This is a genomic window from Leptospira sp. B5-022, from assembly GCF_000347035.1.
GTDB classification, from domain to species: domain Bacteria; phylum Spirochaetota; class Leptospiria; order Leptospirales; family Leptospiraceae; genus Leptospira_B; species Leptospira_B cinconiae.
On record NZ_ANIJ01000025.1, the window covers coordinates 114,975 to 172,645 of the forward strand.

Consider the following 57,671-nt stretch of genomic DNA (forward strand, 5'->3'; position numbering starts at 1 on the left):
TTTGCCCGAAAGGCAGATGGGAATTTTTTAAAGGGACCGCTTTGCTTGGCTATTCTTTTATATGAAAGGTAAATTGTTGGAAGTCCAACAGATCAAAAAGATAGATTATTTGGTCTTTCTTTTTGTAGAACTTGCGGCTTTTAAAGACTTCTTTTTGGATTTTATTTCCGATTTATCATCAAACTTGAAGAAGAAGTCTACGGGCTTTTTATAAAGTTTGGCCAAGTTCCAGAACTCTATAACGTCTATCCTTCTGTCTCCTGCTTCGACCTTAGAAATGAATGATTGGGGTGTTTTGAGGGCATCGGCAACATCCACTTGGGTCAACCCCGCTTCTTCCCGGGCTTTCTTTAGTAACTTCTGGAAAATCTTATATTCTTCGGTGTAGATTGTTTTAGCCAAGCAAAACTTATTCTACTTCCCAATTCGGAATATACCAAATTAGGATATTCGAAAAAGGCCGACCTGCTAATTCCGGATATCGTTCGATTAGGGAATTTCCTTTCCTTTCTGCTTAATTTTCCAAGAAAGTTTTTCGATCTGCCTCTCAAAATTTTTTCTTTCGAATTCGACTTGAAGACTTCTACGAGTTCTATTCTATCTTGTCTATGCAAGAGCCGTTCCATATCGGTTTACTTATCTTTCCGGACCTAACTCCATTGGATTTCGTGGGTCCTTACGAAGTATTTTCCAGAATGAAAAATTCCAAAATCTACGTAATAGCCGAAACCAAGGAACCAATCCCATCCGAAAAAGGATTATTTATTCTTCCGGACAGAACTATGGACGAAAACATAGATTTGGATTTGGTCTTAGTTCCGGGTGGACTCGGCGTCAACCGACTCATGGAAAACGAAAAGGTCCTGAGTTGGCTGAGAGAAAAATCAAAAACCTCCAGATATATCAGTTCGGTATGTACCGGCTCTTTGGTATTAGCCGCAGCAGGCTTATTAAACGGATATAAGGCAACCACACATTGGCTCTCTTTAGATGTGTTAAGATTCTTTCCGGAAATCGATGTAAAAGAAGATCGAGTAGTGATCGATCGAGACCGAATTACAGGAGGAGGAGTCACTGCAGGAATCGACTTCGCACTCCGAATTGTAGCCGAGATCCAAGGACAAAAATCGGCTGAAGAAATCCAACTTATGATCGAATACAATCCAAAACCCCCTTTTGTAAGCGGACATCCTAATACCGCAGATCCGGATTTGGTTTCCGAAATACAAGTCACTCGGGAAAAAGCCCAAGAACTGAGAAAGGAAATCGCCACCAGGTCCATTGAAAGATTTCCCAAATCTTAAAACTCATTTTTCAACTTATAGTTTGACTATGATGGAAAAGATTCCAGTCAATGCTATGATTGCTCCTAACATCCATTTGGTCTGAACAGAAATGAGTTTGTGAATTTCAATTCGGAGTTCTGAAATTTTTTCGTTCATTTCTGTGCGAAGTTCTGCAATATCTTCTTTTACCTCAGCACGGAGGGCAGCAATATCTTCCTTCACCTCAGCTCGAAGTTCTGCGATATCTTCTTTTACCTCGGCTCGAAGTTCTGCGATATCTTCTTTTACCTCAGCTCGAAGTTCTGCAATATCTTCCTTTACCTCGGCTCGAAGTTCGGCGATATCTTCTTTTACCTCGGCTCGAAGTGCAGCTAGATCCGATTTGAATTCAGCTCTAAGGTCAGCCAGGTCTGTTTTATATTCAGAACGAAATGTATTTAATTCTTCCGAAAGTCTGTTCTCAAATCTATCTGAAACGAGTTCCACTACATTCTCCCGATTGGCTCCAAAAGAATCGTTGATAAAATCCACAAATTCATTCGTTCCTTCCTCACCCAATACTTCTTCTAACTTTCGCGGTATTCTGCGAAACATAGGTATTGCCATCAGTATGCTCCTTAATGGAGGATTTTGCAATTCAAAACTCCCCGCTATGAGGCTCAGGTCCGGAATAATGATTTCCGCGCGCACTTTTTTGTTAGAAAATTTTCATCCGGAATGAGAATTCCTAAAGAACTTTATAAAAAAAGAATGTATTAGAAAAGGAGCCTGAAGACTCCTTTGCGAAATATAGATTTTTTTATCAACTGATTCAGCTGGCGATTTTGAAGAATTAAGAAGGTCTAGATGCTTGGATCAAATGTTCCAGGCTTTGCAAACAATTTCGCAACTCCTTCTCCGTTTGTTCATCCAAAATATTACCTTCCCGATCCACCTTCTTGTTCACGGAAGGAATACTTAAAACACAATCATCATTTATCTTAACTGTGAGAACATTCAATAAACCTAAAAGAGCTTCCTGTGCCTTGGAAGCTCCACCGTAACCTGGAGATGCATTGATAAGCCCTACCGGCTTTCCATAAAGTTCGGCACTGGACACAATCCAATCTAATGCATTTTTCAAGACCCCTGGGATCGCAAATGCGTATTCGGGACTGGAAAAAAGAATGGCATCCGCCTCTTTTAATTCCCTTCTCCATTCCATGACTTCCTTAGGAGGTGTATCCGTATCCAAGTCAGGATTGAAGTGCGGGATCCGATCAATCGGGTCTGCGATTCTGATCTGCAAAGGATCATGTGCAATCCTTTTTGCTGCAAGTAATAAGGCTGTATTGGATGAACCTTTTCTTAAACTTCCGGAAACGGCGAGTATTTTCATTCTTGTTCTAACTCGATTCTTTTCTGTATTCGGTTAGACTTATATGGAGAAGGAATAGAAAACAAACTAACCTTGTTTTAAGATCGCAGTTAGCTCGCCAAGATCTCGGATGTCACCGTCAGCATGTTTGTGAAATGCGGTCCATCCTCTGGATCTTGTGGGTAGGATATCCAACTCCACCTTGTCTCCGCAATATATGAGTTTATCCGGAGAAAGCCCCACAAGCTTCTCCGCTTCCTGAAAGATCAAAGGAGAAGGTTTTTCGTATCCGAATTCCGCAGAGACGATCACAGGATAAAAATAATCTAATACGCCTACACTTGCAAGTAGCTGTTTGAGTCGATGATCCCAATTAGAGATAATCCCTAAACCGGAGCCTCTCTCTTTTGCGAATTCTACTAATTCATAGAAGCCCGGATCTATTTCCCAGACGGAAGGTTCGTCAAAACGTTTAAATATGGATTGGAAAATCGGATCAGGTTCCAGATCCGATCCTATTTCCTTTAGGAAGAAACCCAGAAGTTCTCTCCACCAACCTTCACTTCCATCTTGATGCGCATGGAATTTATCTTTATAATCGGGAAGCGGATGACGCGTCATATGCGCATAAGCCTTACGAAAGGCTCTTTCCATATAACCGTTCGGATGTTTGGAACCGTCCAGGCCGAATTCTTTGAGAACTTCGAAATATACGTCCCCTGCGGGCTTTTTCATCGTAAGGAGAGTGTCTCCCACATCCAGAAAAATGTAATGTTCTTTGAAATTCATGTCGTTCTCGATCGAGTGACCTTAGATCGGACCCTTTATAGTCAGTATGTCTATATAGTGTTTACGGAAAATCAAAAACCGAAATTAACCGAAGAATTCAGGAAGTTCAAATGCAAACTTATGAGCATCTCCGGGCCATCTTGCGGAAAGATAAGACTTATCCAAAACGCTGAACCCCGGTTTAATATTGGAAAAACTGTCCCTTGCAATCGGCATGGGCCCTTCTTGGAAATCCACTTTTGATTCCAGAAATGAAATTACCTCGTCCTGCAATGGTGTAGGATAAGTTCTATAATAATCCCCTAGCCAAGCCCTAGTTAAATTCCAGGCTAGAAGTTCCTGTGATCTCAGAAGTCCGGTGGTTTTCAGTCCATATAGACTGGATTTTTTTGTTTTAGGATTTTTGGATCTTGCAGCAAGAAGTACTCCATGACAGATCGCAGCCACAGGCTTTCCTTCGGCGAACGTATGGCCCACCAAATTCTGCAAAAACTCGGATTCCAAATAGACCCTCATTCCCTTCGCATGTCCCCCTGGAAGAAGCAATACATCGAAAGAATCCAATTTGATCGACTCGTACTTTTTAGGATTTAAGAATTCATTCGATTTTTCTAATTCCCTATAGAGAAGAACATCATCATCTTTCGCTCGTAAAAAGGGAGAAAGTATCCCCAATCCTTTCCCGGTTACCATCCTAAAATCCGCTTCTCCGGAGGTTCCGTTAGGGGTCGCAAATAGGATCTTATATCCGTTTTCCTTTAGAACTTTCCAAGGTACGGATACTTCCGTTGGGTCGAAATCGATTTGAGGGATCGGGATTAGGACAGTCTTCATTTAAGGATGATTTTGTTTCATCCCTGGTTCCGCTGCAATCCTTGTTTCATCCGCTCCTTCTTTTAGCTTAGGATCCAAGGAAGTCCTGGCGGCTACCTTTAATTCCCTGAGAAGGGCCTCTTCCCTATCAGGGGAAGGGATCTTATCCGTAGAGACTAAAGATGCTTTGACCGCATCCAAGGCAGAGGTTAAAATTACGTCAGGTGCCTTGTCCCAAATCGCGCTAGTCATCACTAAAACAATCTTACGATGAGGGATTACGTAGATGAACTGTCCGCCTTTTCCGTTTGCCATGAAGCTTGGCTTTCCTTCGAATTCGTGCAGCCAGAAATGGAGTCCGTATCTTTTTTCCACTCCTGGCTCCAAGGTCATAGCGATCCATTCCGGTTTTAAGATCTGACGGCCCTGCCATTTCCCTCCATCTAAATAGAGTTGTCCTAATTTAGCCATGTCGATCGGTCTCAAACGAAGTCCGAAACCGGCCGTCTGTCTTCCGGATTTGGACGTATTCCATTCTTCTCCCTTAAAACCTAACCATGAGAAGGCGGTATTCTTCGAATATTCGTATAATGTCTTACCTGTCTTTGCTTCCAAATAACCCGCAACTAACTGAGTATCTCCATTAGAATATTCGAATTTAGTTCCCGGTGCGGAAGATACGGCAGGGGTCCAAGCAATCGCAAGGGGGTCTGCGTCCGTTCTAATATCTTCTTTTTTGGGAAAGGAATCCCAGCCCATTCCGGAACTCATACGTAATGCGTCCTTGAGTCGGATGGATTCTTTTCCTTTTAGTTCGGATGGAAGAAGGCCCGGCAAATTAGACTCAACGGAGTAAAGGCTATCTTCCAAATCCACTCCACAATCGTTCGAATAGCAGACCCCTAATAACATGGAGACCACCGATTTGGTTACGGAGTACATATTATGGTTATGATTTCTGGAAATACCTCCAGCATATCTTTCGAATACCAGATTTCCTTCTTTCAAGATGAGAAGTGAACGGACCTCCGTTTTTTCTTTTCTGAGTTTTTTAGAAAGTTCCACCAAAGGTCTGGAATCTAGTCCTAATTCTTCCGGAAATTCGACTCGGAAGCCTTCTGCCGGATTTCTATCTAAGGTCTCATTTTGGTCCCAGCCAAGTCCGGAAGGAAGCTTAACCCAACCCCAATCCAGGGCGCTACAATTGGAAATGAAAAGGATAACTAAGGAGATAAGAAAGAAACGTTTGATTGATGAAGTACTAGTAAAAAAACTACTCACTAAAAGACCCTCCACTCAAATTATTAGGTCTTAAGTACTGCTTAGACAGACTCTATTGTAGGTTATCCAGCATTCAATACTATTGAGACCCCGTTCGGAAATTTTTTTCCACACGATTTCTATCCAAAAGAGCGCAAAAATTATGTATTTATTTGTTAAACGACGAAAATATTTGCCTAATCCCAAAGGTTTAGTTTTTAAAAAATTCCATTTTCTTTCCTTGTCTTCCCAATTTACCAAGGGAAACTGTAAAAGCCGTCTGCCGAAATATCGACTTTCTTCTTATGAAAATTAAACTCGGAATATTACTATTCTCCTTTACTTTGAATTGCTTTTTCGCAGTGGATTGGAGTTCCGACGAATCGGGTAAGGTGAGAGGAAAAGGTTCGGTAGAGGATTTTCCGGAGCCTGAAAATGCCAATTTAAGCAAAGAGGAACTTTCCAAAAGACCGAAAAAAGGCGGCTTCAAGACCAGAGAAGAGCAGGAACTTTTTGATATGATGATCTCCTCCGGCACCGATCAAAACACTGCTCGGAACTGTGCTGCCAAATACGGGAATTGCAAAAGCCAATGTTGGACCCAATATCCGGTCCCCAAAGTGGAGACTGTTTTTACCGCAATCACCGTGGATCGTAAAAGGGAAAATTGTATCGCTAGATGCAGTAATCTTTGCGATGATTATATTCCTTCCACTTCCAGAGGCACTATGCCGAATTCCGGCAAAGGAAATTATTCGGATCCGAACGCTCCCAGATACTGATCCGATCTTTCTAAAGAAAGACTGGACAAAGAATGAATACTTCTTATCCTCCTTTTTCTCGGAGGAACCAATGTCTGCATCTCAAGAAATTTTAGTCTTCACAACGCTGGCGGATCGAGATCTAGCGGAAGAGTATATCGCAGAAATGCTGCAGTTAGGCATCATAGTGAGTGGTACCATTTTTCCGGAAGTGGCTCTATTATACCAATGGGAAGGAAAACTCACCATCGATTCTGAAAATAAGATCCTTCTAAAAGCGAAAGCGGATAAGTACGCTGCAATCGAAGAATATATTATGAAAAAACATCCTTATCTCGCTCCTGAGATCATCAAAATGGATGTAAGTTTCGGTTCCGATAAGTTTAAGGCTTTTATAAAGGATAAGATCGCGAAAGGAGGATAATCCTTTCGCACTTTAGAAATTTATTATACTCCGTGCCAAAGTCAGTGCCGTAAATAAACGTCCTATTTCGGGCGTAAAGGCCCTGGAGTTTAGGAAAACGTCTTATAAAAATCCACCCAGCACGTATTGGATAAACGTAGTCAGAGAAGTCGGTTGTACTAATATGGCAACCGCAAGTCCGGTAAGCGCTCCGTAAAAATGTGCATCATGATTGATCCCATCCTGCCTGTTTTTGGATGCATAATAAGAATAGGCCAAATACAAGATCGCATATAAAGGTCCAGGTATCGGGATCGGTATAAAGAAAAAGAAAATTTTAGAATACGGATAAAATAAAATAGAAGCAAATACGATCCCGGACGTTCCGCCGGAAGCTCCAAGGCTTGCATAATTCGTATCCGCTTTATTTTTTTGGAAAGATACCAGATTTGCAATTAGGATACTAGCTAAGTATAACCCCATAAATCCCAATGGACCGAGCACTATATCCACATGCCTTCCGAAAAAGTACAGAGTCAGCATGTTAAAGAATAAATGGGAAAAATCCGCATGAACAAAACCGCTTGTGGCTAAGGTATAATAATTCCCTTCTTTAGAATCTCGGAAAGGTCTTAGGATCAATTTGTCTAAAAGATTTTGATCCACGTATAACGTGTAAAGACTGATAACCCCTGTGACAATTATTGTTATAAGTGTAATGTCTAATCTCATTTTTCCTCTATAGGATTCACTTTAATGGTAAGCATTTTGTCTCTGAGTAAAGCAGCTCTTTCGAAATCCAGTTCCTTGGCGGCTTTTAACATTTCTTCCCTGATCTTCTCTTTCATTTCCTCTTTAGAAGAGAAGTTTTTCTCCCTAAATTTCTTGTTGATCTCTTCCGCTGCTTGTTCTTCCGGAGCCAGTTCTTTTTCCGTTCGTTCGATCATATCGGCAATTTCCTTTTTGATCGTTTGCGGAGAGATCCTATATTTCAGGTTATGTTCCTCTTGAATTGCTCTTCTTCTTTTGGTCTCTTCTATGGCCTTGGTCATAGAATCCGTCATCTTATCCGCGTATAATATCGCAGTTCCGTTAATATTTCTCGCGGCCCTACCGATGGTCTGTATTAAGGATTTATAATTTCTTAAAAAACCTTCCTTGTCCGCGTCCAAAATAGCGACAAGAGAAACCTCGGGGAGATCCAATCCTTCCCTTAAAAGATTGATCCCTACCAGGACATCATATATTCCTTTCCTGAGATCCCGGATGATCTCCACCCTTTCCAAGGTATCCACTTCGGAATGGAGATAGGAAACTTTAAGCCCTAGTTCCTTATAATAGTCCGTTAAGTCTTCCGCCATCTTCTTGGTTAATGTGGTGACTAAGACCCTCTCTCCCAGTTCTATCCTTTTTCGGATCTCTACTAAAAGATCCTCTACCTGATTTTTCGTAGGTCGGACTTCTACGTTCGGGTCGAGAAGCCCCGTAGGACGAATGATCTGTTCTACTCTTGTTTTACTCTTCTCTAATTCGTATTCCGCAGGTGTAGCGGATACATAGAGTGTTTTCGGAGTTAACAATTCGAATTCCGTAAAGTTCAAAGGTCGATTATCAAGGGCAGAAGGTAATCTGAATCCGAAATCCACCAGAGTTTGTTTACGAGCCCTATCGCCGGCATACATTCCACCCACCTGAGGAATGGTAACATGAGACTCGTCCACTATAAGTAAAAAATCCCCGCGGAAATAGTCTATGAGACAAGCAGGTCTTTCTCCTTCTTTTCTTCCAGTGAGATGACGGGAATAATTTTCGATCCCGTTACAATAACCCATCTCTTGCAGCATTTCCATATCGTAATTCGTTCTGGATACGATACGCTGAGCTTCCAAAAACTTGTTCTCTTTGGTGAACTTGATCTCTTGTTCCGCCATCTCATCTTTAATTCTTTTTACGGCGTCCTTTATCAAAGGAGGCGACATGATGAAGTGTTTTGCAGGATAGATAAAACATTTTTCCTGTTTTGCAAGTACTTGAGCGGTAACCGGATGTATCCTGGAAATAGAATCCACTTCGTCTCCGAAAAATTCGATACGGAATGCATCCGTATGATAGGCAGGATAAACTTCGATTGAATCCCCTCTTACTCTGAAATTTCCCCGAGAGAAATCCGTATCATTACGATTATATTGTATATGCAGAAGTTTGCGGATGACCTGATCTCTGTCTATGATATCACCTTTTGTCAAAGCAACAACGGAGTTCACATATTCTTCCGGAGATCCTAAACCGTAAATACAAGAAACGGAGCTAACGATCACCACATCGTCTCTTTCCAGCAGAGAAGAAGTTGCCCGCAGTCGGAGTTTGTCAATTTCCTCGTTCATGGACATATCTTTTTCGATAAACGTATCGGAAGAAGGAACGTAAGCTTCCGGTTGGTAGTAATCGTAATAAGAAACGAAATATTCCACCGCATTTTCCGGGAAAAACTCCTTAAACTCTCGAAATAACTGCGCCGCCAAAGTTTTGTTATGCGACAGTACCAAGGTAGGAAGTCCCATATTCGCGATCACCTGGGCCATGGTGAACGTTTTTCCGGAACCGGTCACACCTACTAAGGTGACTTTATCCTCACCCTTTTTGAATGCTTGGCCAATTTTTTCTATAGCTTGGACCTGGTCCCCGGCAGCTTTATAGTTGGAATGGATTTTAAAAATTGAAGACATATTTTTGGAAAGAAAGACCCGAAAATCGAAGAAGTGTAAAACGTAAAAAAACTGAAAAATTTACTTCGGAAGGATTTTTTCGGCCATGAACAAGGCCTGTCTTTTATCCTCTAAGATCTCGAGATCCATTTTATCGAATAATTTTTGCATAACCATCATCCCTCTCATTAGAGTGGCTGTGGAAGAAAATTTTCCCCTTTCTATATCTTCTTCGATATTTAATTCTCTCAGGTTGTTCACCAGTCGGATCTTAAAAATTCCGTTTTTTTCGATTGAATAAGCGACTTCTACGTTTCCGCCGTCACCATATTTGACTGCATTCTCCACCGCTTCGATGGAGCCGATCGTCAGATCCACGATCATATCCTCGTCGATCCCGTTCCCTCTCAAGAAAGATTCCATTCTGCTTCTAACATATTGCATCGGTTGGAATTCGGTGCGGCCAAGTAGAAGGTATTCTTCTGTTTTGGAAGTTTTTTTACGTAGAGAAGATTCCGAAGAGAGAGTATATTCTCTGGGATCTAATTTACTTTTTGCGGCTTCTCCGGAAGTAACAAGCTCATCCAAAACTTTGGGAACCCAATCCGGAGAGAACATAGGCTCTTCTCTGAATTTTCGAAGAGTGTCCATACGGATCCACGCATGGAAATCCTGGGAATTACCTGTTAAACCGTTTGCTAGGAGTTCCCGAATTCGGGCTTGTATCTCTCCTAGGGAAAAGGACATTCCCATATTTTTCCATAGGACCGTTTTTTTCGAGGGGTGTAAATCCGATTTTTTCCGGAAGACAGTTTCCGATTCACCAACGTCGGATTTGCCGCAATGCTTCGTATGCGATTACAGCGACCGCGTTACTCAAATTCAAACACCTGCAATCTTCTTCCATCGGGATCCGAAGGATCCCATTAGGGATCTCTGATTGAAAAATTTCAGGAGGTAATCCGGAAGTTTCATTTCCGAACAAAAATACGTCATTCTCCCCATAATGAGGAGTTGTATAAGAAATTTTACCCTTAGTGGATATTAAATATAATTTGGAATCGGAAGGTAAAGATTTTGAGAAAGTTTCCCAACTAGGATGAAGGGTCAATTTTAGTTTATCCCAATAATCCAACCCTGCTCTTCTTGCTGCTTTTTCAGACAACTCGAAGGCAGGTTCTCCTACAATATGCAACTCCGCACCTAAGGCGACGCAGAGTCGGGCGATATTTCCCGTATTGGGAGGTATCTCCGGTCGATACAATGCGATCCGGAGTGCCATTTAACCTTTTTTCTGTCCCTTGTTTAAGGATTTTGCAAGAATAGCGCCGAAAGATCCGGTGGAAGAAGTCTCTTCCGAAAGATATCCACTATAATCCAATCTTTCCTGCACTTCTTTCGCTTTTACAAGGGAAAGTGAGATCTGTCTTTTTGTAGGATTCACTTCCGTTACGAAGGCAGAAACCGAATCACCGGTCTTGAAATGTTGTGCGGCAGGTGTACGATTTTGTAGTCCCGTTTCTCGATTGGGAACCAGTCCGGAAAAATGTTCATTCAATTTTACGAATACTCCGAAAGGTTTTACACTTTCTACCGTTCCGGTAACCAAATCTCCTTCCTTGAACGGAACATTTTGCGCCCAAGGATCTTTTAGAAAATCCTTAACTGTGAAACTATGTTTTTCTTCTTCCCAATCTAATTTTAGGACTTTAGCCCTAAGCACTTGCCCTGGATGGAATTCTTTGGAGAGATCGGCTCCTTTTTTGAAAGTGGCTTCGGAAGCAGGCACAAGTGCTGTAAGTCCGTCCGCTTCCACGATCAATCCGAAGGTATGAACGGATTTGACCTTACAAGTGACGAACATGCCAGGCTTCAATTCGCCTTTCAGGACGGAAATTTTGGCCTCTCTTTCCTTATCCGCGATTTTCTTTTGGGAAACGATGATCTTTCCCTTATTCCCGACTTCTGAGATCAAAAAGCGGACCCTTTTGCCAACTCCGTTGTTTTGTTTTTTGAGTTCCGGATCCAATTGGGAGAATGGACAGAAGCCTGTAAGTTCGCCTAACTTGACCTCTACGCCTGCTTCATTCTCTCCGATGATATGACCTAAGACCGGAATTTCGGCGTGATGAGCCACCGATACCATATCTTTGGAGATTGTGTCCCCGTTCAAACAAGTGGTGAAGTATTGGTCTCCGGAAGATTCCTGTAGGAAATAAGCCTCGATTGTCTCTCCCTGTTTCGGAGCTTCCGTAAATTCGTCAGAAGCGATAATACCTGAGAGTCCTGCTTCTTGGATCTTTATAAAAACGTAATCCGATTTGGAACTGGTGACTAACGCAGAAACTTTGGCTCCGGGCTCTAAGGCCGCTTTTTTTCGGAAACTTTCGTCCAGTAATTTTTGAAACAGTTCTTTTTGATCTTCTTTCATCGTCTCTGCCCCTTAGTTTTCTTTTTTTCCGGAGAAGAGATTTCCGTTTTCACTCTCTCCGTCACGACCGTTCTTAATGTTTTTAGTTTATCCCAATTCTGGAGAGGGTCTTCTCTAAAAATCAAAAGATGAGCCGGTTTTCCGACTCGGATCTTCCCCTCATGAGCCGCCCCCAAATACTGGCAGGTGGTTTCCGTCGCCGCTCTCAAGGCTTCTTTAGGTCCCAGAAGTTCGGATAAAATTCTAAGTTCCTTCCAGCCGGAAATCCCAGGGAACTGTAATTGGTGACCTGCACCGGAACCGAGTAAGATCCTTAGGGACAGATTTTTGCGAGCTCTCAAGAAAGCAAGATAGGATTCGTATTCCTTCTCCGCTTCCTCTCGTTCCGATTCGGAAAGTCCTGGTATAGTAGAAAGTACTTCTTTAGACAGCGCTCTTTCCCTAAAAGTCGGGCTCCATTGGGTCCATTTTTCCCATTCTTCCACAAAAGAAGAAGTACCTATTCCCTTTCTTGTAAAATAGATCCCGAAAAGTGGAGCCCAAATCTGTTTCACCAAATTATGAGCCACGGGACGAATGGAAGAAGTTTCCGGGATAGGATGATAGAGCACCTTCGTTTCGGAAGACAAAGCTTCCCAATTTGCAAATTCCTCTCCGAAGGTGGAGACGGATAATTCCAATCCATTCTTCTCCGCTTCACTTCTCATTCGATAGAGAAGTTTTCCATCCACTTCGAAAGTTTCTCCTTCGTTATGCCGTAAGAATACATGGATCTTTCCTTTTTTGCCGGAGAGAGAAGACATCGCTTCTTCAGGTGATTTCAGGATCTTATAGCCGGAAGCTTTAGATCCGGAAATTTCTTTGGACTCGGCAATTAAAACCGGAGCAAGAACCGAGATACTCGGATACTGAGAATTCTTTTTTCGGATCAGGGAAAGTTCGCCGGCCCAGGGAGGATCCGCAATACTCTGGATATGCGTGAACCCATGTAGCAGAAATTGTTTCAGATCGGATTCCAATTCCGAACGTTCTTTCCAACCACCGAGTGAATTTGCCCCTAAGGTTACGTGAGAATCACAAAACCCTGGTAAAATGAACAGAGGATCTTTGGAGGAAGGAGAAGAAGATATTTTCTCTACTAGGCCGTCTTTGACCTGGATCTGAACCGGACCGGAATATTCCAACGTTTCGGGTTGGACCAAATAAACTCCGCTCCATGACCAGGAATCCGCGTGAATGTTCCCGGAAAAAACAAGGCTCCCTAAAATGTAGGGGAAGAATTTCGGCAAAATTCGGACCCAATTAGAACGGACCTTTTTTAAAGCTATTAGAATGAGTCTCTTGACAAACAAATCGAGTTCCGAAAAGTTCAAGGTTAATGGGTCAGGAAATCCGGGATATATCAGACAATATCCGGCTTACGGTGGAGGACGGAAGAATCCTCTCTCTAAAGACCCATCGGATCACCAGATCGGTCGAGGAACATATCCAGCAGGCGATCGAGCTCATCTTGGATAAGGTCACTTATCCCACCCTTGTTCCAACGATTTACACTATCGTAAAAGAATTATCGATCAATGCCTGCAAGGCAAATCAAAAAAGGATCTTCTTCGAGGAAAAAGGCTACGATATTGAAAATCCGATCCAGTACAAAAAAGGAGTCTCCGAATATAAGGAATTATTTTCCGAAAGTATGGCGGAAGAATACGGAAACAAATCCAAAAAAAAAGGATATTTCTGTCTGATCACCTTCGACTATTCCATGGACGGAATTCGGATCGAGGTAACAAACAACACACCGGTGACCATTGAAGAAGAAAAATCCCTTCGTGAAAAATTAGAAAAAGGAATGCAGTACGGAGACATCGCCCAATTCTATTTAGATAACGCCGACAATACGGAAGGAGCGGGACTCGGACTTGCACTCATATTAATCATGTTGAAAGGAGAAGGTATCGATCCTTCCTATTTTAGGATCATCATCCGAAAAGACGTTACCATCGCCAGATTGGAAGTTCCTCTTTCGTCTAATTTTAAATCCGTTAGAGATCAGGATTTTTCCCGCGCTTAGATGTACCCAATCTCAGCCTGTATCATCACATTAAACGAAGAAGATAATATCGAAAGATGTCTGTCTTCCCTAGATTTCGTAAACGAGATCATAGTATTGGATTCAGGTTCCATGGATAAAACGGAAAGTATCGCGAAACAAAAGGGAGCCAAAGTTGTTCTCCGGAAATTCGACGACTACGTGTCCCAAAAAAACCATGTCATATCTTTAGCAGTGAATCCTTGGATACTCACTCTGGATGCAGACGAAGAACTTTCTCCGGGACTAAAAGAAGAGATCAAAAACTTATTTAAGAACGGTGAACCGGAAGAAGACGGGTTCTTGATCCCGAGACTTACGATGTACATGGGAAAATGGATCCGGCACGGAGGCTGGTATCCGAATTATAGGGCCAGGTTATTCTTAAGATCCAAAGGAAAATTCGTGGGTGGAAAGGTCCACGAAGCGGTGGAATTGTCCGGAAAGAGGAAGAAGTTAAAACATCCCGTATTCCATTATTCCTACGAAAATTTATTCGATCATGTGAACTTTATCAATCGATATTCCGAACTTGCAGCCGCGGAAAAATTCGGAAAAGGAAAAAGAACCGGTCTGTTCTTAGCTTTATTAGAAGCAGGATACAAATCCTTTTGGATGTATTTTGTGAGACTCGGGTTTTTGGACGGCAGAAGGGGATTGATCCTCGCGATCATGGGATTCTATTATAATTTTCTAAAATACACCAAAGTATTCGAAATGTCTTTGGCGGAAAAAGAAAAGAAGAAATAAAGACGACGATTCCTACTTTCGTAGTGCCGCAACTTTGCGACACTGCGCGGAAAAAGGAAAAGCCCGGATCTGGATGCGACAGCGATCGTAGCGGAAATCCGGCAATGCGCCGTTTATGGCGCTTTGCTGATTGGAGCGAAGAGCGCGATCACGAGCAAAGCGAGTGAGTCGCCCGTAAATTAATCCCTACGTTCTTTATTATGATTGATACGGTTCATGATATAGAGCATGGAGTATCCGCCCAAAAGTACCGCGATCAAATTCACATTGGCAACCTGGTAGATTCCGATCTTAGGCGAGATTAACCAATACACCACTTCTCGGATTAGGTCTTGGAAGATAGAAAGAATGATCAACGACCCCAGAATAGCGACTAAAAACGCCACCCAGTAACCGCCTAAAAGATCCTTTCTTTTATAATAATAAAAATACCAGGCTAAACCGCCGCTAATGGACAGAACAAACAGTATATCCGTGAATGTCGTCCACCAACCCGAAGAAGAAGCTAAAACTAAAAAGGGTTGAGTGCCGAGTAAAGGGAGAAAATCGTTGAGCGAGGCCAGGATTCCCATCTGCATTACAGGTTTTCCGGGTTTTCGGATAAAGTCGAGAATTTTAGTAAAAAAGAAGCGGAACCCATTGAAAATCTTTCGAGACAGCTCAAAATACTTCGGGATCGTAGGCCGACCCTTATCTCATACCCTCTCACCTCTATTACATACTTCATGGTATGAAGACCTAAGTCTGGACTGCGGATATTTGGTTTTTCCTGTGGAAACTTTGGAAAAAAAGGAACTTCTTTCTTTGTCCAAGTTCGGAGTAAGAGGTTTGTCCGTAACCATTCCTCATAAAGAGATTGCTTTTCTACTCGCAGATAAAACCGACGAGACCTCTCAAGCGGTCAAAGCCAGTAATACTTTAATTTTCGAGAACGGATCGATTAGCGCGCATAATACGGACGGAATAGGCGCAGTCCGGTCCGTGAAAGAATCTTTTCCGGAAAGTTTAAAAGGAAAAGTATTATTGATCGGAAGCGGTGGAAGTGCTCGCGGAATTTCTTTCACACTATTGAAAGAAGCAGGAGCAAAAGATCTTACTATCGCTGCAAGAAATCCCAAAACTTCGGAGGAATTGATCGGCTTACTATCCAAGACTTCGTCCGCAAAGATCCAATCCAAGGATCTAAACGAAGTACAAAAGGATTTTTCGGAATATTCTCTCATCATTCATACAACTCCGCTTGGAATGAAAGGAAAAGATCCGGGACCCGCTATCCCTGAGTCTTGTTTTGTAGAAGGTCAAATCGTATTCGATATAGTCTATAACCCTCTGGAAACTCCTTTGGTTTTAGGGGCCAAGAAGAAGGGCGCCAAGATCGTGCCTGGAACGGATATGTTACTCTACCAAGCGGTAGAACAATTCAGATTATTCACCGGCGTAAATTTAAGTACCGACCTAATCGAAAAGGGAAGGTCCAGGCTGTTAAATGCTCTCGGATACACCTGAAAGAATATTAGAAATACTTAAATGTCTATCCCAGATTTTTTAGAATTCGGATCCAAATTAACCAATTTAGAGAAGACTAGAAATTTTAACGTTTTTGGGGATTATTCCTTAGATCCGTTCCGTAAACTAATAGACTCCCATGGCTGGAGAGATCGAAAGAAAGAAAGGCTTAGGATCTCTGTCGTCGGAACGAACGGAAAAGGTTCCGTTTCCCATTTTTTAGCGGGAAGTTTTTCAAATTTGGGATACGGAACAGGTCTTTATACTTCTCCTCATCTATTCGATCCGAAAGAAAGGATCAGAATCGGCCCGAATTTCGATCCTATCGACCAAGAAGATCTAAAAGAGATCTCTAATATTCTATTTACGGAAAGTACTTCGGAGGAACTTTCCTTTCTCTCCTGGTTCGAATGGTTTACACTTGGATCTTTCGTTTTATTCGAAAAAAAGGACATCGCGGTCCAAATATACGAAGCGGGCTTAGGCGGAAGATTAGACGCCACAAAAGTGGCGGAACCGGACATACTAGTTATATGCGCTATCGGAGAAGATCATAAGGCGGTTTTAGGAAATACAAAAGAAGCGATCTTAAAGGAAAAATTAGGGATCGTATCCGAAAGAACGAAGATCGTATTCGCATTAGAACCGGAACCGTCTCAGTTAAAAATACTAAAAGAGTTTTGTTCCGAAAAGAATTTGTATCTCCATCTTTTTCCTTCTTTGCCGGAAGGAAAATCCTATCTGGATCATAATCAAGAATACGTAAAGTTTATTGTAGAGAACCTACAGGGATATATCTCTAAGAAGTTATCCTCTTTGGAAAAGACGGAACAAGTAATTTTTAGACCCCTGCCCCTTCCTCCAGGCAGGTTGGAGACCATATCGGATCTTCCCTTCATCGTATTCGATCCTGCACATAATCCGGATGCAATCCGAGTCACACTTGCGTCTTTATCTTCCGCATTTCCAGGTAAAAGGTTTTCTATACTCGCCGGATTTTTACCGGACAAAGAAGGAGAATCTATGGCGGAAAAACTTTTTGATTATACAAAAATACAGAATACAAATTTGTATTTTTTAGATTCCAAAGAATTCAAACTTCCGGAAGGATATGGATCTTATTCGGTCCTTCCGGAAAAACTTTCGGAGATCCTAAAACCTATACGGAACGCAGAAGGCCTCCTTGTCTTAGGAAGTTTTAGACTATATTCTTATATCAAAGCTTAAATATTTTGGCCGATACGCCAAAGAACTCCGGAAAGATCTATCAGAATCGCATATTAAATTTTGCGTAAGACTCGGTTTCATACTGTCCTTCCAAACCTCTTACGAATGTCGGCATGGTTTTGACGGGTGCCACACCTACCTCTAATGTTTCGGAATCCAATCCAAGAGCGTAGAATGTCGCAGACAAGATCAGCATTGTTCCGATCCCGTACAACATGAGTCCGCCTTGGATCCCTTGGTTTCTTCCGAATCTTCCGGAAATAGATCTGAAATAATCGGATTTATCTTTTGCATCGTTATAGATACTTTCCTGATAGAAATAAGAAAGTGCGAATGTCTGTAAATTAGGAGAAGATTGCTGCAATTCCTGGAGAGCCGCAAAATTTGTGATCTGGACCATGGGCCTTACGTTTTCCAGGGCCTGATTCGCTCTCAAATTGAAATAATAATATCCGGCATAAAAGAACAAACTTCCGTAAAGTGAATAGATCGCAAAGTCATCGTAGGTATGGTCTAAGAATAAATACTTTTTGTTTTTATAATAGGAAACGGATTCGCCTTCTTTCAGTTTGACCTTGATTTCCGATACTTCTCCTTTTTTGATCTCCACTCCTTTAAATTGGTCCACATGCTCGTCTAAAACGAATCTTAATCTGTTCCAACCGATTTTGGCAGGAACTTTTACGAGTGGAGTCACCCCTAAATATTCCGAACCTAAATACACCTTAGCTCCTTGTGGGTCGGAATCTAGGGAAAGAAAGCCTTCTTTTTTATCTTTTTCTAATACGATATCCAGATCTTTAGAATTTTCTCTCAGATCCACTTGGCCGATCCAATCAGAATATCCGTTCTTAGTGATCCGGATATCGTGTATCCCGGCAAGAACATCATTTCTTTTTAAAGGGGTTTTACCTATGTAATTCCCGTCCAAGAAGACTAAAGAATCATACTGGGTCCCGGTTTTAACGGAGAGCACTTTAGTATGTTTTCCTAAAAGTGTTTTGCGGATCTCTTCGATCACCGGACCTAATTCCTGATATGATCGCCTAATACTTGTTTTGTGGGAGAATTCTTTCTTAGATCCGTCTTTGGAAGATCTCAATCGGATATTGATCCGGAGCTCTTCTCCCTTCTTCTCAAATTCTCCGTAAGTGGAATAAAAACAATCGTATTTTCGGGAGACTGGAATGATAAATCCTTCGTCAGGAGCTGTTTCCGTTTCGTAAGGTTGGACTTTTAAGATCAAATATCTAGGATCTTTGGATACGTTTAAAGAAAGTTCTCCCTTCTTTAATTTTTCAAGTCCTGCATAATCCCATTCTCCTTCTTTTAGATTCGGTTTCACCCCGGAAGGATTTGGACCAAAAGCATGTTGTATAGACTTAGGGTAAAGAGATTCGTCGTAAATTTGAACTAAAGATTTCAGACCCGAATATAGAACAGATGCATAACCGGAGGAGTAAAAATCCAGAGAGGCATCTCCGGATAAATTCCGGAGAGGAAAAATACAAAGTTTTCTTTCCTTCTCAAATTGGATCTTTTCGGGAGAAGAATATTCAGAAATACGATAATAATCGTTTATCCCGGTCCCAAATATTGGAAATCCAACAAACAAAGGAGCTAAACAAATCAGTAAAATACAGGCGGGTATTTTTCGGAAGAACAACAATTTCAAGATCGTTTTCCTCCCACCGTCATTACTAAACCTAAAATTCCTAATGTAGGAAAAACCAAAGACCAAGGAGCATTCTGCGCGTAATCCTTTGAAAATGCAATTTGTTCCCCTAAACCGGGCCCGAAAACTTCACCTCCCGCTGAAATCCCTAAAAATCCGAATATTGCAAGTGTCATCACAACTGCAGGAAGTCCCGTAAACAAAAGTGCTCTCAATATTTGGAACGCTTGGGGAAGAAGATGGGCCCTAAAAATATAAGATTTACTCGCACCAAAACAAGAAGCGGCTAACGCATAACCGCTTGTGCTTACCTCGTCGATTTTGGCCCGAACCGTCTCATAAGCTTGTGCCCAATCTCCTAGAACGATCGCTAAAAACAAAGGGATCGGTCCCGCACCGAATACTTGGACAACAAGCAACGCCAAGAGTAAAGAAGGAAGAGAAACAAATACGGAAGACAAGGGAGAGAATACATTCCTTTTAAAGAATGGACTTGTATAGGAAACGAGACCGATTAGGGAAGCCACGACCAAGGTAAGGACTCTTGCAGGAAAAGCGAATAAGAAAGTAGCCAAACTTCCGTAAGCGAACATCGAGAGCACGTCTCTTCCCAATCTATCCTTACCGAATGGAAAATCCAAAGACGGAGGGAGAAAAGACTCTTTTAAATTCAATTCAGTAGGAGCGGACTTGAATAATATTCCAAATATTACTAAAACTAAATATAGGGAGATCACTCCGTAACGAAGCAGGTTTGAAGTTTTCAAGCTGCACCTGCCTCCCAACCCAAAAGTCTATCTCTTACTCTTTCCGAGACTCTGGTCAGAATATAGAATACCGTTCCGCTATAGAATAAAAGAGCGGAGAGTAATGCGGAATCCATGGTCCTTATCGCATGGTACATGGACTTTCCGATCCCGGGGAAAAAAAAGATCTCTTCCACAACGATTGCGCCTGAAAGTAAAGAACTCAAATCCAATAAGATCAAGATAAGAAGTACGGGGCAAACTTTCAGAAGAATATGTCGGAACAATATTCGATTTTCTGAATATCCTCTCGCCTTCAAAACGTTCGTATAAGCCGATTTTTTTTCAGTACCGGCCAGTTGGTGGGCAAAAATAAAAAGTCTGGCAAACACTCTGGAACCAAGAGCGACTCCAGGCAAGATCACATAAGCGGTATTCCAAGGCTCATATCCTCCGGGAGGAAGCCAGCCCAGTATCAGAAAAAAGAATACCAATAGAAAAACGGAAACTACAAATACTGGGGTGGATAAGATAACTTGACTGATAAATCCGAAAACTTCTCCCACCAAACTCCACCGAGGAAGAAAAGAGACCAAGGCTAAGAAAACGGAAAAGAAGGTCCCCGTTAAAACCGCAAATCCGGCTAAATGTAAAGTGGGCCAAAATCTGGAGAGTATATGAGAAAGGACCGGATCCCCGGATTCGGTTTCGCCCAGATCGAAATTGACCAAACCTTTCCAAAATTTTAGATATTCTTTCGTAAAATCTGTGTTAGGCGATCTCTCCGCGGAATCCTGGACCTGGATCCCGGAATCCGCCTCTAAAAATTCCTTATTCAAGGATCTGAGCTGGGAAAAAAATACGGAAATCGCGGAAAGGAAAACCGCAAAGATCAAAAAGCGTTTCGCTTCTTCTAACAAACTTCCACCCTCTCAAGCAGAGAAAGCTTTTCGGATCTCTTCGAAATTTCTGGAAAGGATCAGTTTTTCGCGATCCTCTTTTACATTGAGGGTTTTTGCGATCTGCGCCAGGGTTTTGATATGTTCTTGGAATTTAGATTTGGGAACGATCAGAAGGATAAAGATATGAACGGGAAGATGGTCGATTGCATCGAAATCGATACCCTTTCGTGAAAGGCCCATCACACATTTGAGCTCATCTACCAGATTGACCGAACAATGCGGGATCGCAACCCCGCTTCCAATACCTGTAGACATGGATTTTTCTCTCGCCATAAGAGATTCGTACACAAGGTCCCTGTCGTCTCTAGCAATAAGTGTCGAGTCGACGGCCTTCTGGAGAAGTTGATTGATCACTTCTTCCTTAGAGGAACCTTCTATTTCAAAAATTACAGTCTCTGGCTTAAGTAAAGCGAGGAGCTGGTTCATTCTTCTCTGTCCTATCTCCTAGGAAAATACGAATCAGGATGGATTCAATGAAAAAAAACGATGAGACCCACAGGAATGTAGGAACCAAGGCGGGCGGAAGGAAAAAAATTGCCAACCCCAAAGGTGCCAAACTCAAAAAAGAAAGAGGCAAAAGTGAGCCTGTATTTCTTCCCGGTAAATTTAGAAGTAAAATGAAGGAAAAGGTTCCAAGCCATACCGGTCCGGAAACTGTTTCCCAACCTGGGATCTTAGATAAATGGAACCAAACGGAAAGTAAGACCGCAAATCCCAAAGGTAATAATAGAGCCAAACTACTTCTTAATAATAAAGGTACTGCCAGAAGTATCCCGAATCCACCACAAGCTTCCAAGGGAGAATATCTAAAACCAGACAAGGTACCTTCCGTAAAAAACCCGGGGGTATATATATCAGGGTAAGAAATTCCTCTAAACACGGAAGAAGATTCGGAAGCCCAGCTGTCTACCCCTGGCAAAAGATAGAATATTAGAAAAAGCAAAAATTGTACTAATGCTAAAGGGAAGCGGATCTTAAATTTCTGTTCCAGGATCCACCAAAGACCCAATCCAATCCCGAGAGCAAGAACCGCATGTAAAGCGTATCTTGGATCTCTGGGAAGAAGAAGAGCAAAACTCAACGTATGATTTACCCAATATAACGGGTAGGACTTCCCACCTGTGAGAAGAAAGTAGGCAGCCGCTCCGAATACAAGTCCGAAACCCGCAGGAACGATCGGATAATAAGATCCGCCGGAACCTAAAACCAAAAGGCCCATCGCTAAAAATGCGAAAAGAATATCGGGCAGAAGAAGGTCCTTTCTTCTGAAAAAACCGTTTTGAGTCGAAAGAACATAACTAAAAGCCATGATTCGCCTCCTTCCAGGTCCGGATTCGAACCCTTAAAGAAATGGTAGAAGGACAAAGAAATGTGCAGATCCCGCACTCCATACAAAGAGAAGAATTAAAATTGCCGAAACTGGAAACCAGGGCCATAGGATTTGCCTGGGTAGGACAATTATAAGAGCATTCTCCGCATTCTACACATGGGAATTCCCTTCTCCCCGAATCATGTTTTGTCAAAAACACTAAGGAATAATTCTGTCTAATATCCCAATAGAATCCTTTTTTGATATCTCTGACCGGATTTTTTTCGTAAAAGGAATTTAGAGTGAAGTTGGAATACTTGGGGCCGTATTCTTCGAATAAAAATTTCAGGCTCTGTCCGTTTCGGATACGAACGGTAGAATCCGCTTTTCTAAGCCCTCCGTTCTTCCCTAAAAAATAAAGAGCGATCTCTCTTTCTATAAAAGGAAAATCGGCGAATAATGCTCTATAAAGATTATATAATGTTTCCGGGCCTAAATATAAAATTTCCTTAATTTTAGAAAAAGACAATTTTTCGGTTTGGGATACGAAATACTCCGGAATTCCCCAAGGGTATGCGTAATTTTTAACGGGAGATTTTAGAGCGACAATATAATCCCTGATCTGAGCTTCCGGAAAAAGAGATCTTAAAACTTCTAAGAAACGAGTATGACATTCTGCGTTCCTTCTTAACTCGGGAAGATAGTCCACGTCTTGGGTCCTGGTGAATGGAGCTAAGATAATAAGCTTAGTGGTTTGTCTGGATTTGAAATAGGATAAAAGAGAATGTTCGGGGAAATCCAGACTGACCAAACCGAGTCGGTCCATCGGCTCCAGTGTTTCTTCTTTTTTTAGAACTTTTGGGATCCAAGGTTTGGAACCAATAAAGTTTCCATCTTGTACGATACGGATCTTGGAACCTTCTTCGCTATGTTCTAAAGACGCGATCCCGTTTACAGGAGAGAGAACTGAACCTGAAGATTGTTTGTAGAGAGGATCTCCTACACTTACCCGGACTGGAAAATCCTTAAGTAATAAGGCGTCTTTGTCCGGGAAGAGGGTGTAGGGTTCGTCCAGGACCGTTTTGCGATTTCCCGTTTCTTTTACGGTCCTGGGTTGGAGGAGGAACGGTTTGGAGAACAATGCCCTTTTTAGTTAGGCGACTTCACCATGTAGATTTCGTCTTTAATGGGAAGTTCTTTCTTTAAATTTTTGATATAAGGAAGGATTTCTCCCATCGGCTCGTAGAATTCGCAATCAGTCTGCATACGGCGAGCCACAGTGAAGTATTTGTATAACTTCTCTTCGCCGGAACGTTTGGACCATTTTTTCTTGGTACATTTGACCCGGAGGATGTATTTGTCCGCCTCGGATTCATACTGTCTGACGGTTACACAATGCAGGCAGTTGGCGCAATAGACTTTCTCACTCATCGGTTATCCTGTTTCCTGGGGTATTTGACAGATTTAGGCGAGGGTACAGGGAGTCAACCCGTTTCCTCGCCTTTTGTATGACGGAAGCTGTGTCAGGCTTCCTGAGGGATCTCTTCCTGAGACGCGTTTCTTGCTTCTTTGTATTTCCAGGTGAATTCTTGGAAAGACTTAAAGGCAACGAAGAAGAAACCGATCCCATAGATCAATAGGAAGCCCACGATATAAGGACGTCCCACTAAGAAAGATAGCACAACGGAAAACACACAATAACAACCCAATAGGAACTCAAGAACTACATGGAAGTCCAAAGGAACGGTATATTTCAGCCTTTCTTTCAGGGAATCCGAGTTCTTTTCGATCCTCAATTTAGGAGTTCTTTTGAAGGAAGATTGGATCCCTAAAACAGCTTCGAGCCAAGCTCTGGTGTTTACGATCGCGATCCCTGTTCCGATCATGATCAGGATCGGAAGATATACTAATCTCTTTTTCCAATCTTTGTATAATGTCTTTTGTGAGTATGCGTAGAAGAATAGAGGTCCAACGGAACCGATGGAAAGTACCGCTGCAGTTCCGGACAATACTTCCAACGGAAGATCGTAGAAACTGAAACCTGACCAGTATTCCATCAATAATAACGGAGCGCTGAATAGAATGTTCACGATCATGAGAGGGTGAACAGAATAATTGATCAAGTGGGTCACAGCCTCAGCCTTGGTTTTCCAAGGTAGGTCCGCTTTCCAGATACGAGGAAGAAGTTTCACTGCAGTCTGGATGGAGCCCTTGCACCAACGGAACTGTTGGGACTTGTATGCGGACATCATTGCAGGAATTTCTGCAGGACAAACCACATCTTTAAAATAACGGAACTTCCAACCTCTTAATTCTGCGCGGTAAGAAAGGTCGAAGTCTTCGGTAAGAGTATCATGCTCCCAACCGCCAGCATCCTCGATGGTTTTCTTTCTCCAAGTACCTGCAGTACCGTTGAAGTTCATCCAAAGTTTGGAACCGTTCCTTGCTACCTGCTCGATCATAAAGTGACCGTCGATACCGAAACTTTGAGCTTTGGTTAGAATATTATAATCTGCGTTGATATGTCCCCAACGTGCTTGTACCATTCCGATCTGAGGATCGTCAAAGTAAGCCATGGTTTTTAAGAGGAACTCAGGATCCGGCATGAAGTCCGCATCGAAAATAGCGATGAAGTCCCCTTTGGAAACTCTCATTCCTTCGTCCAAGGCGCCTGCCTTATGGCCGACACGATTGGTCCTGTGAAGGTGATGGATATCGAAACCCTGGGCCTTGTATTTTGCCACTAAGGAAGCGGCTTTTTGGATGGTCTCGTCGGTGGAATCATCCAGGACTTGGATCTCTAATTTATCTTTAGGATATTTTAATGCGATTGTGGAGTCGATCAGACGATCTACTACGTAAAATTCGTTAAAAATAGGAAGCTGGACGGTGACTACCGGAAGGCTCGGATCGTCCAAAGAAAGGTTTCTGCTCGGGTCTGTATCACAATTGGTGTTGTACTTTTTGTACAGATACACCATGATATACGTGTGAATTCCAAAGAAAAATAATCCTAGAATATCCAGGGCGTAAATTCCCAAAAACAGAACAGTGACTACAGTGAGCATTTGGGACAAAAATTTTGGAAATACCCAAAAAGTCAATGGATTTTGCAGCGCAACATTCGGAGCGAACTTTTTCGTTCCGAAATTAAATTGATCCTCATTCGGAAAAAATCCTCCCAAACCCTAAGGTCCGAGATTTGAGATCCGATATTCTAAATCGGATGGACCTTTAGCCTCCCTGGCTAGAGTCAATCCACTGCGAATTTTCACTTTCTTGTAGAGGGGATGGACGAAACCGTCCCTTATTTTTTGCCTCCCCTTTTTTCTATGGTTTCGCACGGAGAACACAGAGCTCACTGAGTTTATACGCTTACAAATCCAAAATCTTCTCCTCTTTGCGACTTGGCGTGAGAAACAAAATTCCGTAGATTTGGGATCACGCAAAGGCGCTAAGATCGCTCAGGAATTTTCCCCCGCCAGGGATCGACGCGGGCGTCGCGAAGCGACCGAAGCGGAGAGCCCGGTCGCCGAAGGCGAGGCGGCCAAACTTCCCAACTTATCGCGAAAAGACTTGTCTCTTGGACATAATCTGCCTAATTTGCTCCCATGCGTTCGGCCATCTTAGGTTTAACTGCCGCATTTGCCTCGGTTTTATTAGCAATCTTACTGGAAGAAGCGCATTTTCTTTCCTTTCTCAAACTATCCGCACTTGTATTGATCATCGGAGGAACTGCCGGCGCAACATTCGCAAGTTATTCACCGGAAGAATTTGCAAACCTGATCATTCACTTGAGAGAATCTCTTTTTCCAAAAAGAGATTTTTCTCTTTCCGATGTATTTTTGGACTTTGCGGAGAAGGCTCGCAAGAACGGATTACTATCTTTGGAAGATCAACTCGCAGCAGTGCCCGACGCATTCTTAAGAAAAGGAATCCAACTGATCGTAGACGGAACTGACCCAAGAGCGGTGGAAGAAATTTTATTCGAAGCAGCGGAAGGCCAGGAGAATAAGGAAACCCGCTCCGCTAAAATTTTAGAAACTGCCGGAGGATTTTCTCCTACGATCGGGATCATCGGAACCGTGATGGGACTTGTAAGCGTATTGGAAAATTTAGGAGCCGGAACAAGGGCTCTCGGAGAAGGGATCGCTACCGCATTCATCGCAACTTTCTACGGAATCGCATTTGCAAACTTAGTGTACTTTCCATTGGCAAATCGTCTTAGGACCTGGGCATTTTCCAGAGATAGAAGAAGACAAGCAATCATCCGAGGAATTATTTCTCTACAAACGGGAGACAACAGAAGGATCCTTGTGGAGAGAATGGCGCCGTTTTTGTAGGAATTCCTACGGACAAGAGGGCGCCCCCACCCTGAAGGCTTGGGTGGAGGAGGAGGGCCCGTGGGAGAACCCTTGCCCCCTATATCATAAAATTCTAATCTTTTCAATTAAATTTTCGAGGCATTAGCCTGTTGGAATTCCTACATACTAAAGTAATTTTCCCTTATTAGATCGAATTAATCCCCGAATTCTTTTTACGATTCTCCTCTTCCCACATTTTATTTTCACGAACCTCATCTATGAGATAAACTTCCTTATATTTTCGAAAAGAACCAAACTGGAATTTCCAGAACAATTCCCATCTCCTGGAATCGAACACTTCACCTCTTGTCAATATATTCAAAGAATCATAATATTCTTTCAGCTTAGGATCCTGGATCTTATTTTCGCCGGACTCGACGGACTCAAAATAACCGGAAGGTAAACGTCTGATCTTATGACCTACCCTTCCTTTTCCCTGAATCCGAGAAAGGAGAGGATCACCTAAAGCTACTATATCGATTATATATTTATCCGGCAGAAAAAATCCGAGTATACCTGTATTATATTTAATGAATACTTTTTGCTCGGTCGAAGGGAAAAAGGGCTTTTTATTCGCCAAACCGGGGAGTAAAGAATCCTTTTTATTATACCATGCGAGGCCTGTCCCGGGATAATACCAAAGTTTTTCGTCTGCAATCTCACCTTTACCTAAAATCCAAGGGTTTTGTTTCACCTGTTGCTTAACGGAATGCACCGGACTGGAGGATAGAAAAATATTATAAATAATTAAAACAGATCCCAGAATATAGATCTCTTTTTTATCCAGATTCTCCAGCCGCACTAATGCGATCCCTAAAAGAAAGATCACATAGGTAAAAAATCTCCCTGCCATAAAGTCTCCACCCACAAAGACGATATACGCCAAATAAGGTAAAGAGAAGCAGAGAGAAGTTACAATAGGACCGGAACCTTTCCGCGAAAATACTCGGACAATCGCCACAATCGGAAGAAATATAAATACGATAGGATCCCATTTTAATTCGAAAAAATAATATTGCAAACCCTGCAAAAGTATCTGGGCAAAGGAATCTTCCACATTTGTTTTGGAATAATATGTATTCGGCAAAAGTGAACCGTAATAGAAGGCGGAAAATAAGAACCAAAAAACCGCAGGCAAACTGCAAAGAACAATTTTAGAACTTAAAGAAATATTAATCTTCCCTTGTTTCCATTCCTGGACAAAAACGATGAAAAGCGGGATCATAAAAATTAAAATAAAATCGATCCTGGAAACCAGACCAAGGCAAGCAAGAAGGACCAGGCTTGGCAGTTTGGATCCCAACCCCTCTTCTTTTTTAAAATACAAATAGAAGAAGATAGCCTCTATCAGGTAGTTTAAGGAATTCTCCAACCCTGAATAGGAATAATCCACGAAAGATCTAGACGACAAAAGAAATCCAAAACCTAACCAAAACGAAACCGAAGAAACGGAGATCTTTTTTAAAAAATAAAATGCGAAAACTCCCCAAACAAATGAACTAAAAAATGACCAGAACACAATATTCTGATACAAATAATAAAAAGGAGAAAGTACAAGGATCAATAAGGGATTTGTAAACGCCTGTACACGTTCCGCGATATTCCAGCGTAATCCGAAACCGTTTGCCAAATGATCTAAAACTCGAAAGCTGATGAACGAATCATCGCTTAACCAAGCGTTTTGATACGAAATATAGGAGAAAATAAAAAAAATTAAGGCTAGTTCAAAGTAATTTGATCGAAAAATTTTCTTCCAATCAAAGCGATCCAATATCATACGAAGTCATACTTCCTTTTTATCCCCCATTCTGGAAAGGATTTCTCGGATCTTATCTTCCGCACCTTCCGGAGTTAACACCAGAAGAACGTCCCCATCTTCCATTTTGGTCTTACCAGTCGGAACCAAATGAGAATCTCCCCTATAGATCAAGGTGATCAAAGAATTTTCCGGGAAATCCAATTCGTAGACGAACTTGCCTACCGACGCCGAACCATAAGGAACGATATATTCCAAAAGTTGTGTATCACTTTTTTCCTTGTTCTCGAATTCGAATGGATAAGAAGCTCTTTGTTCCAAAGTCGCTTCTAGTCCTAACACTCGCACTGCAAACGGTATGGTAGATCCTTGCAGCAATAAAGACGTTAGAACCGTAAAGAAGACTATATGAAAGATCATCTCCGATTCGGGGAGTTGTTTTGCAAAAGGAAATGTCGCCAGGATAATCGGAGCAGCTCCCCTTAACCCCACCCAAGAAACCAAAAGTTTTTCTCTCCAGTCTACTTTAAATCCAGTTAGAGCCAAAAACACAGCGGCCGGTCTTGCCACCACAATTAGAAAAATTGAGAATGCGATTCCGAGAATTGCAACGGAAGGAATTTTAGAAGGAAAGACTAGCAGTCCTAAAGTTAAAAACATTACAATCTGCATCAACCATGCAATCCCGTCCATAAAACGAACATTACTCCGTTTATGAACGAAGGATCTGTTCCCGATAATAATTCCAGCGATATAAACCGCCAAAAACGGGTTTCCCCCGATCAGATCCGTAGCCGCATACACAAATAGAACGGAAGCAGAAAGTAATACCGGATACAATCCTTCGTAATCCAGTTTGATGCGGTTCATTCCTCTATAGATCCAATATCCTAAAAGTAATCCTAGGATAATTCCCAAACTAAATTGTTGGAAGATGGTCCAAGCCAAACTGTCCCAAGTGGGAGAAGAAGTTCCTACAAAACCTAAAACGGAAGTTGTCAATAAGACCGCCAGCGGATCGTTACTACCTGACTCCAATTCTAAAAGAGAAGTGAGTCCTTTTCTCATACCGATATTACTGGTCCTTAGAACGTTGAATACCGCCGCCGCATCTGTAGAAGATACGATCGCCCCCAAAAGGAATCCGATAATCGGGTCGAAACCCATTACAAAAATTGCGAATAAGGCCACGAATAAACAAGTAAGAAGTACTCCCAAGGTTCCGAGAGAAATTCCTTTCCAGAGTACCGGTTTTACCTTGGTCCAATCGGTTTCTAAACCGCCCGAGAACAAGATGAATGCTAATGCAATGGAGCCAACTTTACGGGTAAGATCAGCGTCGTTAAACCAGATCATTAGAATGCCGTCTGAACCAGCCAACATTCCGATCGATAAGAAAATTAGTAGAGAGGGAATTCCGAATTTTGTGGAAACACGCAATAAGCCTATGCTCAATATGATGAGGCTCGAGAGAGCTAAAATTTGAAACTCGAAGTTAAGAGCGTTCAATTCCACTACGATAGATTATAATCCGTTGAAAATTATGCGATTTCTTTTTTTATAGTCCGCGCTAAAACTTAGATTATCGATTTAGTTCAATTTCCGAGCTTCAAGAATCTGAACCATTTAGGACAGGGTCTTATATGAAAAAACTATTTTCAAAACAAAAGTTAAGACCATTGGACCCATTAGACAACATCCGAGTTCAGTTCATACAATAAATCTTTCAACTCTCTGGGGTCGGTGACTTCTACCAATCTATCTTCTCCGAATTCGTCCGCTTCTATCTTCACGGCAAAGTATCCGAAACTTTCTTCTCCTTTTAAAAATCCCACATCCAAATTGATGAGATCTGTTTCTTCTTCCGTAGAAGGAACGAGTAAAAAATATTGGTGTTCGTCTAGTTCGACTACTTCTCCAACGATGAACGAATATGGATTTCCATCCTCATCCAACAAATGTAGCAATTCTTCTCCCAGCTCCTCATGGTCTGTGGATTCGGTTTCCTGATCGTAAGATTCCAACATAAAGATCGCTTCCTTATGTTAAAGATCGGCTCAAAAAAGGATCCGGCTTTGCCGTAAAAGGTGGACAAACTCGAAAATCCGCCGTTTATAGGATGAAATTCCGTCAATCTTGGCGGAAATTTCAAATCTCCACTTGCAAAAATCTTAAAGATGCCGCATTTGGTGATACTCCGGCAACGAACAGATATGCATTCGAGTCGCGTAATTTTTCCGATTTTTATTTTCTGCCTTCTTCTCACCTGGAATTGCGGAAGGATAGATTATGATTTGGGAGAAATTCGGGAAGGTAAGCTGGATGCGTCCACCTGGGACCCGAGTAAAACCATCCTTTCTCTCAGTGGAGAATGGGAACTGGTTCCCGGAAAATTTTTGGCATCCGAACCGGAGCCGGGGCAAATCCAAGAGTCGGTATATGCGCCGATTCCTCAGATCTGGAACGAACTGACAAAAGACGGAAAACTATTATTTCCGAATGGTAAAGGTTTCGGGACCTATAGTCTACGTCTGCAATTGCCCGAAAATTGTCCTGAACTGATGTTAAAAGTTCCCGATTTAGGAACATCTTACTCGATCTATGCGGATGGAAAACTTTTGGAAACCGTTGGCAAAGTGGGAAAGACTCCCGAAACTTCCGTGCCATTCCTCCAAACTTCTATCGTCATCCTTCCGAAAGACCTGAAAAAACTGGATTTTGAGATCTCCAATTTTGCCCATATCAATGGGGGTCTTTGGTTTACCCCCGAGATCGGGATACCTTCCCTCATATTAAGAAAATTGCATTATAGCCAGGCAATAGACATGGCAAGCTCTGCCGCGGTCTTGGTACTTGCGATCTATCAAATTATGGCTTTTCTAAGAACAAGAGAAGAAAAAAGCCAATTGTATTTTGCTTTATTTTCATTAGCTTCCGTATTTCGGTTTTTCTTAACGGGGAATAGGCTTTTTAATTATGTATTTCCCGAAATTCCCTGGGAGATCAGCTATAGATTAGAATACCTAAGCACCTATATTTTATGTTCGGGGTTTTTGTCCTATTCTGCGACCGCGTTTAAACAGGATTTCCATCCCAAAACGGAAAGGATCTCCCTGATCATATTATTAATTTTCGCAATTCCCACGATAGTCCTGCCTGCGGAATACTATGCCAGATTACTTTTTCCTTTCCAATTTACGATTATCATCGGCGGAGCTTACACTCTATTGGGATGTGCAAGAGCGGTAATCCATGCAAGACCCGGCTCCAGATTTTTCCTGGTAGGGATCTCCTTTATCATCATCGCCGGTGCAAACGATATCCTGGCCTCGCACTATATATTAAATAACAATTATATACTTGCCCCGGCGATCTTTTTATTCATATTCTTCCATAGCCTAGGATTTTCATTCTCCTTCTCTCGGGTTCTAAGAACTTCTATGGAAGCGGAGAAGGGATTACAAATCGCAAACCAAAATCTAAACGAGTTAAAAACGGAATTAGAAAGCAAGGTGGAATCCAGGACGATCCAGCTCACCGCCGCCAAAGAAAAAGCGGAATGGGAAGCCAAATATAGATACGACTTTCTGGCCATCATGAGCCATGAGATCCGCACTCCTTTGAACGGGTTATTAGGAACTTCTAATCTTCTTTCGGAAACCTCCTTGACACAAGAGCAAAAGGAATATGCGGATATAATACAAGCATCGGGAGAAAACCTTCTCCACTTAGTGAACCAACTATTAGATCTTTCTAAAATAGAGAACCATCGTTTTGTCCTTGAGATCCTACCCTTCGATCCATTTGCAGTTTTACAAAGAGCGGCAAGAGTGGTAAAGGCCAGGGCGGAAGAAAAAAGGGTCTTAGTGGATATCTCTTATCCGGAACACCACCCTGGGATCTTCTTAGGAGATGAAGGAAGGATCCAACAAGTACTCTTAAATCTTTTGAGTAATGCGATCAAGTTTACCGGCTCCGGTGGAAAGGTCTGCCTTGGAGTTCGTTTTTATGGTGAAGACCTTTTCTCCCGTGTATTAGAATTTTGGGTAGAAGACGACGGAGTCGGAATCGCAGAAGACCAAGCCGCAGTATTATTCGAACCTTTCGTGCAAGCGGATTCTTCCGTTGCTAGAAAATTCGGCGGAAGCGGGTTAGGCCTAACCATCTCCAAAAAATTGGTGGAACTTATGGGGGGAAGTATTCGGATCACAAGTTCTCCGGGTAAAGGATCCAAATTCTCCTTTTTACTTCCCTTCCCTCAAGAAGAACCGGAAAAACAAGATTTGGAAGAAGAGGCAGCTCCGCCTATCGTTCTACCTCCGCTCAAAATTTTACTTGTGGAAGACCAAGAATTTTCTAGAAAAGTTGCATTTGATATTCTCACTAAATTAGGCATGAAGGTACATTCTTTAGGAATGGGAAAGGATGCGATCGCTCAATTGGAGAGAGAGACCTATGAGATCATACTCTTAGATATCGATCTTCCGGATATCAGCGGCGTAGAAGTTTCCAAGAAGATCAAGGAGACTTTCGCTCATCCTCCATATCTTGTGGCCTGGACAGCTCACGCTTTGCCCGGCTCGGAAGAGTTTTTCCAAAGCTCAGGATTCGATTCTTATCTCAAAAAACCTTCTCTCAAAAGGGATTGGATCCTATTCCTAGAAAGATATGTGCAGAGTAGACCCAAACCAGCAGGCTAATTCATTAAAAATGTACAATATACTCTCCATTACTTTCGTATTATTTATCTTTTTTGGATCATCCAATTGTAATTCAGGAGGAAAACAGGACTGTAGCAGAGCCACTCCAAGTGATAAAAAAACCTCGGAAATACTTCAGGCCGCTTGTTTAACGAACCGCAACGATCAAAATGTTTGTAATCTTTACCTGTTGGAAGCGGTTTACCATGCGCATTGTTGGTAAAAAAGAATATCAAAACTCCTCGAAAGGAAGTTTGTTCTTCTTAGAATTATTGCAATCCTTACATGCAGGGACCAAGTTCGCTTTGATCGATTTTCCCCCTTTTGCCAAAGGGATCAGATGATCCATTGTAAGTTCGTCCGGAGGAAATTTTTTACCGCAATAATAACAGATTCCGTCCGCTTTCTTTTTTCTCCACCAAGAAGTTTTGCGTAGTTCTTTTGCGATCTGTCTTTGCTTTTTGATCTCGGATTCGCTTACCCAAAGAAGCGGCTCTTCCGAATATTCTCCAGGTCCGTTCATGGGGAAGTATATTGGATCCAATCCGAACCTGGACCGGACCAAGCCAGACGTAAAAAAGAAGATTTAGATTCGCAGATCACCCCTTCTTTAATCCCGGCAGCGGTGACTAAAACGGTATCTCCCGTTTTTAGATCCAGATCTTCTAGTTTACATTCTCCACTTAAGATCATCAAAATATGGAACACAGGCTCGGAAGAAAAAGGAGGAAGTGCAAACTTCTTACTAGAATCGATTTCTAAAATTTCCATCCGGAACTTATCGTTTGCAGTTAGGACAAAACGATTGAATTCGAAAGAATCGATTCGTTTCGGACTCAGCCTATCCTGAGGATCAGCGGAAGAAAAATCCAAAACATCCAACGCTTTTTTGAGATGTAACTCTCTAGGTCTCCCGTAATCGTACACTCTATAAGTTGAATCGGATGATTGTTGGACTTCCATAAGAAGGATGCCGCCGCCGATTGCGTGTATCCTGCCGGGATTCAGTAGAAAAGAATCCAATTCTTTCACTTCTACTTCGTTTAGAATTTCTTCGACTCGGTTTGATTGTACGTATTGTGAAAATTCTTCCTTACTGGTTTGTTTGGAAAATCCACAAACTAGTTTGGACCCCTTATCCGCTTGTAAAACCGTCCAAGCTTCTTTTTTACCGGCGCTTTCCGGATCAAACTTTTCCGCATACGCGTCGTCCGGATGGACTTGTACGGATAATTTTTCTTTAGCGTCTATGAGTTTGATCAATAATGGAAATCCTTGCCCTTTAAATGGTTTTCCAAGAACCGATTCGTAATCGGATGTATATACTTCTCTGAACGTTTTTCCGGAACATTCTCCGTTTGTAATTTTGGAAAGGTCGGAACCGTAATCCGAAATCTCCCAGGACTCTCCTATATCTCCCGAAGGGATAACACGCCCCAATACGGTTTCTAATTTTCTACCACCCCAGACTTTTTCCTTATAGATGGGCTCGAATTTGAAAACCTTCTGCATATATGCCTATTTTTTTTGACCCTGGAAGAGTTCAATTTTAACTTTTAAGATCCGCTTCTTGAAATGAGTAAATACGTCGGGACGAAACCCGGATAGATCTAAGGTATAGATCCTACCAGGGACTAAACTCCCCGGCTCCGGGCTCCATTTTAGGTACCTGTAACTCTTATAACTTCCCTTTCCTCCGCAGGAAGCGCAGTTCAGGTCCGAACCTCTACATTCCGGACAGATAGATCTGACCACCAAAGGAATGGCTGCGAATATTCTGCCTAGTAGCTCTTCCGGTTTGAGACAGATCCGAATATCATAATAGATGCCGGTGTATTTTTTGCGATCCCTACTTCTCATACCGGCGCGAAGAAGTCCCCTTCTTGCAAATTCAACCGCTTGTGTAGCGAATACAATCCTGGAAGGTGGGATTAAATGAATTCCATTTTTTGCATGTTCTTGTTTCTTTCTGATTTTGAATTCTTGATCGAAACGAGAACGTTCTTCCGGTTTGGACAGTACCTGGTAGGATTCCAAAACTTTTAAGAAGACCGGTTCGGAACCCGTTAGTCTATTGTCCGGATGAAAAATTTTGGCGAGCTCTCTATATCTATGTTTGATAGATTCAGGACTGGCACCGTAATTCAGACCCAGAACCCGATAATGATCTGTCCAGGCTGAATTCATGGTAAAATTTTAGACTCTAAAAACGATTTAACGATTCGAATTATATTCCTGATAGGAACCGCCGCCTTCCAAACCGTCCAGCATGGTATCCACATCCTTTCTGTCTGCTCGGATCGTTCCTTCCACATATTTATCTATTGCTTGGACCACTTCCGCAAGATTGTCACGATAAGAACGGACGAATTTGACTCTTTGGTTCGGGTTCCGAATATTTCCTAGATTATATACTTCTTCTTTTATGCCGGCATCCGTTTTTCTTTTTACAACCAAAACAATGCTAGTGATATCCGAGGCAACAACCTTCTCGTTTTTTAATTCACCGATCTCGTCATTGACCGGTCTGAGCTTAGTAACCAGGGATTTTCGGGTGATAAACCGGACTCCATCCAGTTTTAGAGAACCTTCTCCCCCTGAAACTTTTAGATAAAACTTTTTATCCACCAAATATCTATCACGGACCGGGAAATTGAAGTTTTCCATCGCAGGTACAAACTGGAAATACTCATTATCAATAATTTTTTTCCTTCTACTCAGGAAAGGGAGCATATCTTCTATTCTTTTATGAAAGTCCTTGATGTCTTTTGTTAGTCCTTCAATGTCCCTGACCTGTGTGGGCTCGTAAGGAAGAATTTTGATCTGACCGTCCTTCTCAAAATCCTGAGAAAATATTTCCCAACTGAATAAGAAGATCAAAAGAAGTAAGATAGCAGGTTTCTTCATTCGTATGATTCCGGACGATTTCCTATATTTAATGTCGTCCATTCCGTCAAAAAGCCCGGATTTTTCCTAAAAATTCGTTGAATTCCGGCCGGATTCTACGAAAAGGGAAGGGACCAATATGGAAATCAGCATTAGAAAATCCAGCGAAACAAATATAATCAGCCTTTCCGGGAGCCTGGACATCTATACGTCCATAGATCTCAAAAACTTTTTCGAGCAGAACATTGATCGAAATAACAATAACGTTGTGATCAACCTGGAAAAGTTAAATTACATCGATTCCTCTGGGATCGGAATGCTGATTAAACAATTGAATTATGTCCAAGAATTGAGCGGAAAATTTTTCATCGCAAACATGAAACCTGCGATCGAAAAAGTTTTCAAAGTGGCGGGACTGACTTCTTACTTCCAAACTCTTTCAGAGTCCGAATTCACCAGCCAGTTTCCCTGATATTCAAGGGTATTCCGGGGCAGAGTAGGACAAAAACACGTCCCAAACTCCCCAAAACCTCCCCTTTTCTCCCGCGAGTGGCGTAAGATTCAAATTCAATCTGCCATCCCTCAACTCGGCTGGATCCACCGTAATGTAAACAGGAGGATTTCCAGAGTAGAGAGACTTGGAATATAAGTTTGTGTCCGGAAAACGGATCGTTCTTTTAAGAGTTCCATTTGCGGAAATTCTAAGCTCTCGATCCGGTAAAATTGCTGCGTTCTCCGTTTTAGAAAAGTGGGTTAGATCGAAATAAACGTAGATAATGTCTTTTTTATTCGGATCAGCAATCAATAGGATATCCAACCCGGTCTCAGGGACCATTCTACATTGATTATCGAATAGTCGGCCTGTCCCCGCTCCGGGAGCCGGATCTTTTCTATCCGGAGCTAATTTCAGACCGTTATGATAGGCCCATATAGAAAGTTCGGGGAAGGTCTTATAATCTTCGGAAATATAGTTTTCTCCCCCCATCGGTTTCGAGAAATTCTCAAAATTTTTCGTTTTCCGATTTTCCTGACTGATCGGACCCTGTCCGGCAGCGGCAAGAATTAAGAATAAGAGTATTGCAATTCGGTGCCAGTCCATCTTTTTAGAATATCGACCGTCCTTTGGAGAGAAACTTGAAAATTCTTAGAAGTCTGGAGAACTTAAAAAGCAACCTAAAGACTTCCACAGTTGTAACTTTGGGGAATTTTGACGGGATCCATCTGGGCCACCAGGCTCTTTTAGAAAGAACCAAGGAAATTTCCCTGGAAAAAGGCCTCCCCTCTTGTGTGGTCACCTATCACCCCAATCCCGCTTTGGTCTTAGGAAAAGACAAGGATTTAGGCGGGATCACCACTCAGACGGATAAAGAAAATTTAATAGAATCTTACGGGATCGATTGGCTTGTAGTTGTCCCATTTACTCTGGAATTCGCCCAAATAGAAGCGGAAACGTTCCTAAAGGAGATACTGATCGATCAATTGGGGGCAAAATCCATCTTGATCGGATTCAATCATTGTTTCGGAAAAGGGAGAAGAGGAGATTACGATCTTCTCAAAAAATACTCCTCCGAGTACGGGTACGATTTGGAAAAATTGGAACCGGTATTTCTCGGCTCTACAAAACTATCTAGCTCTTATATTCGTTCCTTATTGAGGGAAGGTAAGGTAGAAGAAGCGGAAGAATGTCTTGGTCGAGAATTCTCCGTCGCAGGAAGGGTAGTCCAAGGCCATAAAAGAGGAAGGACCATAGGATTTCCTACCGCCAATGTGGAACCGTTCCCTGAGTTGATCCTGCCCGGAGTCGGAGTTTATGCAGGGAGAACCGAGATAGAAGGAAAAACCTATCCTTCTATGATCAATATAGGAAATAATCCTACGTTCGGTGATCAATCCGTCACATTAGAAAGTCATATATTCGATTTTTCGGACGATATCTATGGGAAGAAGGTAAACGTAATTTTTACCAAAAAGATCAGAGAAGAGATCAAATTCCCGGGTGTGGACGCTCTTGTTTTGCAATTGAAGAAGGACGAGACTCTTTCTAGAAAAATACTGCAAGAACGATAAAAGGAATATGGAGCTGGCTCCTAAAAGCCGGTGCAGTTTTTCATTACGTTTTCTTAAAATTTAAATCCGCCGAACAAAGGGATTCCCTTCCTTCCCAAAAGAATCCCCTCCAAATCCTTGGGAGGAGTGTATCGCAGAATGTTTGTAAATAAATACGCCGGAATATGATCCGACCAGGTCGGCACAGATTGGAAGAATGGGTCCCAATGTAAAGAGTCCGATCCCTCTTCTTCTTCCCAAACGATCTCTCTGCCGGAAAATTCCTCGAACCAAGACTTTAAAGAATTAAGTAAATTCGATTTATTTAAAATACTGATCCCTTTTGGAAATTCCAGAAGATATTTTGGGGAATATTTTGTCTGACAGGACTCGTTGGAACATGTGATTTCCCTGATTTCCTCTAAAAACGCGGCCCAATCCCTAAGCCTCCCTCTGGACTTATTCCAAGGAGTTTTACCGGATACACCGCATACCGGGCAAATACATACCGGGGTAAGAGTTACTCCTTTCAGGGAGAGTATAGGGGCCTCTTTAGGTAGATAAGATATTGATTCTTGGATCAAATAATCGGAACTAGGTTCCATCGTTCCTACCGGCTCCAGTCCACTCATTCGATTTTCCCCTTAGGCCGCGACAGAGCGTTAGTCGAGTCAACCCTATATACAATGTCGTCTAACGCAATCTATTTTCTTAATAAACAAAACCTAATTTTCTTGGATTTTGGACTTTCTAAAAACTGCTGTTTTCCTGCCTAAAAAAGGTCCGTCGACAAGTCATTCGGGATTGATTCCGAATTAGGACCCGGTTAGGATGCCTCGGAGCGTCCGGGCTTATGAATTATTACCTTTTTCTGCCAATAAGCGCTCTAATCATAAATACTCTTCTTATTTCTTACGTTTTCGCGAGAAGGTTCCGAAGTTCGGTCATTCGTGATTTTTTACGTTTCGTTTTGTTCTTAAATCTCTGGTTAATTTCTTACATTTTATATTGGAGCATGCTTCCTCCGGAATGGATGACTCCTATTTTTAAACTTTCTTGTTTTACCTGGATCCCGGTTGGCCTATTATTTTTGGAAACCGTATATGGATTTTTAAACATTCGTTCGACAATACTTTTACCATTCTTTCGTTTTTCCGTAGTGCTTACAATTTTTCTGACCGCTTCCACAGATTGGATCATCAAAGGTTCTATCTTGTACGATTGGGGGTACGAATTAGAGCCTGGGATTTTATTCGTTCCGTTCAGTTCGATTGCTGTCAGCGGCCCTGCAATCTGGGGGCTTTATCTTCTTTTAAAAGAAAGATTCAGGACAAAACAAAGAAAGATCAGACAACAATTAAATTACTGGATAATAGGAACTACGATCGCTTTAGGAATCAGCGCATACACGGAGTTATTTAACTTGGACGAACAGGGTAGATTTTTATTCGTTCCTTTGAGTCCTGCCGCAATCAGTATACAGGCATTCTTCATTTTTATTGCGATCACACGTTATGGCTTTTTAAATATCAGTTTGGAAAGGATCGCAGTAGAATTATTCCGTGATATCCATGATGGGATCATCCTTACAAAAGAGAATCATGAATTCTTTTTTGCAAATCAAGCTGCAATCGCGATCTTAGACGGTTCTCCTTCTAAGGAAGGTCTATTCAAACCGGAATGGCATTTTGCAGGTTATAGAGAAGAACAGGATCATATTCCCAGGGACTACCAATTGTTGAATAACTCGGTTATTCAATTCATAGAACTCACTGTCTCAGAGATCAAGATCACTGAGAATGAATCAGGGACTCTCTATCTATTACGGGACATCACTGAAAAAAAGGCGGCTCAAGAAAAGATCCATCAATTATATTCACAGATCGTAAACGACCTGGAGATCGCAAGGGTTACCCAGGCATCTATCATCACTCAGAAGTTTCCGGACAAGGGTTCTTATAGGATCCATTCCTTTTTCGAACCCATCGACAAAGTGGGAGGGGATATGTTGAGAGTGATAGAACATTCCGAAGAAAGAGTGGATATACTCTTTGCGGATGTTTCCGGTCATGGGATCGCTTCCGCCATGGTAGGCGGAATGCTTTCTATCGCATTCCAGATCGTATCGGATAAAAAACTTTCTCCTAAGGAAAGTTTGTCCGAGATCCACGAAATGCTCTCCAAGGTGGTATTACACCATCATATCTCTGCGGTCTATGCGAGTTTTTATCCGACTGAAAATAGAGTTAAATTCTCTTACGCGGGACATCATCCTATGCTTGTTTTCAGAGAGGGGAAAATTTACCCTCTGGAAGGAGAAGGCAGGATACTACTGGCAGTTAAGGAATTACACCTAAACGATTACCATTTTGATCTACAACCTTCCGATAGATTATTATTCTACTCAGACGGTTTATACGAAGTAAAAAACGATCTGGGAGAAATTTTCGGTTACGAAGAATTCTTGGACTGGATCCAAGGGATGGCGGATAGAGACACTCGCTCTCTTTTGGAAGCGGCCCACCGAAAAGCATTGGAATTCGGAAACGGAAAACATAACGACGATTTGGCGATGCTCGCTTTGGAAATACGACCATGAATCCGTACCTGATTCTTCCATTATTCGCATTATTCATCAATCTATGGTTGTTCACCTATGTTTTGGCCCTCAAAGGAAAACATAAGGTAGTTCATTTGTATCTATTATATTCCGGAGCATTAAGTTTTTGGATCATTTCCATCATATTATACTGGTCCTTCTTACCGTTTCATTGGATGACTTGGGTCTTTAAGATCAGTTCTATTTCCTGGTTATTAGTCGGGCCTTTATTCTTGGAGTTCGTATTCGCGTTCTTATCAAAAAATCCGAATATAGTTTTATACCTCTTGCGGGGACTGGCTCTCGCAATTTTCCCGATTACATTGACCACCGATTGGATCATAGCGGGTGTAGAAAGAAAATACTGGGGAGACATGCTCGTCCAAGGACCTCTGTACGTTTACGGTGTCAATCTGCTCATAGTTTCTCCTCCGGTATATGCGATCTTTCTATTGATTTTCGAATCCAGAAAAGAAGAGATCGGATTCAGAAAACAATGTTACCTTTTGGCATTCGGAACACTTTTATCTTCGGTACTCGGATTTTTGACCACCGTACTTCCGAGGATACTATCTAACGGAGATCTACATTATCCTCCATTGAGCGGAAGCGTAAGCGTGATCCAATCCGCCTGCATATTCATAGCGATCGCAAAGTACGGATTTTTAGAGATCCGATTGGAAAAGATCGCCCTTCAATTGTATTCAAAACTAAGAGAAGGAGTGATCCTTTTATCCGCTTCCGATGACCTATTGTATTGGAACGAAAGTGCAAAAGAAATGTTAGGTTTTCCTAAAATAGCAGCCAATCCGGAAAGACTGGATCTTGGAAAATTTTTAGAAGGATTTACGAGAAGGCCCTTTTCTAGAATGGACTTCAAAAGAAAATTTTCGGAAAAAGATCGGACCTACTCCGAAGAAGAGATGTTACCCTCCTCCGATTCGGTATATTTAGAAGTCTCTAAATCGGAGATCCCCATCTCAGGAAGAGACCTAGGAAGAGTGTATGTCCTTAGAGACATCACGGAAAAAAAAGAAGCTTCGGAAAGGATCAACATGCTCTATTCCAGAGTGATCCGGGATCTGGACATAGCAAGAGAAGTGCAAAATACGATCACTACTAGGGACTTCCCCACTTCCGATAAATTCAAGATATTCTCCTATTTTCGTCCTTACGATCGTGTAGGTGGAGACGTTCTGAATTGTTCCGAAAGTGTAGACGGAAGCCTTGAGATCCTATTCGCAGATGTTTCAGGACATGGGATCTCATCCGCAATGGTGGCAGCAATGGCTTCCATCTCCTTTAACGTATTTTCCAGAAAAGGAAGTAAACCTAAAGAAGGGTTACTATTCACAAACGATCTACTTTCCTCCGTTGTAACACAACATTTTATCTCTGCGGTTTTCCTTAGATATAATCCAAATACAAGAATATTAGAATATAGTTATGCAGGTCATCATGCAGGACTTCTTCTCAGAGACGGGGAAACTTTGGATCTAAAAGGTAAAGGAGGGGTCTTACTTGCGGTAGGTACTCCCATTTTGGAGGATTTTCAGGTACAACTCCGTCCGGGGGACAGGGTACTATTGTATTCCGACGGTTTATTCGAAGTCAGGGGCTCGAAAGGGATTCCGATGGGAAATTCGACGCTTGTGGAGGCGGTAAAAAAACTTTCATACCAGGATTCCGACAGTCTGATCCGCTCCTTAGTATCCTATTCGGAATCCTTCGGAGACGGGATCATGACGGACGATCTAACCTTATTCTGTTTGGAAATTACCGGTTAAACTGCTAGCGAATCCGCTTGCTCTTTTACCTTTTCCAAAAATGGAAGGAATTCGTCTAAAACGGCAGGGATCTCATACTCGATAATATCTCCCGCACGAATTATATCTTTTTCTTCCAAAGCAAGTGCAACGGATGCCAATGTATCGTTTAAGTCGTTTGTCTTTTCTTCAAAACTTCTTTCCGCAATCTGGATCTTGGAGAAGTCCATACCGGGAAGTTTTTGTCTCAAAGTTATAAACGAAGTCAGGAGAACATTGATTTGAGAAACGGATTGTGTTAGAAGATGAGTCGCTACTTCGTCTTTTCCAGCTTGATAACTTTCGTTTACTTTTACGAAACTTTCTTTTAATGCAGGAACAGCCTTGATGAAAGTATCTAAAATTTCCCTCAGAGTAGGAAGTTCCAGATCCAAAACGGAAGCTCTAGCGACCAGATCCATTACGAATAATTTTAGATCTCTTAGGTATTCCAAAAATTCCTCGATAGCGGTAGTTCCGTCGAGCTTGGAAGAATTATGGCTCAACGCATCCAGTATCTCTCTTACCGTGGATCCGGTACCCATTGGCTTGATCTGATCGTATTTTAGTTTTAAAAGTTTACCAGCCGATTCCAAGAGACTGCGGATCCATTCAATCCCGTCTCCTAGTTCCTTGGATTCTTTTTCGGTCAGGGAATCCCTGCCGAGTAAAGTGGTTCCCACCTTATCCACATAGGAATCCAACTCATGGAGAGAGCTGATCAGAATATCCAATTCTTCTCCTACAAAAAATTCCATTTTGGAAACATTTGAAATGGAAGAATCACGCATTGTGTTCTGGGTAAATTCCTCCCCGTCCACAACGCAGGACAATAAAAATTTACCGTTAGTTTCAACCCAACGACGTACAGCGTCGAAAACCTCCCCAAGGTTCTTTTCATTTTCGATGACGCTTTCCAATTTTTGCTCGTTTACGAATATTTCCACGGTGATTCCTCCGTTTATATTATAATTCCTTTATTTATCGTCTCCGCCTTGTCCCCTACTGAGATTATTGTTCAGATAGGATCCTACGGCCTTGTTCCTTCCCACACCCTGCTCCATATACAGGAATTTCTCCTTGAGTTTTTTTTCGTAACTCATCAGGTGAGACTCGAAGTTTTTGATCTTCTTATTATTATCGGAGACCTGTTCTTCCAATAACTTGATCTTGCTTGTTACCAGTCCGCCCGCAAACTGCGTATAAGGTTTCAAATGTTCCACCAGGTTCACGCCAACTCCCGTGTCCATCCTGGCGTCGGAATTGGTGTCTTGGGCGAATAAATGGCGGACTGCATCCGGATTCTCCGCAAGTTTTGCGGCTAATTTCGCTTCGTCTAGAGTTAGAAGACCTTCTTGGATATCGGCCCATTTACTTCCCACTTCTCCAGTCGAAATTCCAACATCGGAAAGAGTCCTGATCTCCGAATTCGGATAAGCGGGAAAAGAAGAAGTGGTAACGGTTTTCATACCCGCAACCAAACGAATGACGGAATTTTCTCCGGCCAAAATGCCGGTTTTCGTTTTTCCTTCCCAGAAAGATCTGGTAATATCCGGATCTTCCAGTTTAGAATCGCTGATCCCGCCTTCCCTATTAACAGCGGTGGCATCCTTGGAGTATTTTAGAACATTATTATATGCTTCTATAAATTCCTTGATCATACGGATACCTTTTGCGGAATCCACTTTGATATCGACGCTCGCCGGACCACCTTCGCTCTTTTTATTCAAATTCAGAAGAACTCCGTCCAAAACATCGGTTAGACCCTCGTTTTTAGGTCGAGTGATCTCAATTCCGTCTACCGTAAAAACCGCATCCTTTGCTTCTACGATGGTCTTTGCGGGTTTAGCACCGTTGAACTCCGCGGGAAGAACGAATCTGAAATTCGAGAATTCCTTCTCCTTTCCGGTTTGGTTGATTACGATTACCTTATGGATCTTTTTGCCGTCCATATTGGACTTAAAAGTAATACGAACCTTCCCTTCCTTATGATAAGCCTGTTCTAAGAATACTTTATCTTGTTCGTCCTGATCGTAGATCACACCTAAGGAAATCGTTTCCTCTTCCTCCAAAGGTTCGGAAAGAGTAGCCTCGATCCTTGCGCCCTTCTTTCCTTCTTTCGCATCTATATGGAATTGGAAAGCTTGTTTAGAGCTTAATTTGATCTTAGAAGGTTCTTTTTTCTCCGGGTCCGCAGGGATAAAAGTAGGTTTTGCATTCGCAGTCATACCGTACTTATCCGGTTGGAATGGATTTGTTTGGCTCGCTTCCCATGGAAGATAAAAAGACTGAGGAGGATCCTGAGGAAGCATTCCTCCCACAAGAGAAGCCGCTTTAAGTACCCCGTTCGGATCGTCGAACTTCAATTGATTATCCTTACCGGATTGAGAAGCGGCTAACGTTAGAACCGTTTTATCCTGATCCACTTTTACAAGCGTAGGTTGTATGATCCCCGCAGCCGCGGTTCGAACGGTAAGATATAGATCTCGAATGGTCCCTCCTTGGAACTCAATCTCCTTCTCTATCTCTCCGGAAAGGATCTTAAATGTCCCGGCAGGGATCTTTCTCTCCGAATCGATAGGATCGCCCGAGATCTGATGAAATGTAGCAAGCTCTTTCACTTCTATCTTACGTTTACCGCTGCTTGCAGAACGTGCAGCATCACCGGTGATCACACCTTCCGGATCGGAAACGATAGACTTCGTCGCAAAGGGCGCCGTAAAAGAAATAATTTCTCTCGTTTTATTTTGGAGGTCAGTAGTAAGAGTTTTAAGATCGGACCACGCCTTAACCTGGGCCTGATTGAAACCGTTTTGTTTTTCCAAACGGCGAATCGGCTTTGCTTCTAGCTCTACCAGTTTTTTTACGATTTGGTTCGTATCCTGGCCGGAACTCAATCCCGGAATAGAGAATGCGGGCATAGTCCCCTCCTTCTAATTCCATCGACCGATTTTCCAAAAGTATAAGCATTTCAAGATAAGAAAGACGGATTTTTTGGACTTCCGACGGAAATGACTCGAGACATAAGGGCCGCCTCCTCACTTCGTTCGGACCGGGCTCTCCGCTTCGGTCGCTTCGCGACGCCCGCATCGATCCCTGGCGGTTCTAAAATCTAAACCGCTTGCCTTGAGGAAACCTTTACTTTCAACTTTGCTTTCAGACCTTCCATATACCCAAGACTGTCCAGATTATATTCCTCCACATGAGAAAGTCTGTCAGCTCTCAGCTCTTCCGGAATACGAAGTGTAGAACGATAGAATAGTAAACCGGAAAGGAGTCTGGCGCTTGCCCAAACGATCTCATCGGCAGTCTCTTCCCTTTCCTCCGAAGTAGCGAGTTCTTTATACATTGCGACCGCTTCTTGGAAACCGTCCCAAACATCTGAAAGAACCTTTGTCTCCTCGGTTGGGAAATGGGACCATTCGTTGTCTATATATTCCCTTAAAAAACCGTGACCGCTCATTCCGGTAACGATCCCACCTATACTAGCATTCACTTGTATCTGAGAAGTCCCGTCATAAATCGTCGTGATCCTTGAGTCCCTGTAAATCCTGGAGACATCGTAATCGTCCGTGAAACCTGCTCCTCCATGAAGTTGCACAGCATCGCCTGCAATCTTCACACAAGATTCGGAGCAATAAAACTTGGAAATAGGTGTGAGTATTCCGGCTAACTTTTCCCAGTATTTCAGGACCACGTCCGATTTAAGATCTCTTTCCGTGGCCCCTTTTTCTTTCAGATGATCTCCCCTGAAATAATACAGATCCATAGCTCTAGCGCCTTCCAACATTAAACAGCGCATTGCCATTGTTTCTCTTTCCATTCTTCGGAGGATTTTACGGACTGCAGGGATCGTTCCGATCGGTTTTCCGAATTGTATCCGTTCGGAAGTGTATTTTTTGGTTTCGGCTAACGCTGCTTGCGCGATCCCGACTCCTTGCTGGGAAATTCCCATCCGGGCCCCGTTCAACATTCCCATTGTATGTTTAATGAGTCCATGGCCTTCTTCTCCGATCAAAATTCCCGGAGTATTTTCTAAAACGATCTCACAAGTAGGAGAACAATGCAGACCCATCTTCTTTTCTATTCCCGCAATTTGTACGTCTTTGGATTGCACTAAGAAGAAGGAAAGCCCTCGAGCCCCGCTTCCCGGATTTCCGGTCCTCGCTAATAACAAAAGGATCGCAGGAATTTCTCCTGTTCCACATCCTTGGGTGATAAATCTTTTTGTTCCGTTTAATAGATAAATATTTCCTTCTTTATGAACGGCTTTAGTCCGAAGCCCCGGCAGATCTGAACCATGGTCAGGCTCCGTAAGCCCCATAGCGCATGCAAATTCTCCCGCAGCCAAGCGAGGCAACCATTCGTCTTTTAATTCTTCACTTCCGTTCTTCTCGATGATCTCGGCCAAATTCACACAACCGATGGAAATACAAACGGATGCATCCACCCTATATAAGATTTCACTAAAGAATGCTCGGACAGTCCACGGGACTCCGAGTCCGCCGTATTTTCTGGAAAAGCCGGTGGGTTGTAAGCCCGCATCCCTTGCTTTTCGAACGATCTCCAATAGTTTTTCGGGGAATACCACTTTTCCATTCTCGAATTTAACGCCGACTTTGTCCAATTCGGCAACATAAGGAGCGATCTCTTTCCCCGCAAATTCCCCAACGGAATCCAATAGTGTTTTATAATATTCTAATGCTTCTTCATAAGAAGAAGGTGCAGCGGCAAATCTTTCGTCCCCGGCTTTGAATTTAGCGGCATCTACAAATCCGCCCTCATAGGAATCCACGATTTCTTTCCAATTGATGATATGATCGAAATGTAACCTTAAGTCGGATACATCGTTAAAGTAGTTATTTTGTAGCATGGTAAGAAGATTCCTTTTGGAGATAATAAAGTATCTTCTTAGAAAAGGAAAGGTCAATTCGTTTTCAGGAAGGAGGCATCCGAACGAACCGGTGTTAGTTTGATGGGCAAAATATCGAAACGGTTGAAACTGTCTCCAAGGATGATTTTCGTAACGTTCGCTCTAATTCAAATTACAACAAACTCGAACTGCTTCCATTAGTTTGTTCACGTCCCAAGGTTTTGGGATCACGGTATAAGTCCCCGCTTCCTTTTTAACCCGATCCACGGCGGCAGCATCCACATGTCCCGTGATCAGTATGGATCGGATATTCGGATACTTTTGATGAACTAAAATTAAGAACTCATCTCCCTTAATCCCCGGCATCAACCAATCGGAAAGGATCAAGATCACATTCACACCTGCCTTTACCAGATCATCTATGACTTCCATAGCCTCTTCTGCATTTAATGCAGTCTCGTATTGGAATAAATTTCCGAGCTGCTTCTTTAATTCCTTTTGTAAGGTAATTAAGATGATCGCCTCGTCATCCACACATAGGATCGCATTCTGTGATGTTTCAGTTTCCAATAGATTCCTCTTTTTTACGGTTTGCCGATTTCAGCCAAACTTCGAACTTGGTACGTCCAGGTTCGCTTTCAAATTCTATTTTCCCGCCCATCTTCTCTATGATCTTTTTGCAGATATCCAAACCTAAGCCGATACCTTCTCCAGGATTTTTAGTAGTGAAGAATGGATCGAAAATTTTGTCCTGGATCTCTTTAGCAATTCCAGAGCCGGAATCGATGAAGGAGACTATAATCCAGGATTCTCTTTTCTCTATCGAAATTTCGATTTTACCCTTATAGTTCATGGCCTGCAATCCATTATTTAATAGATTGATCCATACTTGGTTCAACTTATCCGGATCTCCCAAACAAAGCTCGTTCGTCCGATAATGTTTAATTACTTCGACCCCGTATTTGATCTTATTATGATATAGTGCGATGATCGTTTCCAGCTCCACTTCTACGTCAACCGGGACAAGTTCCTCTTCTCCGTTATGTGTTCCTGGGTTTAAATAATTTTTGAGAGCATCGACCACATAAGACGCCTTTCCGGTAGCGATTGAGATCACATTACTGAATCGCACAACGGATGCTATAGAAGAAACCGCCTCCAATAACTTCAGGGAATTTTCAGTCTTCAGAAGTTCAGGAAGTTTTTCCCCTAGTCTGTGAAGCCCCAATTCTAGGACCATATTTACCGCATTCTCCGGATCCGGAACCGAAGCTTCTTTGAATTCCCGAACAAGTTCCCTTCTCAAAGACCGATTCGGCAGTATCTCGGCCTGGGAAATTTCCTTTAAACTTTCATCTAATAGAAATTTGAAATGTTCCACCTCTACTTTATTTAAACTAAGAAGAAGGTCAGGGATTTCTTTGATCTCTTCGTACAAAATATCCAAAATGGCACGATTGGACGAAACAATAGCGCCCAAAGGAGTGTTTAACTCATGGGTCATTCCCGCAGCAAGTTGACCTAGAGCTGCCAACTTTTCCGAAAGAAGAAGTTGGCTTTGTGTTTCTTTCAGTTCTTCGGAGATCTTTTTCTGGTATTCCAAAGATTCTTTGAGATTTTCGTTCGTTCTTTTTAATTCTTCCGTTCTTTGATCGATCTTACGTTCCAAGTTTGCGTTCAGATCCAGGATAGTCTCTTCCGCTTCTTTACTCTTCGTTATATCATTGGAGATCCCGAAGATTTGGATCGGGACTCCTTCCGTATCTCTCATGTAGATCAACTCTCTGGATACAAACCAACGCCATTTTCCATCCTTATGCCGCATCCTATATTGGTGTTCTATTACATCCTTGTCCAAGGCATTCAGATATTTCGGAATGGTCTCGGCCCAATGTATCTCAAATTCATCCGGATGCATCAGCGTCTTAAGAACGAAATTTCCCATTCCTTGGATTTCTTCCACGGAATAACCCAATAATCTCTCCACACCGATATTGCAGTATACGTTCCTCTTCTCCCTAATATCATAAATATATAATATATCAGGAGAGATATCCAATATCGATTCGACAAATCTATTCCTCTCCAAAAACTTCTCTTCGAAATTTTTCCGTTCGGTAATATCTACCATCACTCCACGAAGCCATTTCGGCTTATCCGCTTCGGTGATTACCTTCACCATATCTCTGAGCCAAATGATAGTTCCGTCCTTTTTCAAGAACCTATATTCGAATTCGTGAGCTTCCAATCTTCCTGTAGAAGCCACACAAAAATTCACCGCTTCCTCTCTATCGTCCGAATAGATATGATCCGCCCAAAAACCGGGAGTTTTCCATTCTTCTACGGCATACCCGAGTAGATCCACGGCCTGTTTACTCACGAATGTAAAATTAAATGTGGCTGCATCCGCTTCCCAGACAACTCCCGGGGTCGTATCCACAAGATCTTTGTATTGCTGCTCACTGGACTTTGTTCTCAGGAAGGCCTCTTGCAGCTGCTCCGCCATATGATTAAAAGAAAATGCAAGGATCCCGATTTCTTCCAGTTTACTGCTAGGAGCTCTTTGGGAGAAGTCCCCTTCTGCCATTGCACGAGTAGCCCGAGAAATCTTTCGTATCGGCGATGTAACAATCCCGGCAAGTAATGCGGCGATCAAAAGAGAAAGAGTCAAAGCTACTGCGAATACTTTTGCCGATTCGCTATTTCCGATCTGCACACCTTCCAAATAATAAGAAGCAGGCATTGCCGTGATCACGATCCAATCGTACTGTCCTGCATTGTCCCGATAAGGAGTTACTTGAGTAAGCCAAGTCTCCCTGGATACGGGTTTTGCGTTTACTATATCGAATCTAAATTGGAATGCTACTTTGATCGAATACAGATCTCTGTAATCCTTCAATACGGAAAGAATTGAATTTCGTATTACGGGATCCCCACTCTCCGAAGCGGACCCCAAGTTACTAAAACGCAGATCGGAAGAAGCTACGACCCTTGTCTCTCTATCCAAAATAAAAGCTCTTCCGTGTCTGGCTATATTCGTATTTTTTAATAAAAGAGAGATCTCCTCCGTTTTTTTATCGATAGAATGAGACAAATAATCATCCAGCCGGAGATTGATATTTTCCGAGATCTCTTGGTGCAATCTGGAAGCGAGTTTTCCGGAAGCCGCTTCGGAACTTCTCAAAGTCAGATAAGCGGTCGCGGCTACCATTATCAGGACCAAAAGAATGAACGGGGTGACCAAGAACATCCGAATAGGAAGTCCTTGCGGTAATGGAGCCCCATCTTTTCCTATTTTTTCCTCCTGCCAATACCATTCTTTATAGCTTAAGATCAGCTCTCTAGTATGACCGGGGATTTCGGCCCAAAATAATCCGTACTTTTTAGCAAGCGGTAATGCGACCAACGTAGCAAAAGGAGCGACCACCCAGGTAACTCCTGTCGTAAAAAAAAGAGCGGGAGTAATATTTCGGTAGGAGATCTCCCGAGTAAATTGTTCCGAACAGATATAACCCCAAAGCGGGGGTTCGATACTCATGAAGATAATTACGAAAATCGAATATAATCCCCATGTTTTCAATTTTTTAAAATCAGGGTCCCTGCCGATCAACTGATATGCGACCCAGAAACAAGACGGATTGATAAAATAACCTAAAAGCCAGTCGAATAAAAAATCGGGCGGAACACCTTCTATCAGATCCGAAAGTCCGTATGCAAAAGGTACCGCAAGAAGTGCAGGATAACCGAACAAAAGGATACAAAGAAAGACCGTTAGATCCTTTAAGGATTCGAAGGTCTGAGCTCCGGGTACTAAAACGATAAAAGAGCCGATATAACCGGTTATAAATATAAAAACAAAAGTGAACGGAATACTTAAAAAAGCCTGAGTGTCCCAGCTTTGTTTTTGGCGACCGAAACCGAATTTACCTGCCGGATTAAAAGTAAAACCTCCGTAGGCGCAAATCGTCAGAAAGATCCCGACTATATAGCCGAATCTTCCCCAAATATCCAAGAAGGGCAAAGGAAGAGAGGCAAATAATTCTTCAAACCAGTAAACGATCGAATTCACGGAAAGTTTTTCCTGTTACAACCCACTTCCGGATCGGGGGATTTTGGAGTGCCGGAGAATTTCATATCTTATCGAAAGAAAGTCAATCCGGTTTAAAAAAAATTGAGTAATTTACAAGCTCTTAAGGGACAAAATTTAGTTCGCTCAAGAATGTGAATGATTATGAAGATGATTCTCGCAATATTCCTTATCTTCACAATCCACACAATAACGGAATTCAAATTGAGGGTCCGTAGCCTCGGTCGCTCCGCAAACATAACATTTATGTATCGTGAATACTTCCGATTGTTTGGCTTTCCAAGTAGAAGTTTTGTGCTCCCGGATTTTGGCGCCTAAGATATCCTTACCGAAAAATATAAGCAAACTGGAAAATCCAAAAAACAATCCTGCCCAAGGTAAGCTCGAGTTGAACATTCTCACCTCATCCCCTCTTTCCCAGAAAAGGTAGACAAATAAAACGATCCCTATCCATTTCATTCGGATCGGAATAATAAAAAATTCGAGATTGGGCATACGGATTGCGAGAGCCAACAAAAGACAATCGTATATCATCTTAGTTTCCACAAACAACGGATAATATAAGGAAAGGACCCCGCCTATCGTGATCAGGAACATTAAAGAAAACAAAAATAGATTAAATCTAAGAGAACCCATATCCTCTTCTAATATTTTACCCACGGAAAAAACAAGGTACGTGTAGAAGATCAAAAAGATCCAAGGCATATAAGTTCCGGCTTGGATCTCAGCCGGAGAAAGTAGATGAAAAACAAACAATCCTGCGTTCCACCATCTACCTCCGTCGAGCATATCAGGAGTCAAAACTCCGATCTTTGGATCGATCAATAGGGAGAATAAACTCACAAAGAAAGTAATAGCGGCAAAATATCCGGCCGAGTTTTGGAATGAAATGATCTCTATAAATTGGTTTCTTAATCTTCTCAATGGAATTCCTTAAAATAGGAGAATATTCAAAAAGTATAAAATTATTTGACGTTGATAAATTCTAAAAATCCGCCGAACACGTATCCGTCTTTTTTCTTCCACTTTACTTTGACCCAACGACCTTGTTTACCGTCTTGGATCTCAATCTCGCCGGTCTCTCCGAAAGTTTCGACAACATCTCCGTCCGGGACCAGATCTATTTTTTTAGCTTCTATATTCGGAGCAATCCTCAAACGAAGACCTCCACCCGCATGGACCTTCATGATCTTTTCGATCTTACGAGGTTCTACCTTTTCTACGGAGGCGCAGTTCAAAATCAAAAGAGAAATGAAAGTAGCAAAGAATACAAGGATCTGTTTCATTCGTTTTCCTGAATATATTATCTTGATTTCGGATAAAAAGGATTCCAAGGAATATCCGTGACTCCGTATTCCAATCCGCTTTGTAATAATGCTGTGGAGATCTGGCTGCGATGATGAGTCTGATGATTGAAAAAATGAGTGATCAGAAGCCAAATCGGTAAAGTGATCTCCTTTTTGTACATGTAGCTGTAAAACTTCAGATCTTGTGTAAGCCACTCTGAGGTAATGGTTTTTACCCACTCCGAAATCGTCGAATCTAATTCGGTCCTGAGCTTTTTGAGTTCCGCCAAACCTGAAAATTGCATCTCCTGGAAATCCAGTTTTTGGATCGGTCTAGAATGGAACCTATCCAACCAAGAGAGATCCATCATGACGATATGATTCCAAGTTTTCGCCATAGAGCCGAAGAATAGTTTTTTATCTTCGTTCAACTCGCCCGGCTTTAGTTTTTCAGAAACGGTTAATAGGGATTCGTTTTGCCAACGATTGTATTCTGCCAAAGCGACACAGTATTCTGGATCTATCATGATGAAATTTTGAGCAGTGATCTAATTAGGTCAATACATATAAAAATTTGAAACCATCCAGCATTACTTAGAAGGAAAAAGGAAACCCTTATGACCGGATCCGGGTCCAACTTTCAATGTTTGCTCGGGCATTCATAGGATTAGTCGCATTCTGTTTTGTATTCGCAATTTCTGTTAACGAAACAGCGATTTCTTTTTCAGGAGCAAAACATCCTAAACAAAGTTTACAGTTAGAACTTTCTCATTCCGTTCTTTCCGCCTTAGTCACTTTAGAAAAAGAATCCGAAAGAATAGAGACGAACACTGTCTCTACATATTGGAAAAGTTTAGGTCTATTCTCTTTTTCGGAATCCGTAATTTTTTCCTTGGATTCCGAGGCGCCCTTACATATTTCCGCTTATGATTCCAATCTATACACGATCCGACTTATCATATAGGAAATTCTCCCAATATATTTATTTTTTATAATATAGGAGAATTTTATGCGCAACGTATTCGCATACATAGCCGCGGCTTCCGTGGTTTCAGTTTCCGCCCCTGTGGCGGCGGAATCTTCCGAGTTGAGATTATTCCAAAGACTAGCGGTCTTTCATGACCAATTACTTTCCAGTGACGATAAAAGAACAAATCCGAAGGGACTCTCCGGAATGGTTCTTAGAGCCAAAGAAAGTTCGGCAGAAGGAAGGATAAAATATGCTAAGTCGTTGACCTTTGCGGAATTATTGGAAAAGGCAGGTTCGAGAGAAGAACAGGAATTTTTATATTCGGAATTATGTTCTTCTTTAAAGGAATTAGCTCCCAAGTTCCAATTCTATTCTTTCTTCTGTCCTAAGACCGGAAAGGTATGGATCTCAAAAACAAAAGAAGTCCAAAATTCTTATCTAATCGATGAAAGAAAAACGGGAAAGCTGATAGGTTAATATAATCGGAAAGAAGCGGTTTTCTGGGCATCTTTTCCGCTTCTTTCTGGTCCGAAAAGCAGACTTGACTCTCGACCCGTCCATTTTAAACCAGAAGAAAGTAGGACAAAATCAGTGGCCCAAAAGATAAAATCGCCCGAAAACCAAAGCTTAGGAAGCGGAGGAAACGGAAACAAGGGACCGATCCATATCGGTAACTCCGATATCTTTTTCGATCGAGAACTTTCCTGGGTGGATTTTAACAAACGGGTTTTGGAAGAAGCGAATGATCCTGAAAATCCGCTTCTGGAACGTCTCAAATTTTTATGTATCACCGAGTCAAACTTGGACGAATTCTATATGGTCCGGGTTGCCGGTTTGAGAAACCTATTAGCGGAAGGTAACGACGAAAAAAGTCTGAACGGTCAAAGAGCTTCCGAGATACTTACCGAATTATCCAATAAGGTAAGAAGTTTCGTAAATGTTCAATACGAAACACTGAACCATACTCTGGACCAGATGAAAGAGAACGGGATCCATCTCATCTTAAATCCGGATGAATTAAATAAAAATGAGATAGAAGACATCAAACATTATTACAAAGAAGATGTTTCTCCGATCTTAACTCCTCTTTCAATAGATCCTTCTCACCCATTCCCTCATATACTTAATAAATCCTTAAACCTAGCTATCGTTCTCACCACAGACGATGAGAAAACGGGACTAAAAAAAGATCTGTTCGCGGTGGTCCAAGTGCCTTCCGTATTACCGAGGTTCCTACAACTTAAAGGAGAAGGTAAGACCAGAAGATTTTTTCCTCTGGAAGAGATCATCAAACTGCATGTGGATGACCTTTTCTATGGAATGACCGTAAAAGAAGTATATCCTTTCCGAATATTAAGGGATGCCGATATCTCCATCGACGAAGAGGCTTCCGTAAAAGACCTACTTATCACCATGAAGAAGGAGATCCGAAACCGTATCTGGGGAGACGCGGTGAGGATGGACATTTACGAGGGAACTTCTTCTTTCGTACGAAATACTCTCAAGGAACTCATGGAGCTACAAGACCATGAAATTTTCGATGTTTCCTCTATATTAAATATTAGTGATACAATGTATTTTTACGGACTGGAACATACCTCCAAATTCAAGTATCCGTTCTTTCAGCAGAAAAACACTTTAAAGTTCGAATCTCCCGAGAAAATTTTCGACGCAATCAAAAAGAAAGACAGATTATTACATCACCCGTATCAATCCTTCGGCGCTATCGAAGATCTACTTAGGATCTCCAGCGAGGATCCTAAGGTTTTAGGAATTAAAATGACCTTATATCGCACAAGCGGGGATTCTCCTATTATCCAATATTTAGGTCAGGCTGCTGAAAACGGAAAACAGGTAACAGTACTTGTGGAGCTAAAAGCAAGATTCGACGAAGAACGTAATATCAAATGGGCCCAAAAGTTGGAAGAAAGAGGGGTTCATGTGGTATACGGTGTGGTGGGACTCAAGATCCACAGCAAGATGCTCTTGATCGTAAGAAGAGAAGACGATCATCTAGTGCGTTATGTGCATCTTGGAACCGGAAATTACAACTCCACGACCAGTAAATATTATACGGATCTTAGTTTTTTTACGGTTAATAAGGAAATCACGGAAGACGTTTCGACAATTTTTAACACAATCACTAGTTACGCAAAGATGCCTTTCTTAAACAAACTGGCGGCTTCTCCCCATAATTTAAAAACGGTATTTTTAAATCTGATCGAAAAAGAAACGGAAAATGCGAAAGCGGGAAAACCCGCGCGCATCATTTTCAAAATGAACAGTCTGGTAGATCCCCATATTATATTAGCAATGTATAATGCTAGTCGAGCAGGAGTGATCATAGAGCTGATCATCCGCGGTATCTGCTGTTTAAAACCCGGACTGCCCGGAATTTCGGAAAATATTACAGTGATCTCCATCGTAGGCAGATTTTTAGAGCATACACGTATCTATTATTTCCTTTCCGGCGGAGAAGAAAGTATTTTCCTCGCTTCGGCAGATTGTATGCCTAGAAACTTTGAAAGAAGGATCGAGGTCTTATTCCCGATACTAGACGCTAAAAATAAGGATAGGATCAAAAAGATCTTAGATGTTCAGATCAGGGATAATGTAAAGGCAAGACTCCTTTCTTCGGACGGGATCTATCGGAAAAGGGAAAGAGTAGAAGGCGAAAAGCCGGTGGATAGCCAGATCGAAAGAATGAACTTCGCGGAATAAATATGAGTATCAGCCAGGAAAATAAAAATAAACTCAAATCCCTATTGGGAGAAGATAGGGTTTTTTTCAAAGATGAAACCCGGATGGATCAGGCTACATTCCTTTCTTTCGGAACGGATAGAACAAAAGTATATGTTCCGGATTACGAAATTCTAACATTCCCCAAAAACACAAAAGAAGTCTCGGAGATCGTAAAATACGCATTCGAGAACGATATTAAGATCGTGCCTTCCGGAGGAAGAACAGGTTACGCAGGCGGAGCAGTGGCTAAATCGGGAGAGATAGTAATCTCTCTCTCCAAGATGGATCAAGTTTTGGATTTCGATCCATTTTTCGGCTCCTTAACCGTTCAGGCGGGTATGATCACTAAAAATCTCCACAAGGAAGCGGAAGAAAGAGGTTTTTATTTCCCGGTAGATTTTGCTGCCACAGGTTCTTCTCATATAGGCGGAAATATTGCGACTAATGCAGGTGGAGTAAGAGTCGTTCATTACGGACTGATCCGCCAATGGGTCTTAGGTCTCAAAGTGGTCACTGGAACGGGAGAAATCCTGGAATTTAACGGTGAGATCCTTAAAAATAATACCGGCTACGATCTAAAACATCTTTTCATCGGTTCCGAAGGAACATTAGGGATCATCACGGAATGTACCTTAAAACTCACCAAAAAACCCGCAGACAACCGTATACTTTTCACCGCGGTGCCGGATTTCCCTTCTATATTAGAATTATTTAAAGAAACTCATAATATGTCCCTGCCTATTTTGGCCTTCGAGTTTTTGACCAAATATTGTTTGGATAAGGTGATGGATCACCTTCATGTCCCGGATCCTTTTTCAGAGGTAAGTCCATATTACGTTTTAATGGAGTTCGAGATAACCGAAGAATCGGATGATGAAAAATTATTCTCCTTTTTGGAGACCATTTTAGAAAAAGGTTATGTTACCGATGGAAGCTTAGCCCAAAATTCCAGACAAGCCGAAACCTTTTGGAAATACAGAGAAGGAATCAGCGAATCCATTTCCATCGATTATACCGTTCACAAAAACGATATCTCTCTTCCTCTTCGGAACATGAACGCATTTTTGGAAGATATGCAGGGCTTACTTTCTTCCAAGTATCCGGGTTTCGAGATCGCACTTTTCGGTCATATAGGCGACGGGAACCTTCATTTAAACATCGTAAAACCGAAAGATCTTTCCGATGTGGAGTTTTTCTCCCAATGTAAGAAGGTGGATCCTTCCATGTTCGAACTATTACAAAAACATCATGGATCCATTAGCGCCGAACATGGGATCGGTCTTTTAAAAAAGGACTTTTTACATTTCTCCCGCTCTTCCGCCGAAATAGAAGTAATGAGGATGATCAAAAAGGCCTTGGACCCAAAAAATCTTTTAAATCCGGGGAAAATTCTCCCGTAAGAACAATGAAAAAGAGACTTTCCGGTTTTTTTAGGTTTCTAACCGTAATTACCTGGATCGTATTTGCGGGTCTAAGTTATATAAAATC

56 protein-coding genes (1 of these 56 only partly in view) are annotated in these 57,671 nt (G+C 42.1%); 18 read left to right on the plus strand and 38 right to left on the minus strand.

All coding sequences use genetic code 11. The features are described from left to right. Positions 1–105: 105 nt before the first annotated feature. On the minus strand, positions 106–402 hold the full coding sequence (locus LEP1GSC192_RS12800) for a helix-turn-helix domain-containing protein (protein WP_036090072.1): 297 nt from the start codon (positions 400–402) through the stop codon (positions 106–108). A gap of 206 nt (positions 403–608) precedes the next feature. Between LEP1GSC192_RS12800 and LEP1GSC192_RS12810 the strand changes: the two genes are divergently transcribed. Beyond that, positions 609–1,304, plus strand: a complete 696-nt coding sequence (locus LEP1GSC192_RS12810) for a DJ-1/PfpI family protein (RefSeq protein ID WP_036090073.1) — start codon at positions 609–611, stop codon at positions 1,302–1,304. Between the two features lie 15 nt (positions 1,305–1,319). Here the strand turns inward: LEP1GSC192_RS12810 and LEP1GSC192_RS12815 are convergent, their stop codons facing one another. The 5 genes from LEP1GSC192_RS12815 to LEP1GSC192_RS12835 form a co-directional block, all read right to left on the minus strand. Then, complete coding sequence (locus tag LEP1GSC192_RS12815) at positions 1,320–1,892, minus strand: coiled-coil domain-containing protein (protein ID WP_036090075.1); 573 nt, start codon at positions 1,890–1,892, stop codon at positions 1,320–1,322. 226 nt (positions 1,893–2,118) lie between these two features. Next, positions 2,119–2,664, minus strand: coding sequence for an NADPH-dependent FMN reductase (locus LEP1GSC192_RS12820; protein WP_020770494.1), 546 nt, complete (start codon positions 2,662–2,664; stop codon positions 2,119–2,121). A gap of 66 nt (positions 2,665–2,730) precedes the next feature. After that, the gene (locus tag LEP1GSC192_RS12825; protein ID WP_020770415.1) at positions 2,731–3,432 is read right to left on the minus strand and encodes an HAD-IA family hydrolase; all 702 of its coding nucleotides are present in this window, start codon (positions 3,430–3,432) and stop codon (positions 2,731–2,733) included. Between the two features lie 84 nt (positions 3,433–3,516). Continuing rightward, positions 3,517–4,266: a type 1 glutamine amidotransferase domain-containing protein gene (locus LEP1GSC192_RS12830; protein ID WP_020770340.1), complete on the minus strand. Its 750-nt coding sequence runs from the start codon at positions 4,264–4,266 to the stop codon at positions 3,517–3,519. Continuing rightward, positions 4,267–5,541 carry a serine hydrolase gene (locus LEP1GSC192_RS12835; RefSeq protein ID WP_036090078.1) on the minus strand — a complete coding sequence of 425 codons (1,275 nt, stop codon included), beginning with the start codon at positions 5,539–5,541 and terminating at the stop codon, positions 4,267–4,269. Positions 5,542–5,810: 269 nt separating this feature from the next. Here LEP1GSC192_RS12835 and LEP1GSC192_RS12840 point away from each other — a divergent pair, with 269 nt between their 5' ends. Both LEP1GSC192_RS12840 and cutA read left to right on the plus strand, forming a co-directional pair. After that, positions 5,811–6,287, plus strand: a complete 477-nt coding sequence (locus LEP1GSC192_RS12840; RefSeq protein ID WP_020770362.1) for a hypothetical protein — start codon at positions 5,811–5,813, stop codon at positions 6,285–6,287. Between the two features lie 70 nt (positions 6,288–6,357). Further along, positions 6,358–6,690: a divalent-cation tolerance protein CutA gene (gene cutA, locus LEP1GSC192_RS12845; protein ID WP_020770303.1), complete on the plus strand. Its 333-nt coding sequence runs from the start codon at positions 6,358–6,360 to the stop codon at positions 6,688–6,690. Between the two features lie 102 nt (positions 6,691–6,792). On the opposite strand, the gene LEP1GSC192_RS12850 is transcribed toward cutA, so the two are convergent. The 6 genes from LEP1GSC192_RS12850 to LEP1GSC192_RS12875 all read right to left on the minus strand — a co-directional run bounded on the left by LEP1GSC192_RS12850 (position 6,793) and on the right by LEP1GSC192_RS12875 (position 13,157). Next, a complete protein-coding gene (locus LEP1GSC192_RS12850) occupies positions 6,793–7,401 on the minus strand; it encodes a rhomboid family intramembrane serine protease (protein ID WP_036090085.1) in 609 nt (202 codons plus the stop codon). Further along, positions 7,398–9,395 (minus strand): excinuclease ABC subunit UvrB, encoded by a 1,998-nt coding sequence (gene uvrB, locus LEP1GSC192_RS12855; protein ID WP_020770392.1) that lies wholly within the window; start codon positions 9,393–9,395, stop codon positions 7,398–7,400. The genes LEP1GSC192_RS12850 and uvrB overlap by 4 nt, the downstream gene beginning before the upstream one ends. A 60-nt stretch (positions 9,396–9,455) precedes the next feature. Further along, positions 9,456–10,127 carry an ATP-binding protein gene (locus tag LEP1GSC192_RS12860; RefSeq protein ID WP_369750187.1) on the minus strand — a complete coding sequence of 224 codons (672 nt, stop codon included), beginning with the start codon at positions 10,125–10,127 and terminating at the stop codon, positions 9,456–9,458. A gap of 67 nt (positions 10,128–10,194) precedes the next feature. Further along, positions 10,195–10,656 carry a tRNA (cytidine(34)-2'-O)-methyltransferase gene (locus LEP1GSC192_RS12865; RefSeq protein ID WP_020770531.1) on the minus strand — a complete coding sequence of 154 codons (462 nt, stop codon included), beginning with the start codon at positions 10,654–10,656 and terminating at the stop codon, positions 10,195–10,197. Continuing rightward, positions 10,657–11,805 carry a S1 RNA-binding domain-containing protein gene (locus LEP1GSC192_RS12870; RefSeq protein WP_020770346.1) on the minus strand — a complete coding sequence of 383 codons (1,149 nt, stop codon included), beginning with the start codon at positions 11,803–11,805 and terminating at the stop codon, positions 10,657–10,659. Next, complete coding sequence (locus LEP1GSC192_RS12875) at positions 11,802–13,157, minus strand: hypothetical protein (RefSeq protein WP_020770414.1); 1,356 nt, start codon at positions 13,155–13,157, stop codon at positions 11,802–11,804. The genes LEP1GSC192_RS12870 and LEP1GSC192_RS12875 overlap by 4 nt, the downstream gene beginning before the upstream one ends. A gap of 26 nt (positions 13,158–13,183) precedes the next feature. On the opposite strand from LEP1GSC192_RS12875, the gene LEP1GSC192_RS12880 reads away from it, so the two are divergent. Both LEP1GSC192_RS12880 and LEP1GSC192_RS12885 read left to right on the plus strand, forming a co-directional pair. Further along, a complete protein-coding gene (locus LEP1GSC192_RS12880) occupies positions 13,184–13,876 on the plus strand; it encodes a hypothetical protein (protein WP_020770421.1) in 693 nt (230 codons plus the stop codon). Continuing rightward, on the plus strand, positions 13,877–14,644 hold the full coding sequence (locus LEP1GSC192_RS12885; protein ID WP_020770482.1) for a glycosyltransferase family 2 protein: 768 nt from the start codon (positions 13,877–13,879) through the stop codon (positions 14,642–14,644). It abuts the gene before it with no gap. 179 nt (positions 14,645–14,823) lie between these two features. Here the strand turns inward: LEP1GSC192_RS12885 and LEP1GSC192_RS12890 are convergent, their stop codons facing one another. Further along, positions 14,824–15,216: a hypothetical protein gene (locus LEP1GSC192_RS12890; protein ID WP_036090145.1), complete on the minus strand. Its 393-nt coding sequence runs from the start codon at positions 15,214–15,216 to the stop codon at positions 14,824–14,826. Positions 15,217–15,283: 67 nt separating this feature from the next. Here LEP1GSC192_RS12890 and aroE point away from each other — a divergent pair, with 67 nt between their 5' ends. Both aroE and LEP1GSC192_RS12900 read left to right on the plus strand, forming a co-directional pair. Then, complete coding sequence (aroE, locus tag LEP1GSC192_RS12895) at positions 15,284–16,150, plus strand: shikimate dehydrogenase (protein WP_020770437.1); 867 nt, start codon at positions 15,284–15,286, stop codon at positions 16,148–16,150. Between the two features lie 21 nt (positions 16,151–16,171). Continuing rightward, positions 16,172–17,377 (plus strand): glutamate ligase domain-containing protein, encoded by a 1,206-nt coding sequence (locus LEP1GSC192_RS12900; protein WP_020770351.1) that lies wholly within the window; start codon positions 16,172–16,174, stop codon positions 17,375–17,377. Between the two features lie 40 nt (positions 17,378–17,417). Here LEP1GSC192_RS12900 and LEP1GSC192_RS12905 read toward each other — a convergent pair whose 3' ends face one another. The 8 genes from LEP1GSC192_RS12905 to LEP1GSC192_RS12940 form a co-directional block, all read right to left on the minus strand. Continuing rightward, positions 17,418–19,052, minus strand: a complete 1,635-nt coding sequence (locus LEP1GSC192_RS12905) for a PEGA domain-containing protein (RefSeq protein WP_020770304.1) — start codon at positions 19,050–19,052, stop codon at positions 17,418–17,420. Continuing rightward, the gene (locus LEP1GSC192_RS12910) at positions 19,049–19,819 is read right to left on the minus strand and encodes an ABC transporter permease (protein ID WP_020770388.1); all 771 of its coding nucleotides are present in this window, start codon (positions 19,817–19,819) and stop codon (positions 19,049–19,051) included. The genes LEP1GSC192_RS12905 and LEP1GSC192_RS12910 overlap by 4 nt, the downstream gene beginning before the upstream one ends. Then, a complete protein-coding gene (locus LEP1GSC192_RS12915) occupies positions 19,816–20,718 on the minus strand; it encodes an ABC transporter permease subunit (protein WP_020770338.1) in 903 nt (300 codons plus the stop codon). The genes LEP1GSC192_RS12910 and LEP1GSC192_RS12915 overlap by 4 nt, the downstream gene beginning before the upstream one ends. Positions 20,719–20,730: 12 nt before the next feature. Further along, positions 20,731–21,186 carry a PTS sugar transporter subunit IIA gene (locus tag LEP1GSC192_RS12920; RefSeq protein ID WP_020770519.1) on the minus strand — a complete coding sequence of 152 codons (456 nt, stop codon included), beginning with the start codon at positions 21,184–21,186 and terminating at the stop codon, positions 20,731–20,733. Next, positions 21,161–22,069, minus strand: coding sequence for a hypothetical protein (locus LEP1GSC192_RS12925; protein WP_020770477.1), 909 nt, complete (start codon positions 22,067–22,069; stop codon positions 21,161–21,163). Before LEP1GSC192_RS12925 ends, LEP1GSC192_RS12920 begins: the two co-directional genes overlap by 26 nt. After that, positions 22,059–23,210, minus strand: a complete 1,152-nt coding sequence (locus LEP1GSC192_RS12930; RefSeq protein WP_020770361.1) for a hypothetical protein — start codon at positions 23,208–23,210, stop codon at positions 22,059–22,061. Before LEP1GSC192_RS12930 ends, LEP1GSC192_RS12925 begins: the two co-directional genes overlap by 11 nt. Positions 23,211–23,218: 8 nt before the next feature. Next, positions 23,219–23,500, minus strand: coding sequence for a hypothetical protein (locus tag LEP1GSC192_RS12935; RefSeq protein WP_010414765.1), 282 nt, complete (start codon positions 23,498–23,500; stop codon positions 23,219–23,221). Between the two features lie 92 nt (positions 23,501–23,592). Then, positions 23,593–25,137, minus strand: a complete 1,545-nt coding sequence (locus tag LEP1GSC192_RS12940; RefSeq protein WP_036090155.1) for a cellulose synthase family protein — start codon at positions 25,135–25,137, stop codon at positions 23,593–23,595. Between the two features lie 543 nt (positions 25,138–25,680). Between LEP1GSC192_RS12940 and LEP1GSC192_RS12945 the strand changes: the two genes are divergently transcribed. Then, positions 25,681–26,412: a motility protein A gene (locus tag LEP1GSC192_RS12945; protein ID WP_036090091.1), complete on the plus strand. Its 732-nt coding sequence runs from the start codon at positions 25,681–25,683 to the stop codon at positions 26,410–26,412. 166 nt (positions 26,413–26,578) lie between these two features. Here LEP1GSC192_RS12945 and LEP1GSC192_RS12950 read toward each other — a convergent pair whose 3' ends face one another. The 3 genes from LEP1GSC192_RS12950 to LEP1GSC192_RS12960 form a co-directional block, all read right to left on the minus strand. Then, complete coding sequence (locus LEP1GSC192_RS12950; protein WP_020770341.1) at positions 26,579–28,210, minus strand: hypothetical protein; 1,632 nt, start codon at positions 28,208–28,210, stop codon at positions 26,579–26,581. A gap of 6 nt (positions 28,211–28,216) precedes the next feature. Further along, positions 28,217–29,698 (minus strand): potassium/proton antiporter, encoded by a 1,482-nt coding sequence (locus tag LEP1GSC192_RS12955; protein ID WP_036090158.1) that lies wholly within the window; start codon positions 29,696–29,698, stop codon positions 28,217–28,219. 179 nt (positions 29,699–29,877) lie between these two features. Then, positions 29,878–30,216 carry a DUF1292 domain-containing protein gene (locus tag LEP1GSC192_RS12960; RefSeq protein ID WP_020770523.1) on the minus strand — a complete coding sequence of 113 codons (339 nt, stop codon included), beginning with the start codon at positions 30,214–30,216 and terminating at the stop codon, positions 29,878–29,880. Positions 30,217–30,402: 186 nt separating this feature from the next. Between LEP1GSC192_RS12960 and LEP1GSC192_RS12965 the strand changes: the two genes are divergently transcribed. After that, positions 30,403–32,889 carry an ATP-binding protein gene (locus LEP1GSC192_RS12965; RefSeq protein WP_020770449.1) on the plus strand — a complete coding sequence of 829 codons (2,487 nt, stop codon included), beginning with the start codon at positions 30,403–30,405 and terminating at the stop codon, positions 32,887–32,889. 232 nt (positions 32,890–33,121) lie between these two features. On the opposite strand, the gene LEP1GSC192_RS12970 is transcribed toward LEP1GSC192_RS12965, so the two are convergent. From LEP1GSC192_RS12970 to LEP1GSC192_RS12985, 4 genes are read right to left on the minus strand one after another with little or no spacing between them, the layout of a single operon-like run. Beyond that, complete coding sequence (locus tag LEP1GSC192_RS12970; protein WP_020770539.1) at positions 33,122–33,412, minus strand: HNH endonuclease; 291 nt, start codon at positions 33,410–33,412, stop codon at positions 33,122–33,124. After that, positions 33,409–34,401, minus strand: coding sequence for a type I phosphomannose isomerase catalytic subunit (locus tag LEP1GSC192_RS12975; protein WP_020770335.1), 993 nt, complete (start codon positions 34,399–34,401; stop codon positions 33,409–33,411). The genes LEP1GSC192_RS12970 and LEP1GSC192_RS12975 overlap by 4 nt, the downstream gene beginning before the upstream one ends. 6 nt (positions 34,402–34,407) lie before the next feature. Further along, positions 34,408–35,076, minus strand: a complete 669-nt coding sequence (locus LEP1GSC192_RS12980) for a J domain-containing protein (RefSeq protein WP_020770352.1) — start codon at positions 35,074–35,076, stop codon at positions 34,408–34,410. A 27-nt stretch (positions 35,077–35,103) separates the two neighbouring features. Beyond that, positions 35,104–35,796 (minus strand): hypothetical protein, encoded by a 693-nt coding sequence (locus LEP1GSC192_RS12985; protein ID WP_020770431.1) that lies wholly within the window; start codon positions 35,794–35,796, stop codon positions 35,104–35,106. 118 nt (positions 35,797–35,914) lie between these two features. Here LEP1GSC192_RS12985 and LEP1GSC192_RS12990 point away from each other — a divergent pair, with 118 nt between their 5' ends. Next, on the plus strand, positions 35,915–36,247 hold the full coding sequence (locus tag LEP1GSC192_RS12990; protein WP_008595407.1) for an STAS domain-containing protein: 333 nt from the start codon (positions 35,915–35,917) through the stop codon (positions 36,245–36,247). A gap of 3 nt (positions 36,248–36,250) precedes the next feature. On the opposite strand, the gene LEP1GSC192_RS12995 is transcribed toward LEP1GSC192_RS12990, so the two are convergent. After that, positions 36,251–36,874 carry a hypothetical protein gene (locus tag LEP1GSC192_RS12995; RefSeq protein ID WP_020770434.1) on the minus strand — a complete coding sequence of 208 codons (624 nt, stop codon included), beginning with the start codon at positions 36,872–36,874 and terminating at the stop codon, positions 36,251–36,253. A gap of 35 nt (positions 36,875–36,909) precedes the next feature. Here LEP1GSC192_RS12995 and LEP1GSC192_RS13000 point away from each other — a divergent pair, with 35 nt between their 5' ends. Then, positions 36,910–37,842, plus strand: a complete 933-nt coding sequence (locus LEP1GSC192_RS13000; RefSeq protein ID WP_020770533.1) for a bifunctional riboflavin kinase/FAD synthetase — start codon at positions 36,910–36,912, stop codon at positions 37,840–37,842. Positions 37,843–37,895: 53 nt separating this feature from the next. Here the strand turns inward: LEP1GSC192_RS13000 and LEP1GSC192_RS13005 are convergent, their stop codons facing one another. Further along, positions 37,896–38,453 (minus strand): hypothetical protein, encoded by a 558-nt coding sequence (locus LEP1GSC192_RS13005; RefSeq protein ID WP_020770481.1) that lies wholly within the window; start codon positions 38,451–38,453, stop codon positions 37,896–37,898. Between the two features lie 221 nt (positions 38,454–38,674). On the opposite strand from LEP1GSC192_RS13005, the gene LEP1GSC192_RS13010 reads away from it, so the two are divergent. Both LEP1GSC192_RS13010 and LEP1GSC192_RS13015 read left to right on the plus strand, forming a co-directional pair. Then, on the plus strand, positions 38,675–40,420 hold the full coding sequence (locus tag LEP1GSC192_RS13010; RefSeq protein ID WP_020770293.1) for a SpoIIE family protein phosphatase: 1,746 nt from the start codon (positions 38,675–38,677) through the stop codon (positions 40,418–40,420). Continuing rightward, complete coding sequence (locus LEP1GSC192_RS13015; RefSeq protein ID WP_020770302.1) at positions 40,417–42,207, plus strand: SpoIIE family protein phosphatase; 1,791 nt, start codon at positions 40,417–40,419, stop codon at positions 42,205–42,207. Before LEP1GSC192_RS13010 ends, LEP1GSC192_RS13015 begins: the two co-directional genes overlap by 4 nt. Here LEP1GSC192_RS13015 and LEP1GSC192_RS13020 read toward each other — a convergent pair. From LEP1GSC192_RS13020 to LEP1GSC192_RS13055, 8 genes are all read right to left on the minus strand, one after another. Continuing rightward, positions 42,204–43,172, minus strand: coding sequence for a hypothetical protein (locus LEP1GSC192_RS13020; protein ID WP_020770471.1), 969 nt, complete (start codon positions 43,170–43,172; stop codon positions 42,204–42,206). The genes LEP1GSC192_RS13015 and LEP1GSC192_RS13020 overlap by 4 nt on opposite strands. Before the next feature lie 30 nt (positions 43,173–43,202). Next, positions 43,203–45,146, minus strand: coding sequence for a flagellar filament capping protein FliD (gene fliD, locus LEP1GSC192_RS13025; protein ID WP_020770410.1), 1,944 nt, complete (start codon positions 45,144–45,146; stop codon positions 43,203–43,205). A gap of 191 nt (positions 45,147–45,337) precedes the next feature. Then, positions 45,338–47,098: an acyl-CoA dehydrogenase family protein gene (locus tag LEP1GSC192_RS13030; protein WP_020770347.1), complete on the minus strand. Its 1,761-nt coding sequence runs from the start codon at positions 47,096–47,098 to the stop codon at positions 45,338–45,340. A gap of 162 nt (positions 47,099–47,260) precedes the next feature. Beyond that, positions 47,261–47,668 carry a response regulator gene (locus LEP1GSC192_RS13035; protein ID WP_036090096.1) on the minus strand — a complete coding sequence of 136 codons (408 nt, stop codon included), beginning with the start codon at positions 47,666–47,668 and terminating at the stop codon, positions 47,261–47,263. Next, positions 47,658–51,167 carry a PAS domain-containing protein gene (locus LEP1GSC192_RS13040; protein WP_020770535.1) on the minus strand — a complete coding sequence of 1,170 codons (3,510 nt, stop codon included), beginning with the start codon at positions 51,165–51,167 and terminating at the stop codon, positions 47,658–47,660. Before LEP1GSC192_RS13040 ends, LEP1GSC192_RS13035 begins: the two co-directional genes overlap by 11 nt. Positions 51,168–51,311: 144 nt before the next feature. Continuing rightward, positions 51,312–52,109 carry a hypothetical protein gene (locus tag LEP1GSC192_RS13045; RefSeq protein WP_020770528.1) on the minus strand — a complete coding sequence of 266 codons (798 nt, stop codon included), beginning with the start codon at positions 52,107–52,109 and terminating at the stop codon, positions 51,312–51,314. A 41-nt stretch (positions 52,110–52,150) separates the two neighbouring features. Next, positions 52,151–52,471 (minus strand): SH3 domain-containing protein, encoded by a 321-nt coding sequence (locus LEP1GSC192_RS13050; protein ID WP_020770413.1) that lies wholly within the window; start codon positions 52,469–52,471, stop codon positions 52,151–52,153. A 17-nt stretch (positions 52,472–52,488) separates the two neighbouring features. Then, a complete protein-coding gene (locus LEP1GSC192_RS13055) occupies positions 52,489–52,998 on the minus strand; it encodes a DinB family protein (RefSeq protein ID WP_020770470.1) in 510 nt (169 codons plus the stop codon). Between the two features lie 116 nt (positions 52,999–53,114). On the opposite strand from LEP1GSC192_RS13055, the gene LEP1GSC192_RS13060 reads away from it, so the two are divergent. From LEP1GSC192_RS13060 to LEP1GSC192_RS13080, 5 genes are all read left to right on the plus strand, one after another. Beyond that, the gene (locus tag LEP1GSC192_RS13060) at positions 53,115–53,435 is read left to right on the plus strand and encodes a hypothetical protein (protein WP_020770384.1); all 321 of its coding nucleotides are present in this window, start codon (positions 53,115–53,117) and stop codon (positions 53,433–53,435) included. Between the two features lie 45 nt (positions 53,436–53,480). Beyond that, on the plus strand, positions 53,481–53,918 hold the full coding sequence (locus tag LEP1GSC192_RS13065; protein ID WP_020770333.1) for a hypothetical protein: 438 nt from the start codon (positions 53,481–53,483) through the stop codon (positions 53,916–53,918). Between the two features lie 126 nt (positions 53,919–54,044). Beyond that, a complete protein-coding gene (gene ppk1, locus LEP1GSC192_RS13070; RefSeq protein ID WP_232421024.1) occupies positions 54,045–56,162 on the plus strand; it encodes a polyphosphate kinase 1 in 2,118 nt (705 codons plus the stop codon). Between the two features lie 2 nt (positions 56,163–56,164). After that, positions 56,165–57,583: an FAD-binding oxidoreductase gene (locus tag LEP1GSC192_RS13075; RefSeq protein WP_020770454.1), complete on the plus strand. Its 1,419-nt coding sequence runs from the start codon at positions 56,165–56,167 to the stop codon at positions 57,581–57,583. Positions 57,584–57,588: 5 nt separating this feature from the next. Beyond that, positions 57,589–57,671: the 5' portion of a hypothetical protein gene (locus tag LEP1GSC192_RS13080; protein ID WP_020770322.1), read on the plus strand. The gene runs 274 nt beyond the window's last position; only the first 83 of its 357 coding nucleotides appear in the window; its start codon is at positions 57,589–57,591; the stop codon falls past the right edge of the window.

Excerpts from the sequence above, each read along its gene's own strand:
- LEP1GSC192_RS12885 (WP_020770482.1), top strand. The coding sequence starts at position 13,877 with ATGTACCCAATCTCAGCCTGTATCATCACATTAAACGAAGAAGATAAT.
- LEP1GSC192_RS12960 (WP_020770523.1), bottom strand. The coding sequence starts at position 30,216 with ATGTTGGAATCTTACGATCAGGAAACCGAATCCACAGACCATGAGGAG.
- LEP1GSC192_RS12840 (WP_020770362.1), top strand. The coding sequence starts at position 5,811 with ATGAAAATTAAACTCGGAATATTACTATTCTCCTTTACTTTGAATTGC.
- LEP1GSC192_RS12940 (WP_036090155.1), bottom strand. The coding sequence starts at position 25,137 with ATGCTCACTGTAGTCACTGTTCTGTTTTTGGGAATTTACGCCCTGGAT.
- LEP1GSC192_RS12980 (WP_020770352.1), bottom strand. The coding sequence starts at position 35,076 with ATGAATTCAGCCTGGACAGATCATTATCGGGTTCTGGGTCTGAATTAC.
- fliD (WP_020770410.1), bottom strand. The coding sequence starts at position 45,146 with ATGCCCGCATTCTCTATTCCGGGATTGAGTTCCGGCCAGGATACGAAC.
- LEP1GSC192_RS12935 (WP_010414765.1), bottom strand. The coding sequence starts at position 23,500 with ATGAGTGAGAAAGTCTATTGCGCCAACTGCCTGCATTGTGTAACCGTC.
- LEP1GSC192_RS12950 (WP_020770341.1), bottom strand. The coding sequence starts at position 28,210 with ATGATATTGGATCGCTTTGATTGGAAGAAAATTTTTCGATCAAATTAC.
- LEP1GSC192_RS13005 (WP_020770481.1), bottom strand. The coding sequence starts at position 38,453 with ATGAGTGGACTGGAGCCGGTAGGAACGATGGAACCTAGTTCCGATTAT.
- LEP1GSC192_RS12810 (WP_036090073.1), top strand. The coding sequence starts at position 609 with ATGCAAGAGCCGTTCCATATCGGTTTACTTATCTTTCCGGACCTAACT.
- LEP1GSC192_RS12970 (WP_020770539.1), bottom strand. The coding sequence starts at position 33,412 with ATGAACGGACCTGGAGAATATTCGGAAGAGCCGCTTCTTTGGGTAAGC.
- LEP1GSC192_RS12825 (WP_020770415.1), bottom strand. The coding sequence starts at position 3,432 with ATGAATTTCAAAGAACATTACATTTTTCTGGATGTGGGAGACACTCTC.
- LEP1GSC192_RS13075 (WP_020770454.1), top strand. The coding sequence starts at position 56,165 with ATGAGTATCAGCCAGGAAAATAAAAATAAACTCAAATCCCTATTGGGA.
- LEP1GSC192_RS12945 (WP_036090091.1), top strand. The coding sequence starts at position 25,681 with ATGCGTTCGGCCATCTTAGGTTTAACTGCCGCATTTGCCTCGGTTTTA.
- LEP1GSC192_RS12990 (WP_008595407.1), top strand. The coding sequence starts at position 35,915 with ATGGAAATCAGCATTAGAAAATCCAGCGAAACAAATATAATCAGCCTT.
- LEP1GSC192_RS12920 (WP_020770519.1), bottom strand. The coding sequence starts at position 21,186 with ATGAACCAGCTCCTCGCTTTACTTAAGCCAGAGACTGTAATTTTTGAA.
- LEP1GSC192_RS13055 (WP_020770470.1), bottom strand. The coding sequence starts at position 52,998 with ATGATAGATCCAGAATACTGTGTCGCTTTGGCAGAATACAATCGTTGG.
- cutA (WP_020770303.1), top strand. The coding sequence starts at position 6,358 with ATGTCTGCATCTCAAGAAATTTTAGTCTTCACAACGCTGGCGGATCGA.
- LEP1GSC192_RS12870 (WP_020770346.1), bottom strand. The coding sequence starts at position 11,805 with ATGAAAGAAGATCAAAAAGAACTGTTTCAAAAATTACTGGACGAAAGT.
- LEP1GSC192_RS12860 (WP_369750187.1), bottom strand. The coding sequence starts at position 10,127 with ATGGGAATGTCCTTTTCCCTAGGAGAGATACAAGCCCGAATTCGGGAA.
- LEP1GSC192_RS12865 (WP_020770531.1), bottom strand. The coding sequence starts at position 10,656 with ATGGCACTCCGGATCGCATTGTATCGACCGGAGATACCTCCCAATACG.
- LEP1GSC192_RS12900 (WP_020770351.1), top strand. The coding sequence starts at position 16,172 with ATGTCTATCCCAGATTTTTTAGAATTCGGATCCAAATTAACCAATTTA.
- LEP1GSC192_RS12995 (WP_020770434.1), bottom strand. The coding sequence starts at position 36,874 with ATGGACTGGCACCGAATTGCAATACTCTTATTCTTAATTCTTGCCGCT.
- LEP1GSC192_RS12830 (WP_020770340.1), bottom strand. The coding sequence starts at position 4,266 with ATGAAGACTGTCCTAATCCCGATCCCTCAAATCGATTTCGACCCAACG.
- LEP1GSC192_RS13050 (WP_020770413.1), bottom strand. The coding sequence starts at position 52,471 with ATGAAACAGATCCTTGTATTCTTTGCTACTTTCATTTCTCTTTTGATT.
- LEP1GSC192_RS13015 (WP_020770302.1), top strand. The coding sequence starts at position 40,417 with ATGAATCCGTACCTGATTCTTCCATTATTCGCATTATTCATCAATCTA.
- LEP1GSC192_RS13065 (WP_020770333.1), top strand. The coding sequence starts at position 53,481 with ATGCGCAACGTATTCGCATACATAGCCGCGGCTTCCGTGGTTTCAGTT.
- LEP1GSC192_RS13030 (WP_020770347.1), bottom strand. The coding sequence starts at position 47,098 with ATGCTACAAAATAACTACTTTAACGATGTATCCGACTTAAGGTTACAT.
- LEP1GSC192_RS12925 (WP_020770477.1), bottom strand. The coding sequence starts at position 22,069 with ATGGCTTTTAGTTATGTTCTTTCGACTCAAAACGGTTTTTTCAGAAGA.
- LEP1GSC192_RS12850 (WP_036090085.1), bottom strand. The coding sequence starts at position 7,401 with ATGAGATTAGACATTACACTTATAACAATAATTGTCACAGGGGTTATC.
- LEP1GSC192_RS13060 (WP_020770384.1), top strand. The coding sequence starts at position 53,115 with ATGTTTGCTCGGGCATTCATAGGATTAGTCGCATTCTGTTTTGTATTC.
- uvrB (WP_020770392.1), bottom strand. The coding sequence starts at position 9,395 with ATGTCTTCAATTTTTAAAATCCATTCCAACTATAAAGCTGCCGGGGAC.
- LEP1GSC192_RS13010 (WP_020770293.1), top strand. The coding sequence starts at position 38,675 with ATGAATTATTACCTTTTTCTGCCAATAAGCGCTCTAATCATAAATACT.
- LEP1GSC192_RS12880 (WP_020770421.1), top strand. The coding sequence starts at position 13,184 with ATGGGTCAGGAAATCCGGGATATATCAGACAATATCCGGCTTACGGTG.
- LEP1GSC192_RS12820 (WP_020770494.1), bottom strand. The coding sequence starts at position 2,664 with ATGAAAATACTCGCCGTTTCCGGAAGTTTAAGAAAAGGTTCATCCAAT.
- LEP1GSC192_RS12965 (WP_020770449.1), top strand. The coding sequence starts at position 30,403 with ATGCATTCGAGTCGCGTAATTTTTCCGATTTTTATTTTCTGCCTTCTT.
- LEP1GSC192_RS12985 (WP_020770431.1), bottom strand. The coding sequence starts at position 35,796 with ATGAAGAAACCTGCTATCTTACTTCTTTTGATCTTCTTATTCAGTTGG.
- LEP1GSC192_RS12890 (WP_036090145.1), bottom strand. The coding sequence starts at position 15,216 with ATGGGAATCCTGGCCTCGCTCAACGATTTTCTCCCTTTACTCGGCACT.
- LEP1GSC192_RS12975 (WP_020770335.1), bottom strand. The coding sequence starts at position 34,401 with ATGCAGAAGGTTTTCAAATTCGAGCCCATCTATAAGGAAAAAGTCTGG.
- LEP1GSC192_RS12815 (WP_036090075.1), bottom strand. The coding sequence starts at position 1,892 with ATGGCAATACCTATGTTTCGCAGAATACCGCGAAAGTTAGAAGAAGTA.